The sequence below is a fragment of the Bradyrhizobium sp. in8p8 genome (genome assembly GCF_000426845.1).
GTDB lineage: Bacteria > Pseudomonadota > Alphaproteobacteria > Rhizobiales > Xanthobacteraceae > Bradyrhizobium > Bradyrhizobium japonicum_C.
This window is the reverse complement of sequence record NZ_AUGD01000005.1, coordinates 54,997-112,667: the sequence shown is the minus strand read 5'-3', so window position 1 is coordinate 112,667 and position 57,671 is coordinate 54,997. Positions and strand designations below refer to the sequence as shown.

General features: G+C 65.2%; 46 protein-coding genes (2 of these 46 only partly in view). 24 read left to right on the top strand and 22 right to left on the bottom strand.

All coding sequences use genetic code 11. The features are described 5' to 3' along the window. The 6 genes in view from K408_RS0115225 to K408_RS0115200 are tightly spaced (at most 33 nt apart) and all read left to right on the top strand, a layout consistent with a single transcriptional unit that may run on beyond the window. Nucleotides 1-2,309: the 3' portion of a bifunctional transaldolase/phosoglucose isomerase gene (locus K408_RS0115225; protein ID WP_024339412.1), read on the top strand. 541 nt of this gene lie to the left of the window's left edge; 2,309 of the gene's 2,850 nt are visible here — the last part of the coding sequence; the start codon falls outside the window, past its left edge; its stop codon occupies nt 2,307-2,309. Between the two features lie 12 nt (nt 2,310-2,321). After that, a complete protein-coding gene (gene gnd, locus K408_RS0115220) occupies nt 2,322-3,320 on the top strand; it encodes a phosphogluconate dehydrogenase (NAD(+)-dependent, decarboxylating) (RefSeq protein ID WP_024339411.1) in 999 nt (332 codons plus the stop codon). Between the two features lie 28 nt (nt 3,321-3,348). After that, on the top strand, nt 3,349-4,860 hold the full coding sequence (zwf, locus tag K408_RS0115215) for a glucose-6-phosphate dehydrogenase (RefSeq protein ID WP_024339410.1): 1,512 nt from the start codon (nt 3,349-3,351) through the stop codon (nt 4,858-4,860). Further along, the gene (gene pgl / locus K408_RS0115210) at nt 4,857-5,606 is read left to right on the top strand and encodes a 6-phosphogluconolactonase (RefSeq protein WP_024339409.1); all 750 of its coding nucleotides are present in this window, start codon (nt 4,857-4,859) and stop codon (nt 5,604-5,606) included. The genes zwf and pgl overlap by 4 nt, the downstream gene beginning before the upstream one ends. Then, on the top strand, nt 5,593-6,123 hold the full coding sequence (locus K408_RS0115205; protein ID WP_024339408.1) for a gluconokinase: 531 nt from the start codon (nt 5,593-5,595) through the stop codon (nt 6,121-6,123). The genes pgl and K408_RS0115205 overlap by 14 nt, the downstream gene beginning before the upstream one ends. 33 nt (nt 6,124-6,156) lie before the next feature. Then, nucleotides 6,157-6,969 (top strand): Cof-type HAD-IIB family hydrolase, encoded by an 813-nt coding sequence (locus K408_RS0115200; protein WP_024339407.1) that lies wholly within the window; start codon nt 6,157-6,159, stop codon nt 6,967-6,969. 64 nt (nt 6,970-7,033) lie between these two features. On the opposite strand, the gene K408_RS0115195 is transcribed toward K408_RS0115200, so the two are convergent. After that, nucleotides 7,034-8,833 (bottom strand): glycoside hydrolase family 15 protein, encoded by a 1,800-nt coding sequence (locus K408_RS0115195; protein WP_024339406.1) that lies wholly within the window; start codon nt 8,831-8,833, stop codon nt 7,034-7,036. Between the two features lie 15 nt (nt 8,834-8,848). Further along, complete coding sequence (gene malQ / locus K408_RS0115190; protein WP_024339405.1) at nt 8,849-10,810, bottom strand: 4-alpha-glucanotransferase; 1,962 nt, start codon at nt 10,808-10,810, stop codon at nt 8,849-8,851. A gap of 204 nt (nt 10,811-11,014) precedes the next feature. Here malQ and K408_RS0115185 point away from each other — a divergent pair, with 204 nt between their 5' ends. From K408_RS0115185 to treY, 6 genes are read left to right on the top strand one after another with little or no spacing between them, the layout of a single operon-like run. After that, nucleotides 11,015-12,961: a maltotransferase domain-containing protein gene (locus tag K408_RS0115185; protein WP_024339404.1), complete on the top strand. Its 1,947-nt coding sequence runs from the start codon at nt 11,015-11,017 to the stop codon at nt 12,959-12,961. Between the two features lie 11 nt (nt 12,962-12,972). Continuing rightward, nucleotides 12,973-16,266: a maltose alpha-D-glucosyltransferase gene (gene treS, locus K408_RS0115180; RefSeq protein ID WP_024339403.1), complete on the top strand. Its 3,294-nt coding sequence runs from the start codon at nt 12,973-12,975 to the stop codon at nt 16,264-16,266. Then, a complete protein-coding gene (glgB, locus tag K408_RS0115175; protein WP_024339402.1) occupies nt 16,259-18,397 on the top strand; it encodes a 1,4-alpha-glucan branching protein GlgB in 2,139 nt (712 codons plus the stop codon). The genes treS and glgB overlap by 8 nt, the downstream gene beginning before the upstream one ends. 3 nt (nt 18,398-18,400) lie before the next feature. Then, nucleotides 18,401-20,479, top strand: coding sequence for a glycogen debranching protein GlgX (gene glgX / locus K408_RS0115170; RefSeq protein ID WP_024339401.1), 2,079 nt, complete (start codon nt 18,401-18,403; stop codon nt 20,477-20,479). Further along, the gene (treZ, locus tag K408_RS0115165; protein WP_024339400.1) at nt 20,476-22,230 is read left to right on the top strand and encodes a malto-oligosyltrehalose trehalohydrolase; all 1,755 of its coding nucleotides are present in this window, start codon (nt 20,476-20,478) and stop codon (nt 22,228-22,230) included. Before glgX ends, treZ begins: the two co-directional genes overlap by 4 nt. A 2-nt stretch (nt 22,231-22,232) precedes the next feature. Continuing rightward, nucleotides 22,233-25,019: a malto-oligosyltrehalose synthase gene (treY, locus tag K408_RS0115160; RefSeq protein ID WP_024339399.1), complete on the top strand. Its 2,787-nt coding sequence runs from the start codon at nt 22,233-22,235 to the stop codon at nt 25,017-25,019. A gap of 2 nt (nt 25,020-25,021) precedes the next feature. Here the strand turns inward: treY and K408_RS0115155 are convergent, their stop codons facing one another. Continuing rightward, nucleotides 25,022-25,339, bottom strand: coding sequence for a polyhydroxyalkanoic acid system family protein (locus tag K408_RS0115155; RefSeq protein ID WP_024339398.1), 318 nt, complete (start codon nt 25,337-25,339; stop codon nt 25,022-25,024). A 179-nt stretch (nt 25,340-25,518) separates the two neighbouring features. Between K408_RS0115155 and K408_RS41065 the strand changes: the two genes are divergently transcribed. Then, complete coding sequence (locus tag K408_RS41065) at nt 25,519-25,683, top strand: DUF3309 family protein (RefSeq protein WP_009798696.1); 165 nt, start codon at nt 25,519-25,521, stop codon at nt 25,681-25,683. 110 nt (nt 25,684-25,793) lie between these two features. Here K408_RS41065 and ligD read toward each other — a convergent pair whose 3' ends face one another. Beyond that, nucleotides 25,794-28,469, bottom strand: coding sequence for a DNA ligase D (gene ligD, locus K408_RS0115145; protein WP_024339397.1), 2,676 nt, complete (start codon nt 28,467-28,469; stop codon nt 25,794-25,796). A gap of 117 nt (nt 28,470-28,586) precedes the next feature. Between ligD and ku the strand changes: the two genes are divergently transcribed. Then, on the top strand, nt 28,587-29,471 hold the full coding sequence (gene ku, locus K408_RS0115140; RefSeq protein ID WP_024339396.1) for a non-homologous end joining protein Ku: 885 nt from the start codon (nt 28,587-28,589) through the stop codon (nt 29,469-29,471). Nucleotides 29,472-29,602: 131 nt separating this feature from the next. On the opposite strand, the gene K408_RS0115130 is transcribed toward ku, so the two are convergent. The 7 genes from K408_RS0115130 to K408_RS42095 all read right to left on the bottom strand — a co-directional run bounded on the left by K408_RS0115130 (nt 29,603) and on the right by K408_RS42095 (nt 38,004). Further along, on the bottom strand, nt 29,603-30,292 hold the full coding sequence (locus K408_RS0115130) for a response regulator (protein ID WP_024339395.1): 690 nt from the start codon (nt 30,290-30,292) through the stop codon (nt 29,603-29,605). Beyond that, nucleotides 30,289-33,012: a sensor histidine kinase gene (locus tag K408_RS0115125; protein WP_024339394.1), complete on the bottom strand. Its 2,724-nt coding sequence runs from the start codon at nt 33,010-33,012 to the stop codon at nt 30,289-30,291. The genes K408_RS0115130 and K408_RS0115125 overlap by 4 nt, the downstream gene beginning before the upstream one ends. Nucleotides 33,013-33,052: 40 nt before the next feature. Next, the gene (locus K408_RS0115120; protein ID WP_024339393.1) at nt 33,053-33,658 is read right to left on the bottom strand and encodes a K(+)-transporting ATPase subunit C; all 606 of its coding nucleotides are present in this window, start codon (nt 33,656-33,658) and stop codon (nt 33,053-33,055) included. A gap of 146 nt (nt 33,659-33,804) precedes the next feature. Further along, nucleotides 33,805-35,919: a potassium-transporting ATPase subunit KdpB gene (gene kdpB, locus K408_RS0115115; protein ID WP_024339392.1), complete on the bottom strand. Its 2,115-nt coding sequence runs from the start codon at nt 35,917-35,919 to the stop codon at nt 33,805-33,807. Between the two features lie 16 nt (nt 35,920-35,935). Further along, nucleotides 35,936-37,639, bottom strand: coding sequence for a potassium-transporting ATPase subunit KdpA (gene kdpA, locus K408_RS0115110; RefSeq protein ID WP_024339391.1), 1,704 nt, complete (start codon nt 37,637-37,639; stop codon nt 35,936-35,938). A 113-nt stretch (nt 37,640-37,752) separates the two neighbouring features. Then, nucleotides 37,753-37,842: a K(+)-transporting ATPase subunit F gene (locus K408_RS38080; protein WP_035698142.1), complete on the bottom strand. Its 90-nt coding sequence runs from the start codon at nt 37,840-37,842 to the stop codon at nt 37,753-37,755. Between the two features lie 12 nt (nt 37,843-37,854). Then, nucleotides 37,855-38,004 (bottom strand): hypothetical protein, encoded by a 150-nt coding sequence (locus K408_RS42095; RefSeq protein ID WP_155248438.1) that lies wholly within the window; start codon nt 38,002-38,004, stop codon nt 37,855-37,857. 166 nt (nt 38,005-38,170) lie between these two features. On the opposite strand from K408_RS42095, the gene upp reads away from it, so the two are divergent. After that, entirely contained in the window at nt 38,171-38,806 is a 636-nt protein-coding gene (gene upp / locus K408_RS0115090; protein ID WP_024339390.1) for a uracil phosphoribosyltransferase, read from the top strand. A gap of 32 nt (nt 38,807-38,838) precedes the next feature. Further along, entirely contained in the window at nt 38,839-40,413 is a 1,575-nt protein-coding gene (locus K408_RS0115085) for an AMP-binding protein (protein ID WP_024339389.1), read from the top strand. Between the two features lie 32 nt (nt 40,414-40,445). On the opposite strand, the gene K408_RS0115080 is transcribed toward K408_RS0115085, so the two are convergent. Next, nucleotides 40,446-41,612, bottom strand: a complete 1,167-nt coding sequence (locus tag K408_RS0115080; protein WP_024339388.1) for an acyl-CoA dehydrogenase family protein — start codon at nt 41,610-41,612, stop codon at nt 40,446-40,448. A 176-nt stretch (nt 41,613-41,788) separates the two neighbouring features. Here K408_RS0115080 and K408_RS0115075 point away from each other — a divergent pair, with 176 nt between their 5' ends. Together K408_RS0115075 and K408_RS0115070 are read left to right on the top strand one after the other, a co-directional pair. Beyond that, on the top strand, nt 41,789-42,292 hold the full coding sequence (locus K408_RS0115075) for a MaoC family dehydratase (RefSeq protein WP_349509762.1): 504 nt from the start codon (nt 41,789-41,791) through the stop codon (nt 42,290-42,292). Then, entirely contained in the window at nt 42,292-43,143 is an 852-nt protein-coding gene (locus K408_RS0115070) for an HpcH/HpaI aldolase/citrate lyase family protein (RefSeq protein ID WP_024339386.1), read from the top strand. Before K408_RS0115075 ends, K408_RS0115070 begins: the two co-directional genes overlap by 1 nt. 60 nt (nt 43,144-43,203) lie before the next feature. On the opposite strand, the gene K408_RS0115065 is transcribed toward K408_RS0115070, so the two are convergent. Next, nucleotides 43,204-43,587, bottom strand: a complete 384-nt coding sequence (locus K408_RS0115065) for a hypothetical protein (protein ID WP_024339385.1) — start codon at nt 43,585-43,587, stop codon at nt 43,204-43,206. 72 nt (nt 43,588-43,659) lie between these two features. On the opposite strand from K408_RS0115065, the gene K408_RS44305 reads away from it, so the two are divergent. Together K408_RS44305 and K408_RS42735 are read left to right on the top strand one after the other, a co-directional pair. Further along, on the top strand, nt 43,660-44,079 hold the full coding sequence (locus K408_RS44305) for a hypothetical protein (RefSeq protein ID WP_433994138.1): 420 nt from the start codon (nt 43,660-43,662) through the stop codon (nt 44,077-44,079). Continuing rightward, nucleotides 44,076-44,252, top strand: a complete 177-nt coding sequence (locus K408_RS42735) for a hypothetical protein (RefSeq protein ID WP_196232370.1) — start codon at nt 44,076-44,078, stop codon at nt 44,250-44,252. The genes K408_RS44305 and K408_RS42735 overlap by 4 nt, the downstream gene beginning before the upstream one ends. Nucleotides 44,253-44,323: 71 nt before the next feature. Here the strand turns inward: K408_RS42735 and K408_RS0115045 are convergent, their stop codons facing one another. The 5 genes from K408_RS0115045 to K408_RS0115015 all read right to left on the bottom strand — a co-directional run bounded on the left by K408_RS0115045 (nt 44,324) and on the right by K408_RS0115015 (nt 48,567). After that, on the bottom strand, nt 44,324-45,430 hold the full coding sequence (locus tag K408_RS0115045; RefSeq protein WP_029674074.1) for a trypsin-like peptidase domain-containing protein: 1,107 nt from the start codon (nt 45,428-45,430) through the stop codon (nt 44,324-44,326). 165 nt (nt 45,431-45,595) lie between these two features. Next, nucleotides 45,596-45,931: a hypothetical protein gene (locus K408_RS0115035; protein WP_024339383.1), complete on the bottom strand. Its 336-nt coding sequence runs from the start codon at nt 45,929-45,931 to the stop codon at nt 45,596-45,598. Nucleotides 45,932-46,019: 88 nt separating this feature from the next. Beyond that, entirely contained in the window at nt 46,020-46,511 is a 492-nt protein-coding gene (locus tag K408_RS0115030; protein ID WP_024339382.1) for an Hsp20/alpha crystallin family protein, read from the bottom strand. A 75-nt stretch (nt 46,512-46,586) separates the two neighbouring features. Then, the gene (locus K408_RS0115020) at nt 46,587-47,048 is read right to left on the bottom strand and encodes an Hsp20 family protein (RefSeq protein ID WP_024339381.1); all 462 of its coding nucleotides are present in this window, start codon (nt 47,046-47,048) and stop codon (nt 46,587-46,589) included. A 217-nt stretch (nt 47,049-47,265) separates the two neighbouring features. Then, the gene (locus tag K408_RS0115015; RefSeq protein WP_024339380.1) at nt 47,266-48,567 is read right to left on the bottom strand and encodes an MFS transporter; all 1,302 of its coding nucleotides are present in this window, start codon (nt 48,565-48,567) and stop codon (nt 47,266-47,268) included. A 363-nt stretch (nt 48,568-48,930) separates the two neighbouring features. On the opposite strand from K408_RS0115015, the gene K408_RS0115010 reads away from it, so the two are divergent. From K408_RS0115010 to K408_RS0115000, 3 genes are read left to right on the top strand one after another with little or no spacing between them, the layout of a single operon-like run. Continuing rightward, nucleotides 48,931-50,145, top strand: coding sequence for an ABC transporter substrate-binding protein (locus K408_RS0115010; protein ID WP_024339379.1), 1,215 nt, complete (start codon nt 48,931-48,933; stop codon nt 50,143-50,145). Nucleotides 50,146-50,153: 8 nt separating this feature from the next. Next, the gene (locus K408_RS0115005) at nt 50,154-51,887 is read left to right on the top strand and encodes an FAD-dependent oxidoreductase (protein WP_024339378.1); all 1,734 of its coding nucleotides are present in this window, start codon (nt 50,154-50,156) and stop codon (nt 51,885-51,887) included. Nucleotides 51,888-51,904: 17 nt separating this feature from the next. Next, complete coding sequence (locus K408_RS0115000) at nt 51,905-52,699, top strand: IclR family transcriptional regulator (protein WP_024339377.1); 795 nt, start codon at nt 51,905-51,907, stop codon at nt 52,697-52,699. 152 nt (nt 52,700-52,851) lie between these two features. Here the strand turns inward: K408_RS0115000 and K408_RS0114995 are convergent, their stop codons facing one another. Genes K408_RS0114995 through K408_RS0114980 form a run of 4 tightly spaced genes read right to left on the bottom strand, consistent with a single transcriptional unit; the run spans nt 52,852 to nt 57,357 of the window. Further along, nucleotides 52,852-53,631: an SDR family NAD(P)-dependent oxidoreductase gene (locus tag K408_RS0114995; RefSeq protein ID WP_024339376.1), complete on the bottom strand. Its 780-nt coding sequence runs from the start codon at nt 53,629-53,631 to the stop codon at nt 52,852-52,854. Nucleotides 53,632-53,671: 40 nt separating this feature from the next. Beyond that, nucleotides 53,672-54,415, bottom strand: a complete 744-nt coding sequence (locus K408_RS0114990) for an aspartate/glutamate racemase family protein (protein WP_024339375.1) — start codon at nt 54,413-54,415, stop codon at nt 53,672-53,674. Nucleotides 54,416-54,425: 10 nt separating this feature from the next. Continuing rightward, entirely contained in the window at nt 54,426-55,691 is a 1,266-nt protein-coding gene (locus K408_RS0114985) for an NAD(P)/FAD-dependent oxidoreductase (RefSeq protein ID WP_024339374.1), read from the bottom strand. A 4-nt stretch (nt 55,692-55,695) separates the two neighbouring features. Further along, the gene (locus K408_RS0114980) at nt 55,696-57,357 is read right to left on the bottom strand and encodes a thiamine pyrophosphate-binding protein (RefSeq protein WP_024339373.1); all 1,662 of its coding nucleotides are present in this window, start codon (nt 57,355-57,357) and stop codon (nt 55,696-55,698) included. 246 nt (nt 57,358-57,603) lie between these two features. Here K408_RS0114980 and K408_RS0114975 point away from each other — a divergent pair, with 246 nt between their 5' ends. Further along, nucleotides 57,604-57,671, top strand: the 5' portion of a protein-coding gene (locus K408_RS0114975) for an aspartate/glutamate racemase family protein (protein WP_024339372.1). The gene runs 622 nt beyond the window's last position; only the first 68 of its 690 coding nucleotides appear in the window; it begins with the start codon at nt 57,604-57,606; its stop codon lies beyond the right edge, outside the window.

Genomic DNA, 57,671 nt, shown 5'->3' with positions numbered 1-57,671 from the left:
CCGGACTCGAGAAATACGTTGCCGGCGGCGGCGATCCTTCGCATGTCGCCAGCGTGGCAAGCTTCTTCGTCAGCCGCATCGATTCGGTCGTCGACAAGCAGCTCGACGAGAAGATCGCCCGCGCCAACGATCCATCCGAGAAGGAACGGCTCGCCGCGCTGAAGGGCAAGATCGCGATCGCCAACGCCAAGCTGGCCTACCAGGACTACAAGCGCCTGTTCTCGGGTCCTCGCTGGGAGAAGCTTGCCGCCAAAGGCGCCAGGCCGCAGCGCATGCTTTGGGCCTCCACCGGCACCAAGAACAAGGACTACAGCGATGTGCTCTATGTCGAGGAGCTGATCGGCCCCGACACCATCAACACCGTGCCGCCGGCAACGCTGGATGCGTTCCGCGACCATGGCAAGCCGCGCGACAGCCTGGAAGAGAATGTCGAGGACGCAAGGCGCGTGCTCGAGGAGCTGGAGCGCTCGGGCATCTCGCTCGATACGATCACCGAAGAGTTGGTCAAGGACGGCGTCAAGCTGTTTGCGGATGCCGCCGACAAGCTCTACGGGGCGGTCGCCCACAAGCGCGCCGTCGTGCTCGGGCCGGCGCTCGATCGCCAGGAGCTCTCGCTCGGGGACGGCCTCGGCAAAGCCTTGGCTGAGAGCACCGAGAAATGGCGGGCGTCAGCCAAGATCCGCCGGCTGTGGCAGCGTGACAAGTCGGTCTGGACCGGCGCAGACGAGGACAAATGGCTGGGCTGGCTCGACAGCCCGGCCAAGGCCGACATTGCCGATTACGAGGACTATGCCGGCCGCGTGAAGGGGCAGAAGTTCTCCGATGCCGTGGTGCTCGGCATGGGCGGATCGAGTCTCGGGCCCGAGGTGCTGGCCGAGACCTTCGGCAAGAAGCCGGGCTTCCCGAAGCTGCATGTGCTTGACTCCACCGACCCGGCGCAGGTGCGCGCGATGGAGGCGAAGATCGACATCGCCAACACCGTGTTCATCGTCTCCAGCAAGTCCGGCGGCACCACCGAGCCGAATGCGATGAAGGACTATTTCCACGAGCGCGTCGCGCAGGCGGTCGGGCCGAAGGTGAAGACCGGCCATCGCTTCATCGCGGTGACCGATCCCGGCTCGTCGCTTGAGAAGGCGGCGAAGCAGCTGCACTACGCCCGCATCTTCCATGGCGAGCCATCGATCGGCGGGCGCTACTCCGTGCTTTCGCCGTTCGGCCTGGTGCCGGCAGCGACCGCCGGCATCGACGTGAAGACCTTCGTCAAGCACGCGCTGGCGATGGTCCGCTCCTGCGGGCCGGATGTTCCGCCGAGCGAGAACCCGGGCGTGCAGCTTGGCCTTGCCATGGGGTTGGCCGGGCTCGACGGCCGCGACAAGGTGACGATCCTGGCCTCGAAGAAGATGGCCGATTTCGGCGCCTGGGCCGAGCAGCTCATCGCGGAATCGACCGGCAAGGAGGGCAAGGGCCTGATCCCGATCGATGGCGAGCCGCTGGGCGATCCCTCGGTTTACGGCAACGACCGCTTCTTCATCGACATCCGCGTCGAAGGCGAAGCGGACGCCGCCCACGATTCCAAGCTTGCCGCGATCGAGGCGGCCGGTCATCCCGTGGTGCGCATCGTCATGAAGTCGATCGAGCATCTCGGCCAGGAGTTCTTCCGCTTCGAGATGGCGACGGCGGTCGCCGGCTCGATCCTCGGCATCAACCCGTTCGACCAGCCGGACGTGGAGGCGGCCAAGATCAAGACGCGCGAGCTCACCACCGCCTTCGAGAAGACCGGGGCGCTGCCGGAAGAGCAGCCGGTGATCAGCACCAGGGAGGCAGATCTCTACACGGACGAGGCCAACGCCACGGCGCTGCGGGCCGCCGGCGCCGACGGCGATCTCACCTCCTGGCTGAGGGCGCATCTGTCGCGTTCGGGCGACGGCGACTATGTCGCCCTGCTCGGCTACATCGCGCGCGACAAGGCGACGGTCGAGGCGCTCCAGGCCATGCGCCTCGAGGTGCGCGAGAAGCGTCACGTTGCGACCTGTGCCGAGTTCGGGCCGCGCTTTCTGCACTCCACAGGGCAGGCCTACAAGGGGGGCCCCGACAGCGGCGTCTTTCTCCAGATCACGGCGGACGATGCCCAGGACCTACCGGTGCCGGGCCAGAAGGCGAGCTTCGGAATCATCAAGGCGGCACAGGCGCGCGGCGATTTCGACGTCCTCACGGAGCGGGGCCGGCGCGCGCTGCGCGTACACCTGAAGGGCGGGCTCAAGAAAGGTCTCGCGACGCTCAATGCGGCGCTCAACGACGCGCTGAATTAAGGGATATAGCAGATGCAACTCGGCATGATCGGCCTCGGCCGAATGGGCGGCAACATCGTTCGCCGCCTGATGCGCCACGGCCACTCGACCGTGGTCTACGACAAGGACGCCAATGCCGTCGCAGGCCTTGCCGCTGACGGCGCGGTCGGCTCGGCAACGCTCGAAGAGTTCGTCTCGAAGATGGAGCGGCCGCGCGCCGCCTGGGTGATGCTGCCTGCAGGGCACATCACCGAAACCACGATCGAGACGATCGCGGGCGTGATGCAGGCGGACGACGTCATCATCGACGGCGGCAACACCTTCTGGCAGGACGACGTCCGTCGCGGCAAGGCATTGAAGGCCCGCGGCATCCACTATGTCGACGTCGGCACCTCCGGCGGCGTCTGGGGCCTCGACCGTGGCTATTGCATGATGATCGGCGGCGAGAAGCAGGTGGTCGACCGGCTCGATCCGATCTTCGCCGCACTCGCTCCGGGCGCGGGCGACATTCCGCGCACGCCGGGGCGCGAGGGGCGCGATCCCCGTATCGAACAAGGCTACATCCATGCCGGGCCCGTCGGGGCCGGTCACTTCGTCAAGATGATCCACAACGGCATCGAGTACGGCCTGATGCAGGCCTATGCCGAAGGCTTCGACATTCTCAAGAACGCGAACATCGAAGCTCTGCCGCCAGACCACCGCTACGATTTCGATCTCGCCGACATCGCCGAGGTGTGGCGGCGCGGAAGCGTGATCCCGTCCTGGCTGCTCGACCTCACCTCGACTGCGCTCGCCGACAGCCCGCAGCTGTCGGAGTATTCCGGGTTCGTCGAGGATTCCGGCGAGGGTCGCTGGACCGTGAATGCCGCGATCGACGAGGCGGTGCCGGCCGAAGTCCTGACCGCGGCGCTCTACGCACGTTTTCGTTCCCGGAAGGAACACACCTTCGCTGAAAAAATTCTCTCCGCGATGCGTGCAGGGTTCGGCGGCCACAAGGAGCCGAAGCAGCCGGGCGCGGCGAAGCCAAAGTAAACGACAACCAAGCGAAGGCCGACAGTTCGTGACAAAAGACCCGCAGCCCAAGCGCAAGCCCGACAATTGCGCCTTCGTCATCTTTGGCGTGACCGGCGACCTCACCCACCGGCTGGTGATGCCGTCACTCTATAATCTCGCCGCAGAGAACCTGTTGCCGGAAAAGTTCTGCGTCGTCGGCGCCGCCCGGAAGAGCCAGTCGGACGACGAGCTGCGCCAGAGCCTGATGAAGGGCCTGCGCGAATTCGCAACGCGTCCCGTGGACGATGACGTCGCCAAACAGCTGCTGCAGTGCGTCACCTTCGTGGAGGCCGACGCCAAGGACCCATCCTCGTTCGACCGCCTGAGCAGGCATCTCGACACGCTGGAATGTTCGGAAGGCACCGGCGGCAATCGCCTGTTCTACCTGGCCACCCCGCCCGCCGCGTTCGCACCGACGGCGCGGGAGCTCGGCCGCACCGGCCTGATGAAGGAGAACGGCGCCTGGCGAAGGCTCGTGATCGAAAAGCCGTTCGGCACCGACCTCGCCTCGGCGCGCGCACTGAACGCCGAACTCCTGAAGATCATGGAGGAGCACCAGATCTACCGGATCGACCACTATCTCGGCAAGGAGACGGTGCAGAACATCCTGGTGCTGCGCTTTGCCAACGGCATGTTCGAGCCGATCTGGAATCGCAACCACATCGACCATGTCCAGATCACGGTCGAGGAGAAGCTGGGCGTCGGCCATCGCGGCGGCTTCTATGATGCAACCGGCGCGTTGCGCGACATGGTGCCGAACCATCTGTTCCAGCTGATGTCGCTGGTGGCGATGGAGCCGCCGACGCGATTCGACGCGCATTCCGTGCGCTCCGAGAAGTCCGACATTCTCACCGCGATCCAGCGGCCCAGTGAAGAGGAAGCACTGAGGAACTCGGTACGCGCACAGTATCTGGCCGGCCGTGTCGGCGACGAGGAGATTCCGGACTATCGCAAAACCGCGGACATCAGACCGGACAGCACCACCGAAACCTACGTCGCCCTGAAACTGATGATCGACAACTGGCGCTGGGCCGGCGTGCCGTTCTACCTGCGCACCGGCAAGGCGCTGGCGCACAAGCGCACCGAGGTCGCGATCAAGTTCAAGCAGGCGCCGCTCTCGATGTTCTCGGGGACGGCGGTCGACCGCCTGTCGCAGAACTTCCTCACCATCGGCATTGCGCCCACCGAGACCATCGAGCTTCAATTCAACGCCAAGATCCCCGGGCCGAGCGTCACCATCGACGGCGTCGAGATGAAATTCCGCTACGGCGACTATTTCCGCGCCGATCCCTCAACCGGGTACGAGACGCTGATCTACGACTGCATGATCGGCGACAATATCCTGTTCCAACGCGCCGACGGCGTCGAGGCCGGCTGGCAAGCCGTGCAGCCGTTCCTCGACGCCTGGAAGAATGCAGGCACCAACGGCATCGAGACTTATGAGGCCGGCAGCGACGGCCCGAAATGCGCGGACGAGTTGCTCCGGCGCGACGGCCGAAGCTGGCGGAAATACTCGTGATCGCGGCCGACCAGCCGAAGCTGATCGTCGAAACCGGCGCCGAAGCCTTGGCCCGCGCCGCGGCCGAACGGCTGCTGGCGCGGATCGCGGCCAATCCCGGGCGTATCGCGATCTGTCTCACCGGGGGCTCCAGCCCGAAGAGGCTCTACGAATTGCTCGGCAGCGACGGCTGGCGCGGCAGGATTCCGTGGCAGCGTGCACACTGGTTCATCGGCGACGAGCGCTTCGTGCCCGAAAGCGATCCCCTCAACAACATGGCAATCGCGCGCGCGGCGTTTCTCGACGGCAACGCGCCGCCCGAACATATCCATCCGATTCCAACCACGGGCGAGAATCCCGAGGCCGGCGCCGAAGCCTATGCACGCGAGCTACAGGCCTTCTACGGCTCGGACCGGCTCGATGGGGCGCGCCCGCTGTTCGATCTCGTTCTGATGGGTGCTGGACCGGACGGCCACACCGCCTCGCTTTTCCCGGGCTTTCCCGAAATCGAAGAGACCGAGCGCTGGGCCGTCGGCGTGCCCAAGGCCAATGTCGCGCCGTTCGTGCCGCGCGTCTCGCTCACCCTGCCCACTTTGGCCTCGTGCCGCGAGATGCTGTTCGAGATTGCCGGGCCCGACAAGCGACCGATCTTGACGCGCCTCTTCAACGGCGAGAACCTGCCCGCCTTGCGCGCGCGCTCGAATGGCGAGACCGTCTGGATGGTGGACAGGGCCGCGCTTCCGGAGGAAATTCGTGGGCCGCGCTGAAGCACCCTGTGCATTGATCGTGATGGGCGTGTCGGGCTCGGGCAAGAGCACGATCGCGGAGGCGCTCGGCCAACGTCTCGGCTGGCGTTTCGAGGACGGCGACAGCTTCCATCCCGCCAGCAACGTCGAGAAGATGCGGGCGGGCCATCCGCTCACGGACGAGGACCGCTGGCCCTGGCTCAATGCCATCGCCGACGAGATCGCGCTTGTCTGCAGACGGGGCGAGCACGTCATCATCGCCTGCTCGGCGCTGAAGCACGCCTATCGCGACGTGCTGCTGCGCGGGCGCGACGACGTGCGCTTCGTCTTCCTGAAGGGCACCAAGGAGCTGATCGCAGAGCGCCTGGCGCACCGCAAGGGCCACTTCATGCCGCCAGGGCTGCTGACGAGCCAGTTCGACACGCTGGAGCCGCCCGAGGCGAGCGAGCACGTCATCACCGTTTCGATCGACGAGACCGTCGAAGCGATCGTGGACGGCATCGTGCGGCAGCTGAAACTGGGCGGCGTAGGACGCTGAGGCAACAAACCTGATGATTTCCAAGGTCTGGCCATGACGCAAATCTCACTCGTGGTGTCCGATGTCGACGGCACGCTGCTGACCAAGGACAAGACGCTGACGGAGCGTGCGAAGAACGCCGTGCAGCGGCTGCACCAGGCCGGCATCGGCTTCACCATCACCTCCAGCCGGCCCGCGATCGGCATGCGCTTCTTGATCGAGCCGCTGGCACTCTGGCTGCCGGTCGGTCCGTTCAACGGCTCCTCGATCATCGATCCCGAGATGAGGCCGGTCGAGCAGCACCTGATTCCCGCGGCTGCGGCCGAGCGGGCCCTGCAGATCCTCCGCGAGTTCGGCGCCGACGTCTGGCTCTTCACCACCGACAAATGGCTGATCGACAATCCGGACGGAAAGTACGTCGCGCACGAGCGGCACACGATCCGCTCCGATCCGACCATCGTGACTGACCTGTCGCCGTACCTTGCCGGCGCCTGCAAGATCGTCGGCGCCAGCGCCGACGCCCCCCGCCTCGAGGCGTGCGAGAAGGTCATGCAGGAAGCCCTCGGCAGCGCGGCGACCGCGGTACGTTCGCAAACCTATTATCTCGACATCACCCCGCCCGGCTTCAACAAGGGCACCTTCGTGCAGGCCATGGCCAAGCGCCTCGGCGTTTCGACCGACGCGGTCGCCACCATCGGCGACATGCAGAACGACCTGGCCATGTTCCGCGTCAGCGGTGTCTCGATCGCAATGGGCAACGCCGCCGAAAACGTGAAGGACGAGGCGACGCACGTCACCGCGACCAATGAGCAGGACGGTTTTGCCGAGGCGATGGAGATGATCCTGATGCGGAATGGGGTGGGTTAGCTGGAGCGTCAACCCTGGCGTCATTGCGAGTGAGTGCGGTCGATAGCTTTTATTTCTGTCATAGTCACTTCGACCGCTGCACCGCCGGTTTCTCGCTGCCTTGCCTTGCCGCCGACAGATTATGTGCGGTGTTGATCAGGGCGATGTGGGTCAGCGCCTGCGGGAAGTTGCCGGTCTGACGTCGGGCGTCTGAATCATATTCCTCTGCCAGCAAGCCGACGTCATTCGCAATGCCGACCACTCGGTCAAACAATTCCTGCGCCTTGTCGAGATCGCCTGACAGCACATAGGCATCGGCGAGCCACAGGCTACAGGCCAGAAACGCACCTTCGAGCGGCGGCTGGTCCGCTGGCAGCTCGCGCGGATCGTGCCGCAGCACGAAGCCGCCGCGCATCAGGCATTTCTCCACGGCGGCAATGGTGCCGCGAATGCGCGGATCCGAAGGCGGCAGGAACCCGACCTCGGGCAGCAGCAGCACGCTGGCATCAAGCAGTTTCGAGCCGTAGGATTCGACGAAGGCGTTCTCCTCCGCGTCGAAGCCCCTGTTGCAGACGTCGCGATGAATCGCATCGCGCAAGGTGCGCCAGTGCAGGAGCGGCGCCTTGAAGCCGAACGTCTCTGCGCTCTTGATGCCGCGGTCGAAGGCGACCCAGGTCATCACCTTGGAGAAGACGTAGTGCCTGGGCTGGCCGCGCCGCTCCCAGATCCCGTGATCGGGCCGGTCCCAAACCTCGGCCAAATGATTGAGCACGGCGCATTCCAGCGCCCAAGTCTCATCGTCGAGCTCGAGCTTGGCCATGCGCGACTGGTGGAAGGCGTCGATCAATTCGCCGTAGACGTCGAGCTGGAGCTGCGCATGCGCGGCATTGCCGACCCGCACGGGCCGCGCGCCCTCGTAGCCGCCGAGCCAGCCCGCCTCCCATTCGAGCAGCCGGCGCTGGCCCCAGATGCCGTACATGATCTGCATCTTCGCCGGCGAACCGGCGGCCGCACGCAGTAGCCAATTGTGCCAGGCCAGGGCCTCCTCGGTGTAGCCAGAGTTCATCAGCGCCAGCAGCGTGAAGGTGGCGTCGCGCAGCCAGCAGAAGCGGTAGTCCCAGTTCCTGCTGCCGCCAAGCTTCTCCGGCAAGGAAGTGGTGGGTGCCGCGACGATGCCGCCGGTCGGCGCGAAGGTCAGGGCCTTCAGCGTGATCAGCGAACGCAACACGAGCTCTTGATAATCGCCGTCGCGGGTGCAATGGCCGCACCAATCCTGCCAGAATCTCTCGGTCTCCTGGAGAGCGATTTCCGGATCGATCGGCGCCGGCGGATCGAGGTGCGAGGGACCGTAGGCCAGCACGAAGGGCACCGTCTCGCCGGCCTTCACCTCGAATTCGGCAACGGTCGTCAGATTCTCGCCGCGGGTCTCGACGGGTGTTCGCAACACGATCAGGTCCTGGCCGGCAATCGCCATCAGGGAGTGGTCAATACGCCGCACCCAGGGAATGTTGGCGCCAAATCCGAACCGGATGACGAGCTCCATCCGCATCTTCACCGTGCCGTCGACGCCGCGAACCAGCCGCACGATGTCGGACGCCTTGCCGCGCAGCGGCATGAAGTCGATCAGGGCGACGGTGCCGCCAATCGTCTCGAAACGCGTTTCGAGAATCAGGGTGTTGCCGATGTAGCGCCGCGAGATGGCGGTCGCACCCTCGCTCGGCGCGATCAGCCAGCGCCCGTTCTCATGCGTGCCCAGGATGGCGGCAAAGCAGGCATCGGAATCGAATGCAGGCCAGCAGAGCCAATCGATCGAGCCGTTGCGCCCGACCAGCGCCGCGGTCTCGCAATCGCCGATCAGCGCATAGTCCTCGATCCTCTGAGACAAAGCCGTCCAACCTGTTCAATTTCCGCCGGGCAACGACCGTTCCCGTGTCGCGGCCTTCAAAGCTGCCAGATCGACTTTGGACGCGATCTTGTCCAGCGCGACCGGAAGACGCTGGCGCCAGTTCGGATGCTCGTCGATCGTGCCGGGAATGTTTGGCTGATCGACCACACCCAGGAGATCTTCCAGCGATACTGCGAGCAGCCGCGAGGGCGTGCGCGACAGGAAGGCGAGCACCGAATAGAGATCGTTCGCCCTGATGCCGTTCTGGCGCAGGATCTCGTCCAGCCTGCCGAGCGCATCCCAGCGCGCCTGATCGTTCTCGCCGGGATCGAGCCCGAGCGAACGCTTCATCTTGAGATCGCCGAACGAACGCCAGCCGGCATAGGTCGACAGATCATGCGTGTTCAGCGTGACCAGCGCATTGGGCCGGTAGTGATCGACGTTGCGGAAATGGCCGGCATCGTCGCGCTCGAACATCATGACGAGATAGGACCAGATACCGAAATCCTGCATCGTCTCGCGGAAGCCTTCCGGCACGGTGCCGAGGTCCTCGCCGATCACGATGCACCTATGGGCCGCGCTCTCGCGCGTCACCACTGCCAGCAGTGCCTCGAACGGCATCTCGACATAGGCACCGTTGTCGGGTTTGAAGCCGCGCGGCACGAGATAAAGCCGCTTCAGGCCGAGCACGTGGTCGAGCCGGATGGCCCCGGCATGGCGCATCGAGGCCGCGAGCATGTCGGCGAACGGCACGAAGGACTGCGCTTCCAGGCCGCCGGCATTGAAGCCGGCAAGGCCCCAGTCCTGGCCGATCGTGTTGAGCACGTCGGGCGGCGCACCGACGGCGAGCTGGCGGGAAATCGCCGTCTGCTCGTTCCAGGCATCGAAGCCGTTGGATTGCACGCCGACCGCAACATCGAGATAGAGCCCGACCCGCATGCCGAGCTGACCGGCCAGCTCCTTGGCCGTATGCAGCTGGCTGTCAGCCGTCCATTGCACGAATTCGACGAACTCGACCTCCCGCTTGTCGGGCCCCTTGCGCAGCTCGGCACATTTCGCTTCATCCGGCCGTTGCCACTCCGACGGCCATTCCCACCAGGGCACGGCGAAGCGATGTCGCAGAACCTCGAAGCAGGCGAAGCGGGACAGGAGCGGTGCCCGGGCGGCGCGGAAGGCGTCGAACTCCTTGCGACGCGCGTCGCTCGCGCTTGTCACGAAACGCTCAAAGGCACCGCGCAGACCCAGCCATTTCAAGTTTGCCATGGCGGTGTAAGGGACGCGGTCACCTTCGCGCAGACGAGCCGCGGTCACGGCTGCGTTGGGCACGAGCTCGGCGGAGAATTCGGGAATAGCCTCGACGTCGATGTAGAGAGGATTGAGGAAGAGCCGGCTGTTCGGCGAATAGGGGCTGCAATCAGCCGGGCGGTCGTCGAACAGGACATGCAGCGGATTGAGCCCCACGCCGTCGGCCCCGAGCTGCTTGGCGAGCCTGACCAGGCCCGCAAGATCGGTGAAATCCCCGATGCCCCAATTGCGGTCCGAACGGACGCTGTAGAGCTGTACGGCGAGCAGCCAGCCGCGGTCGAAATCGCCACCGAAGCAGCGTTCGGGCGCCACGATCATCGGCACCTCTTCCGTCACGCCTTCGGCATCGGTCAGCGTCAAGCGGTGATATCCGAGCGGCAGGGCGGCGGGCCAGGCGATGACGGGCTCACGCGTCTCGCCTGTCGCGATCACATTGCCGTTGCCAAGGAGTTTCCATTGCAGCGGCGGCGCACCGATGGCCGCCAATTCCGTGCGCGGATGTCCCAGCGCACGGACCACGACCGGACCGCTGACAAAGCGATAGACCCGCTTCTCCGGCAGGGCGTCGAGGATGGACTTGAGCGCCTCGGGCGCGGTCACCCGCAGCTTGCCGAGGGCGTCGATGAATTCGGACTGAACGCCCTTGAGCCGGGCTTGAGCTAAAAGATCCATTCGGCACGCAGCTTGCAGGCCATTGTTCGGCCAAGGGTATTGATTTTAACGAACTCGCGGAAGAGGTTAGTCAGGGGTAACTCGCAGACTGCGCTTGCCGTTCCCAACGGAACCAATGACACACAAGCGGCTTTCTATCATGGTACCAAGCGTGGATTCCCGACAAGGGAAACGGGCTCCTGCTTTCTTGTCAATGGCATCACCGTGAACAAGACAATTCAAACTGTCGAGAGTGCTGCGGCCGGCGGCACTTTCCTCATCGAGGACGTCTATCCCTCGATCGACGGCGGCCGCTTCGCCGCGAAGCGGATCGCAGGCGAGCCGGTCGAGGTCTGGGCCGACATCTATCGCGGCGGTGACGCGGTGATCGCCGCTGCGCTGATCTGGCGGAAAGAGCAGGACCGCGAATGGCGGAGCGAGCCGATGACCCATCACGGCAATGACCGCTGGTCCGGCGCATTCACGCCCGTTGAGCCCGGCCAATATATCTACGCGATCGAAGCCTGGACCGATGAGTTCGCCACCTGGTCGCGCGCGGTGGCGCGCAAGCAGCGCACCGGGGCCGACATCAGCCTCGATGCGATCGAGGGCGCCGGCCTGCTGACCAAGGCGCACGGCGCACGGCAGGATGCCGCCGCAATCATCATCAGGCGGTGCGAGGATTATCTTCAAAGCGGGGACGTCACCCCCCTGCTCACGACCGAGCTGGGCCAGGCCATGGCCGAGAGCCAGTCGCGGCCCGACCTGACGCGTTCGCCATCCTTCCCGCTGACGATCGACCGCGACAAGGCGCGCTTCGGCGCCTGGTATCAGATGATGCCGCGGAGCCAGAGTGCATCGCCGGGCCGGCACGGCACGCTGCGCGACTGCATCGCGCGCGTGCCCGACATCGCCGCCATGGGCTTTGACGTGCTCTACTTCACGCCGATCCACCCCATTGGCCACACTCGCCGCAAGGGCCGCGACAACGCGCCGGTGGCGAGTGAAGGGGATCCCGGATCACCCTACGCGATCGGTTCGGCCGCGGGCGGCCACGATGCGCTGCATCCCGAGCTCGGCACGATCGAGGATCTCCGCGCGCTGGTGGCGACCTGCCTCGAATATGACCTCGAGCTCGCGCTGGATTTCGCCGTGCAGTGCTCGCCGGACCATCCCTGGCTGACGCAGCATCCGGAATGGTTCAAATGGCGGCCGGACCGCTCGATACGGGCGGCGGACGGCCCCTATTCCGACATCGTCATCCCCGATTTCGGCTCCGTCGACAGGGCAGGCCTTTGGAATGCCTTTCGCGATGCCATGCTGTTCTGGATCGACCATGGCGTGACGATCTTCGCCATCGACAATCACGACACTGCGCCGCTTGCGTTCTGGGAATGGCTGATCCGCGACATTCGCCGCCGCCACCCCGAGGTGATCCTGTTCTCCAAGACCTATGCACGACCGAAGCTGATGAAGGGCCTCGCCAAGATCGGCTTTGCGCAGTCCTTCACCTATTTCCCCTGGCGCACCTCGAAGTGGGAGCTGGAGCAATATCTCGGCGAGCTGACGCGCCATCCGGAACGCGATTTCTACCGGCCGCACATGTTCGTGAACACGCCTGACCTGTTGCCTTATCATCTGCAGGGCGGCGAGAGCTGGGCTTTCAAGTCGCGCATCACGCTTGCGGCGACGCTTTCCGGCAATTACGGCATCTACAGCGGGTTCGAGCTGCTGGAGCATGAGGCGCTTCCCGGCCGCGAAGAATATCTGGACTCCGAGAAGTACCAGATCAGGCAGCGCGACTGGGACAGGCCGGGTAACATCAAGCCCTACATTGCCGCTCTCAATCGCGTCCGCCACGAGAACCCAGCGCTGCAGCAGACGGCCAATCTGCGCTTTCTTGGCATCGAGGACGGCGAGACCATCGCCTTCGTCAAGGAGGCAGCCGGGCCCGGCAACACCGTCGTCATCGTGGTCGCGCTGTCGCGCGACGTGCGAGAATGCTGGCTGCCCCTCGGCGACGTCATGGTTGACGCCGGCGGACAGCGTCACCATGTGACGGCACTCGAAAACCTCCTCACCGGCGAACAGTCCCGCAGCGAATGGGGTGGGATCAGGTTGCGAATCGATCCCGATCGCGATCCGGCCCTTCTGTTCCGCTGCCTGGCGTAAGGGTTCACGCCATGAATGTTCTGTCTTCCGTCGACACCAAGAAGGTTGAAGCTGCCGAGATCGTGGACGAGCTCTGGTACAAGGACGCCATCATCTACCAGCTTCACGTCAAGGCCTTCGCCGACAGCAACAATGACGGCATCGGCGATTTTGCCGGGTTGACCGAGAAGCTGCCCTATCTCCAGGAGCTCGGCGTCACCGCGCTGTGGCTGCTGCCGTTCTACCCGTCGCCGGGCCGCGACGACGGTTACGACATCGCCGACTACGGCTCGGTCAATCCCGATTTCGGGACGATGAAGGACTTCAAGCGCTTCATCCAGGAAGCGCAGAAGCGCGGCTTGCGCGTCATCACCGAGCTCGTCGTCAACCACACTTCGGACCAGCACAAATGGTTCAAGCGCGCGCGGCGCAGCCATCCGGGCTCCAGCGCGCGCAACTGGTACGTCTGGAGCGACACCGACCAGAAGTACCAGGGCACGCGCATCATCTTCACCGACACGGAGAAGTCGAACTGGACCTGGGATCCCGAGGCCGGGGCATTCTACTGGCACCGCTTCTTCTCGCACCAGCCGGACCTCAATTTCGACAATCCGCGCGTGGTCAGCGCCATCATCCAGGTGATGAAGCGCTGGCTGGATGCCGGCGTCGACGGCTTCCGGCTCGACGCCATTCCCTATCTGTGCGAGCGCGAGGGCACCTCGAACGAGAACCTGCCCGAGACGCATGCGATCATCAAGCGGCTGCGCCAGGAGCTCGACGCGTATTCGAGGGGCAAGCTGCTGCTGGCCGAGGCCAATCAGTGGCCGGAGGACGTGCAGGAATATTTCGGCCGCGGCGACGAGTGCCACATGGCCTATCACTTCCCGCTGATGCCCCGCATCTACATGGCGATCGCGCAGGAGGACCGCTTCCCCATCACCGATATCCTGCGCCAGACGCCGGACATTCCGGCAAGCTGCCAATGGGCGCTGTTCCTGCGCAACCACGACGAGCTGACGCTGGAGATGGTCACCGACGTCGAGCGCGACTATCTCTGGACCACCTACGCCAACGATCCACGCGCCCGCATCAATGTCGGCATTCGCCGGCGCCTCGCGCCGCTGATGGACAACGACCGCCGCAAGATCGAGCTGATGAACTCGCTGCTGCTGTCGTTCCCCGGCACGCCGATCATCTATTACGGCGACGAGATCGGCATGGGCGACAACATCTATCTCGGCGACCGCAACGGCGTGCGCACCCCGATGCAGTGGAGCCCCGACCGCAACGGCGGCTTCTCGCGCTGCGATCCGGCCCGCCTGTACGCGCCGCTGATCATGGACCCCGTCTACGGCTATGAGGCCGTGAACGTGGAGGCGCAGTCGCGCAGCCTGTCGTCCCTGCTCAGCGCCACCAAGCGGCTGATCTCGGTGCGGAAGTCGACGCTGGCCTTCGGCCGCGGCACCATGACGTTCATCCGTCCCGTCAATCGCGCCGTGCTCGCCTACGTCCGGCAATACCGCGACGAGGTGATCCTCTGCGTCGCCAATCTGTCGCGAGCCGCGCAGGCGACCGAGCTCGATCTGTCGCCGTGGAAGGACCGCATTCCGCAGGAGATGCTGGGCCGCACCCGCTTCCCAGCGATCGGCGAACTGCCGTACATGATCACCCTGGGGCCTTACGGGTTCTATTGGTTCCAGCTTCAGGAGCGCGACAAGTCCGAGCCGGTGACGCCGCGCGCGGTGCCGGAGTTCGAGACGCTCGTGGTGCCGGTGAACTCGAACTGGGTTTCTCTCGCCCGCGAGCGCGGCGTGTTCGAGCGCGACGTGCTGCCGGGATTCTTGTCGCGAACGAGGTGGTATCCCGAGCACAACCCCAAGCACATCAAGACCGCGCTGACCTCGGCGGTGCCGTTCTGCGACATCGGCGATAACCGGCCGTGGATCGCGTTCTTCGAGAGCGGGCAGGCGGACGCGGCCACCCGCTACGTGCTGCCGCTGCAGATCGAGTGGGTACGCTTCGACCGCGAACGTTTCAATCCGAGGGCGCTGGCCGCCGTGCGCCAGGGCGCGCGCGAAGGCACGCTGCTCGACGTCGCGACCGACCAGATCTTCATCGGCCTGTTACTGCGCAACCTGTCGCAGAATCTGGTGGTGGAAGAGAACAACCTGCGGCTGGAGTTCAAGCCGACCAGCCGCTTCGCCGATTACACGATCAAGGAGCCGGAACGGGTCCGCGCGATCGAGCAGTCCAACAGCACTGCGCTGGTCGACAACCAGTATGTCGCCAAGATCTACCGCCGGCTCGAAAGCGGCATCAGCCCGGAGATCGAGATCGGACACTATCTCACCGAGGTCGCGCGCTTCGCCAACACGCCGGCGCTGCTCGGCAGCGTCGAGCTTGTCGAAGGCAACCAGCGCAGCGCACTCGGCGTGCTGCATGCTTATGTCGAGAACCAGGGCGACGGTTGGACCGTGAGCACGGGCTACCTCGATCGCTATATCGACGAGCAACGGGTAATGCCGGCGGGCGAGACGCTCCGCGAGACGCAGGAGCAGGCTCCCTATCTGCATTTCGTCGCGCAGATTGGCCGGAGGCTCGCCGAGTTGCACGTCGCTCTGGCAGCGGCAGATGCAGATGATCTTGCCCCGGAGCCGATTGGCTCCGCCCAGATCAAGGCCTGGGTGTCCGACCTGAGGGCGCGTGCCGAGCGGGTTCTCGAGCGGCTGGCCGACAGCCGCGACGGGCTTCGGGAGATGGACCGCCCCCTGATCGACCGGCTCATCGCGGCACGCGCGGGCCTATTCGACGGCCTGAATGCACTCTTGCCATCCGACATCGCCGGGTTGAACATCCGTCATCATGGCGACTTCCGGCTCGGGCAGACTTTGATCGTGAAGGACGATATCTTCATCATCGATTTCGACGGCGATCCGCGCCGACCGCTGGCGAGCAAGCGGCGCAAGCTGCCCGCCGCGCGCGACGTCGCCGGCATGATCCACTCGATTGACCTTTCCGTGAACGCAGCACTGAGCCGCGCGCTCACCGGCGCCTCCGACGAGCAGGACCGGCTCGCGGCTGCGCTCGATGAATGGCGCGGGCGCGCCACCGCGACCTTCCTGTCCGCCTATCGCGAAGCCATGACCGATCGAAGAGTATGGCCGGAAGACCGGCAATCCGCGGATGCCCTGTTACGATTCTTCCTGCTTGATCAAGCGTTCGACGAAGTCGAGTACGAGCTGTCCCATCGGCCTGAGGGGCTCCATGCGCCGCTGACCGGACTGCTTCGCATTTTATCCAGTGCCGAGAGCGAAGCCCATGCCTAAACTGCCTGCCGAGGCCTATGCGATCATCGAGGGCCGCCACTCCGATCCCTTCCACTATCTCGGGCTGCACCCGGAGGACGGCAGGAGCGTGGTGCGCGCATTTCTGCCCGAGGCCACCAATGTCGAAGCGGTCGGCGAACATGGCGAGGTTGCACCGCTGGACCGTGTCCACGATTCCGGGCTGTTCATCGGCGCCCTGCCAAACGGCTCCAAGCACTACCAACTCCGCGCAAGGTTCGGCGACAACGTCGTCGAGTTCGAGGATGCCTACCGTTTTCCCCCGATCCTGACCGACTTCGACCTCTACCTGCTCGGCGAAGGTACCCATCAGCGCATCTATGACAAGCTCGGCGCCCATCCGATGCGGCTCGAGGGCGTCGACGGCATCGGGTTCGTCGTGCTGGCGCCGAATGCGCGGCGCGTGTCGGTGGTTGGCGATTTCAACTTCTGGGACGGGCGGCGTCATCCGATGCGGGTGCGCGGCAACGGTTATTGGGAGTTGTTCATCCCGCATGCGAAGACGGGCGATCACTACAAGTTCGAGATCATCGGCCCGCACGGCCACCTGCTGCCGTTGAAATCCGATCCGATGGCCTTTGCGAGCGAGGTACGGCCGAAGACGGCTTCCATCGTGTTCGACGAAGCGCACCTGCCTCGGCCGCGCCCGGCGCCTGACGGGATCAATTCATTGTCGGCGCCGATGTCGATCTACGAGGTCCATCTCGGCTCTTGGCGACGCACGAACGACAATGAATGGCTGACCTACCGCGAGCTGGCCGAGCAACTGCCGGCCTACGCCCGCGACATGGGCTTCACTCATCTCGAATTCCTGCCCGTCAGCGAGCATCCATTCGACGGCTCGTGGGGCTACCAGCCGACCGGACTCTATGCGCCGACCAGCCGCTTCGGCATGCCCGACGACTTCGCGGCGCTGGTCGACGCCTGCCATCGCGAAGGCATCGGCGTGCTGCTCGACTGGGTGCCGGGCCATTTCCCGGACGATCCGCACGGGCTCGGCCATTTCGACGGCACCTCGCTTTATGAGCATGCCAACCCGCTCCAGGGCCGCCACCTCGACTGGGGCACGCTGATCTACAATTACGGGCGCACCGAGGTGACGAACTTCCTGGTGTCGAACGCCCTGTTCTGGCTGGAGCGCTATGCGATCGACGGCCTGCGCGTCGATGCGGTGGCGTCCATGCTCTATCTCGACTACAGCCGCCCCCCGGGCGCATGGGTTCCCAACCAGTATGGCGGCCGGGAGAACATCGAGGCCATCAACTTCCTGCGGCGCTTCAACACGGAAGTGTTCGCACGCTTCCCGCAGGCAACGACCGCAGCTGAAGAGTCAACCGCCTGGCCGCAGGTCTCGCGCCCGGTCGAATTCGGCGGGCTCGGGTTCGGCTACAAGTGGAACATGGGGTGGATGCACGACACGCTGAGCTACATCAGCAAGGACCCGATCTACCGCAAGCACCACCACGGCGAGATCCTCTTCGGCCTGCACTACGCGTTCTCGGAAAACTTCATCCTGCCGCTGTCGCATGACGAGGTCGTGCACGGCAAGCGCTCGATCCTCGGCCGCATGCCCGGCGACGAGTGGCAGCGCTTCGCGAATTTGCGCGCCTATTACAGCTTCATGTTCGGTCATCCCGGCAAGAAGCTGCTGTTCATGGGCGCGGAAATTGCGCAGAGCCGGGAGTGGAATCACGACCAGTCGCTCGATTGGCACCTGCTGGAATACAAGTACCATGCGGGCATCCAGGCGTTGATCCGCGATCTCAACCGGCTGTATCGCGCTGTACCCGCGCTGCACCAGATGGATTGCGACCAGGCCGGGTTCGAATGGCTGATCACGGACGACGCCAGCCGCAACGTGTTCGCCTGGCTGCGCAAGGGATTCGACGAGCACGCGCGCTGCCTCGTGATCCTCAACTTCTCGCCGAACGTCTACCAGAATTATCGCGTGCGCGTGCCCTTCGGCGGAAAATGGAAGGAAGTGCTCAACTCGGATTCTGCCCATTATGGCGGCAGCAACGTCGGGAATATCGGCGAGGTTCACGCCGAAGGCGGTGAGCTTCGCCTCACCATCCCGCCGCTCGCTGCGATCTTCCTCGTTCCGGAAGGCTGAGTGATGCGCCTGACCGCTGGATCGCCCGCACGCCTCGGCGCAAGCTGGGACGGACGCGGCACCAATTTCGCGCTGTTCTCCGCGAACGCGCAGAAGGTCGAGCTCTGCCTGTTCGACTCACAAGGCCGCCGCGAACTCGAGCGCATCGAATTGCCGGAGAAGACCGAGGACGTCTGGCACGGCTATCTCAACGATGTCTCGCCCGGCCAGCTCTATGGCTATCGCGTGCACGGCCCCTACGAACCCGAGCACGGCCATCGTTTCAACGCCAACAAGCTGCTGCTCGACCCCTATGCCAAGCGCCTAGCCGGGCGCCTGGTCTGGAGCGATGCGCACTTCGCCTACCGCACCGGAAGCCCGCGCGAGGACCTGTCTTTCGACCGGCGCGACAATGCGCGCGGCATGCCGAAGGCCGTCGTCGTCGACGAGACCTTCAACTGGGGCCGGCGCGAGATCCGTCCCAACATTCCCTGGGAAGACACCGTCATCTACGAGGCCCACGTCAAGGGCCTGACGCAGAAGCGGGACGACGTGCCGCCAAACTTGCGCGGGACCTATGGCGGCCTGTCCTCGCCGGCGATGATCGAGCACCTGAAGAGGCTCGGCGTTACCACGGTCGAACTGCTGCCGGTCCACAGCTTCGTCGACGACCGCATCCTCGTGGAGAAGAAGCTCGCCAATTATTGGGGCTACAACACGCTGTCCTTCTTCGCGCCGGAACCGCGCTACGCCCAGGACAACGCGCTCGATTCCTTCCGCACCACGGTGGCGCGGCTGCACGATGCCGGCATCGAGGTGATGCTCGACGTGGTCTACAACCACACCGCTGAGGGCAATCACCTCGGCCCAACGCTGTGCTATCGCGGCATCGACAATGCCTCCTATTACTGGCTGAGCCGCGAGAACCCGCGCTACTACGACGACTTCACCGGCTGCGGCTCGTCGGTGAACCTCACTCATCCGCGCGTGCTGCAGATGGTAATGGATTCCTTGCGCTACTGGGTCGAAGTCTGCCATGTCGACGGCTTCCGTTTCGACCTCGCCACCACGCTCGCGCGTGGGCCGAACGGTTATGACCGCGGCAGCTCGTTCCTGACCGCGATCCGGCAGGACCCGGTCCTGGCGACCGTCAAGCTCGTCGCCGAGCCGTGGGACCTTGGCTTGGGCGGCTACCAGGTCGGCGCCTTCCCATCGCAATGGTCGGAATGGAACGACCGCTATCGCAGCGCCATGCGTCGCTACTGGAGCGGCGAAGGCAGCCTGATCGGCGATATCTCCAGCCGCATGACGGCGTCGTCAGATCTGTTCAACCACGACGGACGGCGGCCGCGCGCCAGTATCAACCACATCACGGTGCACGACGGCTTCACGCTCGCCGACCTCTTCAGCTACAACGAGAAGCACAACGAGGCCAATGGCGAGGACAATCGCGACGGCTCCAACGACAACCACAGCAACAATTGCGGTGTCGAGGGCCCGACCGACGATCCGAACATCATCAGCCTGCGCCGCCAGCTGCGCAAGAACGTGCTGGCCTGCCTGATGCTGGCGCAGGGCGTTCCGCTGATCCTCGCCGGCGACGAAGTCGGCAATTCGCAGTCCGGCAACAACAACGCCTATTGCCAGGACAACGAAGTCGGCTGGGTCGGCTGGGACAATCTCGGCAAGGATGGCGACGACATGGTCGATTTCGTCGCCCATCTCGCCGACATCCGCCGGCGGTTCTCGCAGCTGCGCAGCCATCGCTGGCTCGATGGCCGGCCCAAGGACGGCGTCTCCTACGGTGCGCTGTGGTTGACGCCCGCCGGGGACGAGATGACCGAGAGCGACTGGAATTTCCCGGAAGGGCGGTTCCTGTCCTATGTGATGGGTCCGATGGAACCGGGCAGTGCCGCGATCTTTATCGTTTTGAACGCCGCCCCGGAAGAGATCGCATTCAAACTGCCCAAAATGACCGAGTACAGGAGCTGGCAGCAGATTCTCAACACGACCGCTGCCAAGCTGAACACGATCGACTTCCTGCCCGGGAGCGACAGCAAGGCGCCGCCGCGCTCCGTGCTCGCCTTCGCGGGTGCACCATGAGGCCATCCTTCGGGGCGAGGCCGACGAAAGAAGGCGTGTCGTTCCGGCTGTGGGCGCCCGGAGCGCGCCGTGTCGACCTCCTGCTCGAGCGAAGGCATGCGATGCAGCGCCGGCAGGATGGCTGGTACGTCGCCGACATCGCCGGGCTCGCCGCCGGCAGTCGCTACCAGTTCAGGATCGACGACGAGATCGATGTGCCCGATCCCGCTTCGGCCTTCCAGCCGGAGGACGTGTTCGGCCCGAGCGAGGTGATAGATCACGATGTCTTCGCATGGCGGGCGCGGGAATGGCGCGGCCGTCCCTGGGAAGAGACGGTGCTGATCGAGACCCACGTCGGCACCTTCACCCAGGAAGGCACCTATCGCGCGATGATGGACAAGCTCGATCATCTCGCAGCGACAGGCATTACGGCGCTGGAATTGATGCCGCTGGCGGATTTCGCAGGACGCCGTGGCTGGGGCTATGACGGCGTGCTGTGGTATGCGCCCGACAGCGCCTATGGCCGGCCCGAAGACCTGAAGACGCTGATCGACGAAGCGCATTTGCGCGGGCTGATGGTGTTTCTCGACGTGGTCTACAATCATTTTGGACCTGAGGGGAATTACCTCGGCCGCTATGCGCCTGCCTTCTTCACCGAGGCGCACACGCCGTGGGGCAGCGCGATCGACTATCGCGTGCCGCAGGCGCGCGCCTTTGCCGTCGAGAACGCATTGTCCTGGCTCACCGACTACCGCTTCGACGGCCTGAGGTTGGATGCCGCCAATCACATCCTGGCAATCCCCGGCGAGCAGTCCATGCTGCAGGACCTCAGCGTCGCCGCCGGCGAGCTCGCCAAGGCGACCGGGCGCCACATCCATCTCGTGCTGGAGAACGGCGACAACCGCGCGAGCCTGCTCGATGCCGCGCAGGAGCCGCCGAACGGCAAGTACCGTGGACAGTGGAACGACGACTATCATCACGTCTGGCACGTCATGCTTACGGGCGAGCATGCCGGCTATTATGGCGACTACCAGACGCCACGCATGGACCTCGCGCGCGCACTCGCCTCCGGCTTCGTCTACCAGGGCGAGATTTCGGAATTCTGGGGCAAGAAGCCGCGCGGCGAGCCGAGCGGCACGCTGCCCCCGGCGACCTTCGTCAACTTCCTGCAGAACCACGACCAGATCGGCAACCGTCCGCTTGGCGAGCGGCTGGAGAGCCTGGCACCGCCACAACAGATCGAGGCCGCGCTCGCGGTAACGCTGCTCGCACCGATGGTGCCGATGCTGTTTCAGGGGGAGGAATGGGGCTCCAAGGTGCCCTTCCCGTTCTTCTGCGATTTCCAGGGCGGATTGGCGGATGCCGTGCGCAGGGGCCGCAGGCAGGAATATGCCTGGGCTTACGACAAGTACGGCGACGACGTGCCTGATCCGCTCGACCCGGCCACGCTGCAATCGGCCGTGCTCGACTGGACCGGCCACACGCCGGAGCAAAACGCGCGGCTCGCCCTGGTGCGGGAGCTGCTCGCACTGCGTCGCAAGGCGATCATGCCGCGGCTGAACGGCGCAAGCTTCGGCGGCGCAGAGGCGGCGGACAACGGCTTGCTCACGGCGCATTGGCTGATGGGCGACGGCGCGGCTCTGCGCTTGACTGCGAATCTCTCGGACAAGGACATCGCGCATTCCAGCGATAGTGCTGGTACGCCGCTCTGGGGCGGCGCGACCGGCGACCGGCTTCCGCCCTGGTCGGTGGTCTGGCAGCTCGGAGCTTGATGATGCCTTCCGCCGTTCCTCTCGCGACCTACCGGCTTCAGCTCACCGCGGATTTCGACTTTGACAAGGCTGCCGCGGTCGTGCCCTATCTCAAGGCGCTGGGGATCACGCATCTCTATGCCTCGCCGGTGATGAAGGCCCGCAAGGGATCGACCCACGGCTATGACACGGTCGATCATGGCCAGTTGAATCCCGAGCTCGGCGGCGATGCCGGCTTCGCGCGCCTGAGCGAGACGCTCAAGGCACATGATCTCGGGCTAATCATCGATTTCGTGCCCAACCATGTCGGCGTGCATTTTGCCGACAATCCCTGGTGGCTCGACGTGCTGGAATGGGGCCAGGCCTCGCCGCACGCCGTCTCCTTCGACATCGACTGGGATCAACTGGCCTACCGCGCACGAGGCGGCGTGCTGCTGCCCATCCTCGGCTCGTCCTATGGCGAAGCGCTGGAGCGCGGCGACATCGAGCTGCGCTACGCCCCGGAGGAAGGAAGCTTCTCCGCCTGGTATTTCGAGCATCGCCTGCCCATCGCCCCCGAGCGCTATGGCGAGGTGTTGCGGATGATCGTCAAGGAGGCGGACGCGGCGGAAACGCAGCCGGGCGAGCGCCTGCTCGCGCTCGCTGCGCGCTACACCGGATTGCGCCGGCCCAATCGCAAGGAAGCTCCCGCCTTCAAGGCCGAGCTCAAGGAGATCGCGGGCGCCGCCGATATCATCGCGCGAGGCCTTGCCGCCTACGGGGCCGGCAAGGACCGCACGGCCCAGACGCTCGCGCTGCATCACCTGCTCGAGCGCCAGCACTACAAGCTCGGGCACTGGCGGCTTGCCTCAAGCGACATCAATTATCGCCGCTTCTTCGATGTCAACGGACTCGCAGGCCTACGCGTCGAGGATCCCGGTACGTTCGCTGCCACCCACCGGCTGGTGAAGCAGCTCGTTGCAGAGGGCAAGTTGCACGGCATCCGGCTCGACCACATCGACGGCCTGCGTGATCCCGCGCAATATTGCCAGCGGCTGCGCCGGCTCGTGCGCGATGCTCAAGGCAACACAAAGCCCTTCTATACCGTGATCGAGAAAATCCTGTGCGAGCACGAGCGCCTGCCACAGTTCGCCGGGGTCCAGGGCACCACCGGCTATGAGTGGATGAACGTCATCACCCACGTGCTGATCGATCCGAAAGGACTGGAAGCGCTGGACGAGACCTGGCGGCAGATCAGCAACCGGCCGCCGCAGCTTGCGCCTTACGTCAAGGAGGCGAAGCGGCGGGTGCTGGAGACGCTGCTTGCCAGCGAGTTCACCGTGCTGACGGGCCTGCTCGCACGCATTGCCAACGGACATTATTCGACACGGGACTTTTCAGCCGACAGCCTGCGTCAGGCGCTCGAGCTCTATGTGCTGCATTTCCCGGTCTATCGCACCTACCTGACACACAGCGGCCCGACTGCCCCCGACCGCAAGCTGATCGAAGACACCATCGAGCGCGCCCGCCGAGAGTGGTTTGCCGCCGACGAAGGCATCTTCGATTTCCTGCGCGACGCCCTCACCATGGACCTGCTGAAGCCCGGTCGTCCCCCGCACAGTGCCCCGCGCGTGCGCCGCTTCGCACTGAAGGTGCAGCAATTCACCGGGCCGATGATGGCGAAGTCGCTGGAAGACACCGCGTTCTATCAGTTTCACCGGCTGCTCGCGCTGAACGAGGTCGGCGGCGATCCTGCGAGCACCGGCCTCACCATTCCCGCCTTCCACCAGGCCATGCAAGCCCGCGCCAAGGAATGGCCGCAAGGCATGACGGCGACCGCCACCCACGACACCAAGCGCGGCGAGGATGCCCGCACGCGCATCGCGGCGCTCAGCGAGATTCCGGGCGAATGGACCAGCGCGGTGGCGCGCTGGAAGGTGCTGAACGCGGCGCATCTCACAACGTACGGCAATTTCCGCGCGCCCTCGGCGACGTTCGAATACATGCTCTATCAAACCCTGCTCGGCGCCTTGCCGCTCGGGGAGGAAGTCGATGCCGCCTTCGTCGAGCGCATCCAGGCCTATGCGCTGAAGGCCGCGCGCGAGGGCAAGGAGGAGACGAGCTGGCTCAACCCGCATGAAGCTTATGAGAACGGCATCCGCGACTTCATCGGCAAGATCCTCGATCCTGCCCAGTCCGCAGAATTCCTCGAAGCATTGCAGAGGCTGGCCCACCGGGTCGCACTGCTTGGCACGCTGAACTCGCTTAGCCAGCTCACGCTCAAGGCGACTCTGCCGGGCGTGCCCGACTTCTATCAGGGTACCGAATTCTGGGACCTGTCGCTGGTCGATCCCGACAACCGCCGCCCGGTCGACTTCGCCGCCCGCCATGCGGCACTGAAATCATTGGAAGCTCCGGACTGGAACGCGCTAAGCAAGAGCTCGCCGGACGGCCGGCTGAAGCTGGCCTGGACGCGCCATCTTCTCGCGCTGCGCAACCGCCTTCCCGATATCTTCGTCGGGGGAAGCTATCAGCCGCTCGAAGTGCGCGGCGCGCACGCCAACCACGTCATTGCCTTCGCTCGCGGCCATGGACGTGCGGCAGCCATCGTCGTGGTCGGGCGTCATTTTGCGCCGTTCACGCAAGGAGGCCGGGAGTGGCCTTCACTCGAAGGTCTCGATGCGACTCTCGATATCAGCGGCTATGCCGCGCCAGGTCTCGCAGGCAACGAGCTGCCGCTCGCCCCAGCCCTTCGCGATCTTCCCGTGGCCGTGATCGAGGCGCGCAGCACGAGTGCAGCGAAGCCGACACGGCAGCGCGCGCACCTCTGAGGTTACTTGCCCCCGTCCTTGGTGAGCAGCAACTGGCCGCGCTTCTTGATCGTGGCCTGCGCCATCTCGGCGAAGCGCTGCAACAGCCAGGGCAGCACCACCTCGACCCGGACCTGATCGTCGCCGACGTCGACCTGCCCGCTCGCGATCTGGCCCAGCGCACGGATGCGGAAATTCATGCTGTCGCCGCTCCAGCGCTCCTCCTCGACCTGCATCACGGGAATGCTCGCAGCGGCGCGGCCGAGCCCGGTCTTGAGCCGGCGCGCAGCCTCCTCGCGGCCGAGACGATGCGGAATGGAGACGATAAGTGGTGCTGACATGGCCCTGCCTCTCGTGACTGCCTTCACATAGTCATGTCGGGTTGACCAGCAAAGGTTCCATGCAAGTTGATGATCCGGCCGTGTTTCAACGGCGGAACTATACAATCTGCGGCAAGTTGCCCCCGCATAACGGGACAGGTTGCAACGACCCTTTTTACCAAGGGCTGGAGGAGATTTGCATGTCTATCGGCACGATCATTCTGATCATTCTGATCATCGCCCTGCTCGGCGGCTTCAGCGGCATCGGCGGCGGGCCGTTCTACGGCACCGGTTATTACGGCGGCGGCGGCCTCGGGCTCGTCATCGTCATCCTGCTGATCCTGATCCTGATGGGACGGATCTAGTCAGAGACGGCAATCCGGGCGCGCGCAAGCGCGAACCCGGCTTTTCGTCTCACAAGCTCCGGATTCCGGGCCTGCGCTCCGCGCAGCCCGGAATGACTTTTTTGAAGCTCCTATTTCACCTTGCCGGCCAGCTTCTTGATCGCCGCCTTGATCGACGTCGCCGCGTCGTCATAACCTTCCCATGCCTTCGATCGCGCCAGCAGACCAGGCACTGTGCGCAGCGTATAGCGCTTAGGGTCGAGATCGCTCTTCACTTGCGCCCAGGTGACCGGCATCGAGACCGTCGCCCCCGCGCGCGCACGCGGCGACAGCGGGGCCACCGCCGTCGACATGCGATCGTTGCGCAGGTAATCCAGGAAGATCTTTCCCTTGCGCAGCTTCTTCGACATGTTGAGCAGATAGCGTTCCGGATCGTCGTCGGCCATCCACTGGCAGACGCCTTGTGCAAACGCCTTGGCCTCTTTCCAGCTCACCTTGTCGCGTGCGCCGTAACGCAGAGGCACCACGACGTGGAGGCCCTTGCCGCCTGTGGTCTTGCAGAAGCTGTCCATGCCGATATCGCTTAATCGCTGCCGCATCTCCTTGGCGGCCTCGACGACGTCGGCGAACTCGACGTCCGGTGCCGGATCGAGATCGAACACCAGCCGGCCGGGCGTATCGTAGGCGTAAGGTGCGCAATTCCAAGGATGCAGCTCGACCCCGCCGATCTGCGCCACGGCGGCAAGCCCTTCGATTCGGTCGATCTGCAAGTATGGTTTGCGATCGCCGGAGACTCGCGCGAGTTCGAGAAGGTTCGACGTGCCCTGCATGGCGTGGCGTTGGAAGAAGCATTCGCCCTTGATGCCATCAGGCGCTCGGATCAGCGAGCACGGCCGGCCCTTGAGGTGCACGATCATCCATTCGCCGACGGCTTCGAGATAGCGGGCAAGATCCAGCTTGGTGACGGGAGCGCCGTCACCATCATCTGGCCAGAGTGGCTTGTCCGGCTTCGAGATGATAACGCCCATGACCTCGGCATTCGGGGCGGCCTGCTTCGGCTGCCGGCCTGTTCTCGCGCGCGCCGGCTTCTTGGCCCGGGGCTCGGCCAACTCGGTATCGACAGGCGTCTCGGCCTCGACCTCCTCGGCCGGCTTGTCCTGCCGCAGTCCCTTGAACGCGGCCTGGCGAATATTGCCGTCGGCGGTGAAGCCGGCGAATTCGATCTCCGCGACCAGCTCCGGCTTCAGCCAGTGCACCTCGCGCGTCTTCTTCGGCGCATTCTTGCCGCCGAACGGGCTTTCCTTGGCTTCCATCGCCTTCAGGGCAGGCATGATGCGCTTGACCTTGTCCGCACCGAAGCCGGTGCCGACCATGCCGACGAAGGCGAGATGATCGCCGCGCTGAACGCCCGCCATCAGCGAGCGGAATTTGCCGTTGGTGGTCTTGTAGCCGCCGATCACCACCTCGTGGCCGGCGCGACATTTCGACTTGACCCAGCTCTCGGTGCGGCCCGAGCGATACGGCGCGTTCAGCTTCTTGGACACCACGCCTTCGAGCTCGAGCTTGCAGGCCGATCGCAGCACGGCATCGCCTCCGCTCTCGAAATGCTCGACATAGCGGATCTGGCCCAATTTCCGCTTGCGTGACTCAAGCAGCTCCTTGAGCCGCACCTTGCGTTCGCCGAGCGGAAGACGACGGTAATCCTCACCCTCGGCGAACAGGAGGTCGAACGCAAAGAAGATCAGCTCGTCGGTCTTGCCATCGGACAGCGCAGCCTGAAGCGAGGAGAAGTTCGGCGCGCCGTTATGATCAAGCGCGACGATCTCGCCGTCGATCATCAGGTCCGGCAGCGCGGATGCTTCCTTGGCAATGGAGCCGAACTTGGCGGTCCAGTCGAGGCCCTTGCGTGTCTTCAGGGTCGCCTCGCCGTCCTCGACCCGAAGCTGCACCCGGTATCCGTCGAACTTGATCTCATGGCACCAGCCCTCGTCGGCCGGCGGCCGCTCGACCAGCGTGCAGAGCTGCGGCGCAACGAAGTCCGGCATCGCAGAGACCTTTTTGGCCTTGGTCGCGGTCGTGGCGCTCGTCTTGGCCGTCTTGCCGCGTTTCAACGCGGTGCGCGGCGCCGGCTTCACCGTGCGCCCTTTCGTCTCCTCGGCACGGTTGGACTGCCAGACCGCGTCGGCCTTGCCCTTAGTGCCCTTCGCCAGCATGAACGGCTTCGGCGCGCGGCCCCTCCCCTCCGCAATCTGCTCCATGGCGCGGCCGGAGGCGACCGACTTATCCTGCTCGAGAATGTCGTTGTCGGCGCCTTCGCGGGCGTATTCGTCGCGATGCTTGATCAGGAGCCAGTTGGTGCGCTTCTCGCCGCCCCGGTTGCGCATGCGCACCAGCACCCAGCTTCCATGCAGCTTCTCGCCGTGCAAGGTGAACTTCAGATCGCCCTTCTTGAAGCCGGCTTCGGGATCGTCCGCTTCCCAGGTGCCGCGATCCCACAGCATCACCGTGCCGCCGCCATATTGCCCTTCCGGAATCGTGCCTTCGAAATCGCCATAATCGAGCGGATGATCCTCGACCTCGACTGCAAGGCGCTTGTCGCGCGGATCGAGCGATGGCCCCTTCGTCACGGCCCACGACTTGAAGACCCCGTCGAACTCGAGCCTGAGATCGTAGTGCAGCCGGGTCGCATCGTGCTTCTGGATCACGAAGCGCCGCTGCTTCGAGGGCGCCACCGCGGTCTTGCCCGACGGCTCGGGCGTCTTCTCGAAATCACGTTTCTGCCGGTAAGTGGAGAGTTTCTGCAGCACGACCTGTCCCGCTTCTCTTTCGGGGTTCAAGCCTATCATGGCCAGACTCCCGCCCGGAACCAAAACCCTGTGGGACGGTTGGGGTTCCAAAACGCCTTGAAAACGCTGGAGAATGGAATGGCCCCGCGCGCCTATTGGAAGGGAACGTTGAAGCTGTCGCTGGTCAGCTGCCCCGTCGTGCTCTATCCCGCGACCACGGCGGCGGAGAAGACGCGGTTTCACCTGATCAACCGCGAGACGGGCAACCGGCTCAAGCAGCAGATGATCGATTCCGAGACCGGCGACATCGTCGAGAGCGACCAGAAGGGCCGCGGCTACGAGCTCCGCAAGGGCAAGTATGTCGAGATCGAGCCGGAAGAACTCGAGGCGGTCCAGATCGAGAGCAATCACACCATCGACATCGAGAGCTTTGTGCCGAGCGAGGAGGTCGATCAGCGCTTCCTCAACCATCCCTACTACATCGCTCCCGACGGCAAGGCCGCGGTCGATGCCTTCGCCGTCATCCGCGACGCCATGAAAGACCAGGATCGCGTGGCGCTTGCGAAGATCGTGTTGACCAACCGCGAGCACGTCATGGCGATCGAGCCGCGCGGCAAGGGCCTGCTCGGCACCACGCTGCGCTTCCCTTACGAGCTGCGCGACGAGGACCAGTTCTTCGATGACATCAAGAGCCCGAAGATAACCAAGGACATGGTCGAACTGGCCGGTCACATCCTGCAATCCAAGGCGGCGCATTTCGACCCCAGCAAATTCAAGGACGAGTACGAGAATGCGCTGAAGGCACTGGTGAAGCGCAAGGCCAGCGGCAAGACGATCGAGCTGCCGGAGCCCGAGGAGCGACCGAGCAATGTCATCAACCTGATGGACGCGCTGAAGCAGAGCCTGAAAGGACGCGGCGGAGGGAAGAAGGCGGCGAAGTCGCATGCACGCCGGGCGACCGGGCGCCGGAAAACTGCGAAGAAGGCGCACCGGTCTACGGCGCGGCATCGCAAGGCGGGTTAGACCAGCAGGCTCGCCGTCATTCCGGGGCGATGCGAAGCGTCGAGCCCGGAATCCATGCCGAGCGCGACGGGCGGAGAAATGGATTCCGGGCTCGCGCTGACGCGCGCCACGCCGCGGAATGACAGCGGGACTCAATCCCCCGCCTTCAGCCGGTACCCGATCCCCGTCTCGGTCAGCACGTATTGCGGCCTCTCCGGATCGGCCTCGATCTTCTGGCGCAGCTGGCGGACATAGACGCGCAAGTACTGCGCGTCCGTCAGCTCGTCCCAGAGCTCCCTGAGCAGGAAGCGGTGGGTGAGCACCTTGCCGGCATGCTGCACCAGCACGCGCAACAGGTCGTATTCCTTCGGCGAGAGCTTCACGTCGCGATCCCCGACCTTGACGATACGGCGGACGAGATCGACCGACAGATCGCCGGCGCGAAACACCGGGCGCTCGCCCTTGACCTGAAGTTGATGGCGCAGCGCAGCGCGCAGGCGCGCCAGCAGCTCCTCCATGCCGAACGGCTTGGTGAGATAGTCGTCTGCGCCGAGATCGAGCGCCTGGACCTTGCCGGCTTCGTCGCCGCGGCTCGACAGCACCACGATCGGTACGCCTTCGTTGCGGGTGCGGATGGTGCGAAGCAGCTCATGTCCCTGAACGTCGGGCAGGCCGAGATCGAGGATGATCAGTGCCGGCTCTTCGGCCAGCTTCTCCAGCGCGGCCTTGCCGTTCGACGCCTCGAGGATCTCGTATCCTTGCGTCGTCAGCCCCATCCGCAGCAATTTGCGGATCGGCGGCTCGTCGTCGATGACCAGGACCTTGATCGGAGCAGCGCTCATGCGGCGGTATCCAATGCGTGGCTTTCTGCCGGAACGGGCAGGCGAATGGTGAGGACCGCGCCGCTCCTCCCGCAGCGATTGGCCGCGGAGATCGTCCCGCCCATCGCCTCGACGAAGCCGCGGGAGATGGCGAGTCCGAGCCCGGTGCCGGGGCGGACGTGATCGCCCTTCTGCACGCGGTAGAACTTGTCGAACACGTTCTCGAGTTCGTCAGGTGGAATGCCGGCTCCCTCGTCGGCGATCTCGAGCACGACATGGGCGCGGTCGCGCCGGCCGCGGATCGAAATCGTGGTCTCGGGCGGCGAATATTTGGCGGCATTGTCGAGCAGATTGAACAGCACCTGCTCGAACAGCACGGCATCGAGCTGGAGCATCGGCAGATCGGCGGCCAGCGCCAGCTCGACCTTGTGGCGGTTGAGAATCTTGCTGGCGCGCCGCAGCGCACTGCCGACGATCTCGCTGAGATCGTGCAGCGCCGCGTTGGGCACGATTGCGCCGGATTCGAGCTTGGTCATGTCCAGCAGATTGGCGATGAAACGGTTGAGCCGCTCGGATTCGTCGATCACGGTGGCGAGCAGGTCGCGCTTCTCGGTGTCGGAGAGCGCGCCGGCGAGATCGCGCATGGTGGAGGCCGCGCCCAGCACCGAGGCGAGCGGCGTCTTCAGGTCGTGCGAGATCGAGGTCAACAGTGCCGACCGCAGCCGCTCGGATTCCACGGTGCGCTTGACGCGATCCATGTCCTCGACCAGCAGCACGCGCTCGATCGCGAGAGCGCCCTGATCGACCAGCGCATCGAGCAGCCGGCGCTGGTCCGGCGTCAGCAGCGGGCCGCTGCGGTCGTCGTCGATGCCGGTCACCCCGATCGGGCCGCGCCCGGTGCGCATCGGCAGGAACAGCCGTCTTGCGCCCGGCAGCGTGTCCGAGCCCCGACCGGCCGGGCGATCGTTGCTCCAGGCCCAGTTGGCCGCGGCGAGATCGGCCTGATCGAGCTCGTCTTCGGGCGGATAGCCTGATTTCACCGTGAGCAGGCCTTCGTCCGGCAGCAGCAGGACCACGCGGACCTTCAGCATCAACGCGATCTGGTAGGCGGTTGCCCACAGCACGTCGTCGAGCGTGGCCGTGCCGGCGAGCTTGCGGCTGAAGGCATGGAGCTGCTCGGTCATCCGGATCCGGCCGATCGCGGTATCGGCCTGGATGCGCACGCGCGCGGCGACGTTGGAGACGATTATCGCCACGCCCAGGAACAGCAGGAAGGCGGCGACATTGGTCGGGTCGGTGATCGTGAAGGTGTAGAGCGGCGGCAGGAAAAAGAAATTGTAGGACAGCGAGGCGGCGACCGTCGCAAGCAGCGAAGGCCACAGCCCGTAGCGGACCGCAACCGTGACCACAGCCGTCAGCAGCACGAGGTCGACGTTCTCGATGCCGAAGCGCGGCTGGAGCAGTTTCGCTGCGCCGAGACCGATCAGCACGATGCCGAGCGCCTTCAGGTAAGGCAGCGGATCGAAGGGCTCCGATCGTGCAGCGGTCTGCACCTCCGTCTTGGGCGGCGCTTCGCCCGGCAGTTCGTCGCCCGCGATGACATGGACCGTGATGTTGCCGGCACGGCGCACCAAATCGTGCACCACGGAGCCGCGAGTCATCTCGAACCAGCGCGAGCGGCTCGACTTGCCGATCACGATCTGGGTGACGTTGTTGCCTTGCGCGAAACTGACGACGTCGTCGGCGATGCGGCGCCCGACCGCGGGAATCGTCAGCGCTTCGCCACCGAGCGATTCCGCGAGGCGCAGCGTATCGGCCAGCCGGTCGCGCTCCTCGTCGGACAATTGCAGGGATCGCCGCGTCTCGATCGACACCGCGGTGAACGGCGCATGCAGCCGGTCCGCCAGCCGCTTCGTGTAGCGCACGAGGCCGGCCGCGCGTGCATCCTCGCTGACGCAGACGAGGATGCGCTCGCCCGCGGCCCAGGGCCCGGCAATTGCATTCGCCTGCATGTGGTTGAGAAGCTGCTCGTCGACCCGTTCGGCGGTGCGCCGCAGTGCGAGCTCGCGCAGCGCGGTGAGATTTCCCGGCGAGAAATAATGCTCCAGCGCCCGCTCGGCCTGCTTGGGCACATAGACCTTGCCCTCCTTCAGCCGCTGGATCAGATCGTCCGGCGTCAGGTCGATCAGCTCGATCGCATCGGCACGGTCGAACACGGAGTCGGGTACCGTCTCGCGGACCCGGACATGGGTGATCTGGGCAACGACGTCGTTCAGGCTCTCGATGTGCTGGATGTTGACGGCGGTGTAGACGTCGATGCCGTGCGACAGCAACTCCTCGACATCGAGATAACGCTTGGGATGGCGGCTGCCCGCGGCGTTGGTGTGGGCGAGCTCGTCGACCAGGGCGATCTGCGGCCGCCGCGCGATCACGGCGTCGAGGTCCATCTCCTCGACGATCTGGCCGCGGTAATCCAGCCGCTTGCGCGGCACCGCTTCCAGGCCGCGCACCAGCGCCTCGGTCTCGGCGCGGCCGTGGGTCTCGACAAATCCGATCACCACGTCGACGCCGGCCCTTCGCTTGGCATGGGCGCTCTGCAGCATCTCGTAAGTCTTGCCGACGCCAGGGGCGGCGCCGACGAAGATCTTCAGCTTGCCGCTCGCGCCCTCCTCCCGGCGCGCGGCTTCCAGCAGCGCCTCGGGCGACGGACGTTGTTCGGGATCGCGGCGCTCTCGGACCATTATGCGAATATAATCATGCGCGCGCCGCGAGCCTAGACTGCTACTTCGCGGCCATGCGATCGAGCGCGAGATTCAGCGCCAGAACGTTGACCCTGGGTTCGCCGAGCAGGCCGAGCAGACGGCCTTCGGTGTTGGCACTCACCAACTGCTTGACCCGATCCTCAGACAGATTGCGCGCCTTCGCCACGCGTGGCACCTGGAATTGCGCCGCGTCCGGCGAGATGTTCGGATCGAGGCCGCTGGCCGAGGTCGTCACCAGGTCGACCGGCACGGCCGCGTTCGGATTCTCGCCCCTGAGCTTGTCCACATCCTGCTTCAGCCGGTCGGCCAGCGCCTTGCTGGTCGGGCCGAGGTTCGAGCCGCCCGAACTGCCGGCATTGTAGGGCGCCGGCACCGTCTTTGCCGAGTCATTGGGGTCCGGCGCCAGCGTCGCCGAGGGGCGGCCATGGAAGTATTTTCCGTCCCTGAACTCCTGCCCGATCAGGGCGGAGCCGATCACCTTGCCGTCCTTCTCGATCAGGCTGCCCTGCGCCTGTACGGGAAACAACGTGCCGGCAATGGCGGTCATCGCGATCGGATAGGCGATGCCGGTGATGGCAGTGAGCGCCAGCAACAGGACGATGGCGGGGCGGATTTCTCTGAACATGTTGGGTCTCCAATTCTCGTACCCCGGTCATTCCGGGATGGTCCGAAGGACCAGACCCGGAATCTCGAGATTCCGGGTTCGATGCTACGCATCGCCCCGGAATGACGACCGAGAGATGCGGTTTCGCTTCGTTCGAGACAACGGACTCAAGCCAAGTGCAAGGCGGTCACGACAACGTCGATCGCCTTGATACCGATGAAGGGAATGACGATGCCGCCAAGCCCATAGATCAAGAGGTTACGGCGGAGCAGCGCACCGGCTCCGACCGCACGATAGGCAACGCCTTTCAGGGCGAGCGGGATCAGCGCGACGATAACGAGCGCATTGAAGATGATCGCCGACAGGATGGCACTCTGCGGGCTCGACAGGTTCATGACGTTGAGCACGTTCAGCTGCGGGTAGAACGCCAGGAACATCGCCGGGATGATCGCAAAATACTTCGCGACGTCGTTGGCGATCGAGAACGTCGTCAGCGCACCCCGGGTCATCAGGAGCTGCTTGCCGATCTCGACCACCTCGATCAGCTTGGTCGGGTTGGAGTCGAGGTCGACCATGTTGCCGGCCTCGCGGGCGGCTTGCGTGCCGGTATTCATGGCGACACCGACGTCGGCCTGGGCGAGCGCCGGCGCGTCATTGGTGCCGTCGCCGCACATGGCGACCAGCTTGCCATTGGCCTGCTCGTCGCGGATCAGCCTGAGCTTGTCCTCGGGAGTCGCCTGCGCCAGAAAATCGTCGACGCCGGCTTCCGCGGCGATGGCGGCAGCCGTCATCGGATTGTCGCCGGTGATCATGATGGTGCGGATGCCCATGCGGCGCAGCTCCGCGAAGCGCTCGCGAATACCTCCCTTGACGATGTCCTTGAGCTGGACGATCCCGAGCAGCCTGCCGTCTCTGGCGACCGCCAGCGGCGTGCCGCCGGACTTCGACACGTCATCGGCAATGGCCTGGATCTCGCGGCCGAGCTCGGAGAGCGCGGCAGGCTGCACCACCCGCGCCGTGTTGCCCGACGCGACCGCGGTCGGGGCGCCGCCGCCGACATAGTTGAGGATGGCATCGATGGCGCCCTTGCGCACTGATGAGCCGGCAGCGTCGACGCCGCTCATGCGGGTCTGCGCCGTGAACGGCACGAAGTTCGCGCCCAGCTCGGTCATGTCGCGGCCGCGGATGCCGTATTTCTCCTTGGCCAGTACGACGATGGAGCGGCCTTCCGGCGTCTCGTCGGCGAGCGAAGCGAGCTGGGCGGCGTCCGCCATCTCCTGCTCGGTGACGCCACGGACGGGACGGAACGCTGTGGCCTGCCGGTTGCCGAGCGTGATGGTGCCGGTCTTGTCGAGCAGCAGCGTGTCGACATCGCCGGCGGCTTCGACCGCGCGGCCGGACATCGCCAGCACGTTGAAGCGCACCAGGCGGTCCATGCCGGCGATGCCGATCGCGGACAACAGCGCGCCGATGGTGGTCGGTATCAGCGTCACGAACAGCGCCACCAGCACGATGACCGAGATCGAGCCGCCCGCATAGGCGGCATAGCTCGGGATCGTCACCGTCGCGAACACGAAGACGATGGTGAGGCCGGCCAGCAGGATGTTGAGCGCGATCTCGTTCGGCGTCTTCTGGCGTTCTGCCCCCTCGACCAGTTTGATCATGCGGTCGATGAAGGTCGAGCCCTGCGCGGCGGTAATGCGCACTCGGATCCAGTCGGACAGGACCTGGGTGCCGCCTGTCACCGCCGAACGGTCGCCGCCGGACTCGCGGATCACGGGCGCGGACTCACCGGTAATGGCGGCCTCGTTGACGGAGGCGACACCCTCGATCACTTCGCCGTCGGAAGGGATTGTATCGCCGGCCTCGACCAGCACCACGTCGCCGACCTTCAGACTGGTGCCTGAAACCAGCTCGTAGTCTCGGCCTGCACCGCTCAGGAGCTTGGCCTGGCTTTCGGTGCGGGTCTTGCGCAGCGTCTCGGCCTGCGCCTTGCCGCGGCCTTCCGCCACCGCTTCGGCGAAATTGGCGAACAGCACCGTGAACCAGAGCCACAGGATGATCTGGAAGGTGAAGCCGAGGCCCGCGCCGCCCGTAGCGACATCGCGCAGGAAGATCACCGTGGTGAGCGCGGCCACGACCTCGACCACGAACATGACCGGGTTCTTCACCATCCAGCGCGGATCGAGCTTGGTGAAGGACGCCTTGACCGCGGGCATCACGATCCCGGGATCGAGCATTGCCGACATCGGCGCGCGCTTTTGCAGTTTTGCCATATTCATGGAGGTCCTCCAGACATCAGAAGACGTTGCCGGCGGTCATCGCAAGATGCTCGACGATGGGACCGAGCGCGAGCGCCGGGAAGAAGGTCAGGCCGCCCATGATCAGGATGAGGCCGGTCACGAGGCCGATGAACAGGCCGCCGGTGGTCGGGAACGTGCCCATCGAGGGCGGGATCGACTTCTTGGCCCCGAGCGAACCTGCGATCGCCATGGCCGGAACGATCATGAAGAAGCGGCCGACGAACATCGCGCTGGCGAGCGTGAGATTGTAGAAGAAGGTGTTGCCGGTGAGGCCCGCGAAGGCCGAGCCGTTGTTGCCCGTCCCCGAGCTGAAGGCGTACAGCACTTCGGTGAAGCCGTGCGGTCCGGTGTTCGCCATGGAGGCGACTGCCGCCGGATAGACCACGCCGATGGCGGTCCAACCGAGAATCATCAAGGGCAGGACGAGAATGGCGAGCATCGCCATCTTGACCTCATGCGCCTCGATTTTCTTGCCGACATATTCCGGGGTGCGTCCGACCATCAGGCCCGCGACGAAGATGGCGAGGATGACGAACAGCAGCATGCCGTACATGCCGGCGCCGACGCCGCCGACGATGATCTCTCCGAGCTGCATGTTGATCAGCGGGATCATGCCCCCGAGCGCCGTGAAGCTGTCATGCATGGCGTTGACGGCACCGCAGGACGCGGCCGTGGTGATCACCGCGAACAGCGAGGACGCGACGATGCCGAAGCGAACCTCCTTGCCTTCCATGTTTCCACCGGTCAGGCCCAGGGCATGCAGGGTCGAGGTGCCGTTGGCCTCCGCCCAATAGCAGGCGGCGACGCCGGCAACGAACAGCACGCCCATCACCGCCAGGATCGCCCAGCCCTGGCGCTGGTTGCCGACCATCCGGCCGAATACGTTGGTCAGCGCGGCGCCGAGCACGAAGATCGACAGCATCTGCACGAAGTTGGACAGCGCGGTCGAGTTTTCGAAGGGGTGCGACGCGTTCGCGTTGAAGAATCCGCCGCCGTTGGTGCCTAACATCTTGATGGCGACCTGCGAGGCGACCGGGCCGACCGCGATGGTCTGCTTGGCGCCTTCGAGGGTGGTAGCCTGGACGTAAGGCCCAAGCGTCTGCGGTATGCCCTGCCAGACCAGGAAGAGCGTGAGCACGACGCAGATGGGCAGCAGAACATAGAGCGTGCAGCGGGTCACATCGACCCAGAAATTGCCCACGGTGCGGATCGACGCACGCGAGAAGCCGCGGATCAGCGCAATCGCCAGAACAATCCCGGTTGCCGCCGACAGGAAGTTCTGATGTGTCAGGCCGAGCATCTGGGTCAGATAGGAAAGCGTGCTCTCGCCGCCGTAGTTCTGCCAGTTGGTGTTGGTGATGAAGGAGACCGCGGTGTTGAACGAGAGATCTTCGGCGACCGCGGACTGCCCGGCCGGATTGAAGGGCAACATGGCCTGGAGCCGCATCAGGCCGTAGATGACGAGGAAGCCGCCGACATGAAACAACAGCATGGCGACCGTGTAGGTCAGCCAGTGCTGCTCCCGCTTCTCGTCGACCCCGGCGATCCAATAGATGCCCACCTCGATCGGGCGCAGGGCGGGCGACAGGAACGTGTGCTCGCCGTTGAACACTCGCGTCATGTACCAGCCGAGCGGCTTGGTCAGCGCGACGACGATCGCACAGTAAAGAATGATCTGGAGCCAACCGATGACAGTCATGGCATTAACCCTTCAGGCTTCGGGTCCGGCGCAAGAGCGGCAGGAGCAGCGCAAGCAGGCCCGCGACGAGCGCGGCGTCGGCCAGCAGCAATTCGACGATCAGCAGCACGGCCTCAGAACCGCTCGGGCCGCAGCAACGCGTAGGTGAGATAGATCAGGAGGCCGAACGAGACGGCGCCGGCGAGCGCATAATCGAAGATCATGGTCCCGCTCCGTCACAACCGTTCGCAGGCGTAGGTGTAGCCGATCGCGAGGGCGAAGAAGGTGACGGCGAGCACCAGCATCAGAAAGTCCATCATGGCGATACTCCTCGTTGCGCCCTCATGGTCGGGGCGACCGCTTTCCCGGGATTCCGGTGAGCGCACGGATCAAGGGTGTACTTCCACGACACCAGCCGGCGCTCTTGACCCTGCTGAGGTGCCACCACTGGCATAGGTTTTCGAGAAGATCGCTGGGGCGAAGTTATAGGAATCTCATAAAGGCAGGTGGAGCGATCTGGCGCAGTTTCACGGAACCGTGTAGATCGCTTTCATGAGCACTGGCAGCGTCAACGTCGTCAACCATCCCCTGGTCCAGCACAAGCTCTCCCTGATGCGGGAGAAGGACCGCTCGACCAAGAGCTTTCGCGAGATCCTGAACGAGATCGGGATGCTGCTCGGCTACGAGGTGACGCGCGACCTGCCGCTGGAGCTGGTGGACATCGAGACGCCGATCGCGCCGATGCAGGCACCCAAGATCGCCGGCAAGAAACTCACGCTGGCGCCGATCCTGCGCGCGGGCGTCGGCTTCCTCGATGGCATGCTCGCCTTGATGCCGTCGGCGCGCGTCGCCCATATCGGGCTCTACCGCGACCCCGAGACGTTGCAGGCCGTGGAATATTACTTCAAGGCCCCGCAGGACCTGTCCGACCGCACCGTCATCCTGATGGACCCGATGCTGGCGACCGGCAACTCGGCCTGCGCCGGCGCGTCCCTGCTCAAGGCGCGCGGCGCCCGCGACATCCGCTTCGTCTGCCTGCTCGCCGCCCCTGAAGGCATCGCCCAATTCCAGAGCGAGCATCCCGACGTGCCGATCTGGACCGCCGCGGTCGACGAACGGCTCAACGACCACGGCTACATCGTGCCGGGCCTGGGCGATGCCGGTGACCGGATGTTCGGCACCAAGTAGACAGGTTTGCGCGATCGGGTTAGTTCGGTGGCATGAGCGCCAACGACTTTTCACTGCAATCGCTGATCCGGATCGAGACCGCCGCCGATCCTGCCTTCGTATTCGATGCTACAGCCGTCTCGCGCGCGGAGTTCTCGGCCAAGGTCGAACAGACCGCCGCCTGGCTTGCGGCGCAAGGCATCGGCAAGGGCGACGTCGTGGCGGTCTGGCTGGTTAACCGGGCCGAATGGCTGGCGCTGCTGTTCGCCGCGGCACGGCTCGGGGCCATCGTCGCGGCCGTCAATACGCGCTACCGCAGCGCGGAGGTCGCGCATCTGCTCAAGCTGTCCGGCGCCAGGCTGATGGTGGTCGAGGCCAATTTCCGCTCGATCGACTTTGCCGCCATTCTCGCCGGCATCGCCAAGAACGAGGTGCCGGCGCTGCAAAAGCTGGCTGTGGTTGGTGCGGATGCGATCCCGGCGCACTGGCCCTGCGTGCGTTTCGATGCCTTTGACCGGCCTTATCCACCAGCCCCGCCGGCTCAGGACGACATCGACCTGCCCGTGCTGCTCTACACGACGTCGGGCACGACCAAGGGGCCGAAGCTCGTCGCGCATTCGCAGCGCACGCTGGCGACCCACGCCGTCTCCGTCGCCCGCGCACTCCAGCTCAATCCGCAGCGCCATTCGCTGCTGGCCATGCTGCCGTTCTGCGGCACATTCGGCATGACGAGCCTGCTCGGCTTCGTCGCAGCCGGTGCGACCGTCCACGCGCTCGACGCCTTCGAGGCGGCGCCGGCCCTGGCGATTCTCCGCGAGCACAGGATCACGCATTCCTTCGGCTCCGACGAGATGTTTCGACGCATCCTTGCGCACACCGATGCGCCACGCCCATTTCCACATCTCGAGCTCTGCGGTTTTGCCGCGTTCCAGCCCGGCTGGCGCGAACTGGCGGCAGAAGCTGAAGCCCGCGGCTTGCCGCTTCACGGCCTGTACGGTTCGAGCGAGGTACAGGCGCTGTTCTCCATCGCCCGCGCTAGCGATGCGTTCGCGGATCGCATCGAGGGTGGCGGCTGGCCGATGTCGCCGGATGCGAAGGTGCGCGTGCGCGACACGGACACCGGCGAGCTTGCGGCCAGCGGCGTCTCCGGCGAAATCGAAATCAGCGCGCCGTCACGCTTCCTCGGCTATTTCAACAACCCCGAAGCAACGCGCGAGGCGATCACCGCCGACGGGTTCTTCCGCACCGGCGATATCGGCCACCTGCGCGGCGATGGCTCGTTCGTCTACGAGACGCGCGCCGGTGATGCGATGCGGCTCGGCGGCTTCCTCGTCGCGCCCGGCGAAATCGAGGACGAACTCAAATCCTGTGCCGGGGTCGCCGACGCCCAGATCGTCGCAGTCGATCTCAAAGGGCAGGCGCGCTGCGTTGCGTTCGTGATCCCGGCGAAGGAGCCGCCAATGCAGGAGATGCTGGTCGCGCACCTGCGCGAGCGGCTCGCCGGCTACAAGGTCCCGGCACGCATCTATGTCGTGGACGCCTTTCCTGTCACGGACAGCGCCAACGGAGTCAAGATCCAGCGCGCCAGGCTCCGTGCCATGGCGATGGAGCGGATCGCCGCCGAATAGGCGCCACATTCGGATTGCGCCACAAGACTCGTTCAGTACGACTTGGCGAGCCCCAGCACCTTTTCCGCGATGAAGCTGAGCGCGAGCTGCGGGCTGACCGGCGCGATGCGCGGGATCATGACCTCACGCAAATAGCGCTCGACGTGAAACTCCTTGGCGTAGCCGAATCCGCCATGGGTCATCACCGCCTGCTCGCAGGCGGAGAAGCCGGCTTCGCCAGCCAGATATTTCGCGGCATTGGCGGCAGCGCCGCACGGCATGCCCTTGTCGTATTGCCAGGCCGCCGACATCACCATCAGCCAGGCGGCCTCCAGCTCGATCCAGTTGACCGCGAGCGGATGCTGGATGCCCTGGTTCTTGCCGATCGGACGATTGAACACGACGCGAGTCTTCGCGTATTCGGTCGCGCGCGACAGCGCGAGCTTGCCGAGACCGACCGCCTCCGCGGCGATCAGGATGCGCTCGGGGTTCATGCCTTCGAGGATGTACTCGAAGCCCTTGCCCTCCTCGCCGATCCGATCCTCCATCGGGATCTCGAAATCCTCGAAGAACAGCTCGTTGGAATCGACGATCTTGCGGCCCATCTTCTCGATCTCGTGGACCTTGATCCTGTTGCGGTCGAAATCGGTGTAGAACAGGCTGAGGCCGTGGGTCGGCGAGCGCACCTCTTCCAGCGGCGTGGTGCGCGCCAGCAGCAGGATCTTGTGCGCGACCTGCGCCGTCGAGATCCAGACCTTCTGGCCGTTGACGATGTAGCGGTCGTTCTTGGCGACCGCGCGCGTCTTGAGCTGCGTTGTGTTCAGGCCGGTGTTGGGCTCGGTCACCGCAAAGCACGCCTTTTCGCGGCCCTCGACCATCGGCGGCAGCATGCGCCTGCGCTGCTCCTCGGAGCCGAACACGACCACCGGATTGAGCCCGAACACGTTGATGTGCACCGCGGAGGCGCCGGACATGCCGGCACCGGACTCCGCGATGGTGCGCATCATGATCGCGGCTTCCGTAATGCCGAGACCCGAGCCGCCATATTCCTCCGGCACGCAGATGCCGAGCCAGCCGGCGTCAGCCAGCGCCTTGTGGAAGTCGTGCGGGAAACCGCCGTCGTGATCCTTCTTCAGCCAGTAGGCATCGGGAAAGCCTTCGCAGATCTTGGCGATGGCGTCGCGAATGGCTTCCTGCTGATCGGTGAGCGCGAAATCCATGGCCTTGATCTCCTCCTCGGGAGCCGCGACCGCGCTATCTCCCGTCTCTTCGCGTTCCCCACACCAGGGCGTGCCGCTTGCTGCGCCCGGCCTTGCTTCGCCCGCGTTCTTAGCTCGAAAAACTGCGCACAGATACGTGAATTTCCCTGGGAAGTGTGTCTACCATGCATAGGGTCATGCGGCGCGACGGCAAGAGCGCGCCTTTATTTCGCAGGGAGGAAACCGCGATGGCCGGGCTTTATTTCGAGGACTTTTCCGTGGGCCAGGAGTTCAGGCATCCGCTGACCCGGACCGTCACGGAGATGGACAACACCATGTTCAGCCTGCTGACGCTCAACCCGCAACCGCTGCACATCGACGCGCATTTCGCCGAGAAGACCGAGTTCGGCCAGCGCATTTTCAACAGCCTTTACACCCTCGGCATCATGATCGGCATGACGGTCTATGATACGACCCTGGGCACCACCGTCGCCAATCTCGGCATGACCGACGTCACGTTTCCGAAGCCGGTCTTCCATGGCGACACGTTGCGGGCTACGACGAAGGTGCTGTCGGTGCGGGAATCCAGGTCGCGGCCAATGGCCGGCATCGTCGAGTTCGAGCACCACGCGTACAATCAAAGCGACGAGATCGTCGGCAAATGCCGCCGCATGGCGATGATGCACAAGAGGCCGGTCTGATGCGTTCGATGCTGTTCGTTCCGGGCGATTCCCCGCGCAAGTTCGAGAAGGCGAGCGAAGGCAAGGCCGACGCGCTGATCATCGATCTCGAGGACTCCGTCGTCACCGAGAAGAAGCCGGAGGCGCGTTCGCTGACGCTTGCCATGCTGAAAGGCAATCGCGGCCCGCACCAACTCTATGTTCGCGTCAATGCGCTCGACACCGGCATGACGCTGGCCGATCTCGCCGCGGTGATGCCGGGCAGGCCTGACGGCATCGTGCTGCCGAAATCGCAAGGTGGCGACGACGTGCGGCGGGTCGCGACCTGGCTCGAGGCCCTGGAGTCCGCCTCCGGCACCGAGGTCGGCGCGACCCGCATCGTCTGCGTCGCGACCGAAACCGCCGGCTCGATCTTCGGGCTCGGCAGCTACAAGGGCTGCTCCCCTCGCCTCGCCGGGCTGATGTGGGGCGCTGAGGATCTTTCGGCCTCGCTCGGCGCCACCGAGAAAGCCTCCGGCGGCGTCTTCCACAGCCCCTATCGCCTGGCGCGTGATCTCTGCCTGATGGCCGCGGCCGCGGCCGAGGTCGCCCCGATCGACACTGTGTACACCGACATCGACAACCTCGCCGGCCTCGAGCAGGAAACGCGCGCCGCACGGCGCGACGGCTTTTCGGCCAAGGCGCTGATCCATCCCAAGCATGTCGACATCGTCAACGCGGCGTTCGAGCCGACCGACGCGGAGCGCACCTGGGCGGAGAAGGTGATCGCGGCCTTCGCGAGCAATCCCAATTCCGGCACGCTGCGGCTCGACGGCCAGATGATCGACAAGCCGCACCTTCGGGCCGCGAAGAAGATCCTCGGCCAGCCGTAGATAAGAAGACACGAGCCCCGCCGAGCCGATCGGCTGCGCGGCGGCTCAATGCCTGCGGCGTCAGTCGAATGCCTGAACAGGCGGTGCCGACGGTTGCGCCGACACGCTAGGCGCGGCCTGAACCGGCGCCGCCGGATTGCCGGCAGCTCTCATCTGGCCATTGGCGGCCATCGCCTCGCGCGTGCGGGGTGCACCGCCCCTCACGACCGCACGGCGCGGCGGCTGCCGATGCCTTGCCGAGTGCGAACCTCTGATCCCCCAGGAGCGGGCGATCGAAGGTCCGGCCGTGTAGCCAATCAAAGCCCCGGCGACCGCACCGACCGGGCCCAGCACGACCGCACCGGATACGGCGCCGAGCGCCGCATCGCCGGCGCGCTCCTGCGCAAGTGCGCTCGCGGGCACGCAGGCTAGCATTGCAACGGCAGTGATCAGAGCTTTGGTCATCGGAGCGCCTCCCTCACGGGAAATCACTCCTGCTCAAATATGGCCGCATGAGGTTCGCTTGCCGGCCGACAAATGGCAATCGCCGGCGGAACCCAGCCGTTCGCTGAACACTTCGGTCTGGCTGATCATCGATCTTCAGCAGCCAGCGACAAGGACAAGCGTCACTCTGAACGTCTTGACACTGATGACCCGCTGCCTATTTTTTCCACCGAGAAGAGACTTTCTCATCCTCGAAAATCAAAGGACTCAACGCGACCGTCTGGAGAGACGATGATGCTCGATGAGAATCTGGCCCGCATCCGCGCCCACCGCAACAACATCCACCGCTACCGGCGGCTGCTGAAGACCAGGCTGACTGAGCTGGAGCGCCATTTCATCGAAAGACGTCTCGCAGAAGAACGCTCGGCGCTCGATGCCTTGGCCGCCACGACCTTCCCTGTCGGCTTCCACGCCTCCGCAGCGCAGGCTGATGCGATGAGGGTGGCACAATGAACAGCCGGCGAGACCTGCTCATTCGAGGCAGCGAGAAGGTGATCGGCCATTACGAGCTCCTGCTTGCAAGCGCGAAGACCGAACATGAGCGCGAACTTTATCTTCAGCGCATTGAGCGTGAGCGTCGGCTGATCCGGAGCCTGCAGGGGGAGCTCGATCACCGCGCGGCCTGAGTGAAGCGGCCATGACGATCGCAGGGACGAGCCAGCCGCTCGCGCCTGCGGTCCCTCCGCAGAGCATCGATTCAGCGGAGGAGGCGATTGGGGCCTGCGAGCGCGCTGCTCGGTTGGACCGCGGGCGCGACTCTCACACTGGCGGTGAATGGGGCGCCGTTGCGCAACAGGGTGAGCTTCACATCCTCCCCGATCCGCGCAAGGCCGATCGTGTTACGGAGCTGGGCGGCGGTGCGGATGGGGCGGTCGTCGGCTCCGGTGACGACATCGCCCTTGCGCAAGCCGGCCTTCTCCGCGGGCGAACCCGCAGCAATCTCGGCAATGACGGCGCCTTGATTCAATCCCTTGTTGACCGACGGATGCAGGTCCTTCAGCGAGATGCCGATGCGGCCGCGCTCGACGCGCCCATTGGCGATGATCTGCTCCATCACCTTGCGCGCCATGTTGACCGGAATGGCAAAGCCGATGCCGACGTTGCCGCCGGCAGGCGAGATGATTGCCGAGTTGATGCCGACGAGTTCGCCGCGCAGGCTCACCAGCGCGCCGCCGGAATTGCCGGGATTGATCGCGGCGTCGGTCTGAATGAAATCCTCATAGCCCTGCTTGCCGAGGCCGGTGCGGCCCAGCGCGCTGACGAGCCCCGATGTCACGGTCTGGCCGAGGCCGAAGGGGTTGCCGATCGCAAGCACGAAGTCGCCGACCTCGAGTCCGTCGCTGTCGCCGAAGGGAAGCGCCTTGAGCCCGACCGGGTTCTGGACCTGGAGCACCGCGACGTCGGTGGGCGGATCGCGGCCGATCACCTTGGCTGAAAACTGCCGGCCGTCCTTGGTCGTGATCTGGACCGCGGAGGTGCCTTCGACGACGTGATTGTTGGTCAGCACGTAGCCGCGCTGGGCATCGACGATGACCCCTGAGCCGGTCGCATTGACCTCCTTCTCGATCTGTCGGGGAACGTCGAAGAATTCGCGGAACAGCGGATCGCGATAGAGCGGATTGTCCTCGCGCACGCGGCCATGCATGGAGATGTTGACGACGGCCGGCGTCACGTGGCGCACCAGAGGCGCCAGCGTCGGCACCGGGCCGCCGGTCTTCATCTCCGGAATCTGGCCGGCGGCAGGCTGCGACGCCGTGAGCGTCAGCACCAGCAAGGCCAGGAACAGCAGACGCACAGCATTCATCATCGTCACCCTGCCGCTTTGTGTTGTGTGGATATGCGAGATCGTCCTGGCTTCAGCCCTCGCCGCGCGGTGCGACGACCCAGCCCTGCAGGGCCAGGAACGGAACGGCCCAGGCCGCCGAGGCCTGGCCGAGCAGCACGAGGCCGAGAACGGTCGGCGTGACCATCATGCAGCCCGCCTCTCTGCGGCGGCCCAAGGCCGCCGCAGCCGCATCGGCACGCCGCCGCCGCGCGGCGGGTCGTCGTTGTCGTTGTCGCCGTCCAGCTTGCGCAGGGCGGCCAGAATATCGACCAGTCGAACCGCGTGGCTCATACCGGGAATTTCTCGCAAGGCAGGACAGGATTCGACGGCGTACATGTCGGACGCCCATGACGACAGGATGATCCGCTTCTCCGGCGCGGAGAGATCCTTCGCATTGAGGACCTCGGCCGGCGAGTCGTAATGGGCGGCGGGATGAAACAGCGGGTTGAGAGTGCCGGGATTGGTATTCACGTTGGTCATCGGTCGTGCCTCCCTCAAGCTCCTTTCCAAAGGGACGGGGTTGTTGACGGCGGGACGGCGGCGCCAATCGCCCCCGTCCCGCTTGACATTAATGCCTGTTGATCGCGATGCGCTTGACGCCCTCGCGCGCCTTCTCCGATTTCGGCAGCGATACGGTCAGGACGCCATTCTTGAACGACGCCTCGGCCTTGTCCTCCTCGACGCCCTCCAGCGGGATCTGCCGCTCGAAGGCACCGTAATAGCGCTCGGTGAAGTACCTGCCTTCACCGTTGCGCTCCGCCTTCTTCTCGCCGCGGATGGTCAGGACGCCGCTGGCCATCTCGACCTGGACGTCCTTCTCGGTGAGGCCTGGAAGCTCGGCCGAGACGGTCAGCGTCTTGTCGGTCTCGCTGAGCTCGACCTTCGGCCAGCCGAACCGGCCCTCCATCAGCGGCGACAGGCCGGTCCCGCCGAAGCCGCGGAAGACGTCGTCGAACAGACGGTTCATCTCGCGGTGAAGCGTCAGGAACGGATCGAAATTGTCGCGCGCCGGCGCGAGCTCCTGGTTCCTCGACCAGGGAATGAGATCACGAAAAGCCATGGTTGTCTCCTTCATGCACCGGGAGCGCGGCCCGCGCCTCCGCGCGCCGCGTTCCGCCATTCGATCGATCGAGCGTTAGGCTGCTTTCTTCTGCTCGATCTGCGATGCCGCAGAAGCGCCGCCCGCAATCGGAATCCGGCGCGGCTTCATGGCTTCCGGAACCTCGCGGACGAGGTCGATGATCAGCAGCCCGTCCTGGAACGAGGCCTGCTTGACCTGGACGTAGTCGGCAAGGTTGAACACGCGCCGGAACGGACGCGCGGCGATGCCCTGGTACAGGTATTCGCGCGCGGCGGTCTCGGGCTTCCGGCCCTCGATGGTGAGCGCATTCTGCTCCGCCGTCACGGTGATATCGTTGACGCCGAACCCCGCCACGGCAAGGCTGATCCGGTAATGGTCTTCGCCGGAGCGCTCGATGTTGTAGGGGGGATAATTGTCCTCGGTCGCCTGGCGCAGCGTGCTGTCGACGAGGTCGGCCAGGTGATCGAAGCCGATGGTGGAGCGCCACAGGGGGGCGAAATCAAAACTGGTCCTCATAACCAAGTCCTCCTAAGAGCAAGATGGATACGAAGGAGCGCAAGGCGGGAATTCAGACGGGTCCGAAAAGACCAGCCCGGCGCCCGTGCCGAACCCTCATGGCATCCGGCACACCGCTCTCGCGGCGAAAAACGACTTAGAAAACCGGAAACCGGTTTCAAGGGGCCGCCCAAAAATTTTTTTGGGCCGCCGGGCAGCCCGCTGGCCGCGCTGACCCTCAGGATCTCAGCGCGTCCCGTGCCGTCTCCGGCGCCAGCAGCGTTGCGATGATCGTGACGACCGACAGGGCGATGATGTAGACGGACACCGCCCAATAGGAGCCGGCCCAGGCGAGCAGCCCGGCCGCAATCAGCGGCGAGAAGCCGCCGCTGAGCGCTGCTGCGACGTTGGCGCCGAGCGAGGCGCCGCTGTAGCGCACCTTTGTGCGGAACAGTTCCGGCATGAAGGCGGCCTTCGGCCCGAACAGCAGCGCATGGGTCAGGGTCATCGTGACGACGAGCGCGAGCGTGATCAGCGCCGGCTCCCCGGTGTCGAGGAACCAGAACAGCGGGAAGGCCAGCGCCACCGAGAACACGCCGCCGGCCAGATACAGCGCCTTGCGGCCGAAGATATCGGACAGCCAGCCGGCAAGCGGCAGCGTCGCGAATTCCACGACGGCGGCATAGACCACGGCATCCAGGATCACCTGCCGGGGCAGGCCGAGCTTCGTCGTGGCGTAGACCACGGTGAAGACGGTGAGGAGATAGGCGAGTCCGACCTCCGACACCGTGATGCCGACGGCCAGCAGAAAGCTGCGCCAGTCGCGGCGCAGCACCTCGAGTACCGGCTGCGCCAGCACCTCCTTGCGCTCGACCACTTCCTTGAAGTGCGGCGTCTCCGCGAGCTTGAGCCGCACGATGAAGCCGACGCCGACGAGCAGGATGCTGATCAGGAACGGCACGCGCCAGCCCCAGCTGAGGAAGTCCGCCTCGGGCAGCTTCGTCATCAGCGCGAAGATGCCGGTGGAGGCGGCAACGCCGACGGGAAAGCCGATCTGCACCAGGCTGCCGTAGAAGCCGCGTCGGCGGCCGGCATGCTCGATCACCATCACCACCGCGCCGCTCCATTCGCCGCCGAGCCCGATGCCCTGAACGAAGCGCAGGCAGACGAGCAGGATCGGCGCCCAGATGCCGATCTGATCATAGGTCGGCAGGCAGCCGATCAGGAAGGTGCCGAGGCCCATTGCGATCATGGTCGCGACCAGCATGGTCTTGCGGCCGAGCCGGTCGCCGTAATGCCCGATGATGGCCCCGCCGATCGGCCGCGCCACGAAGCCGACCGCATAGGTCGAGAATGCCACGAGCGTGCCGACGAAGGGATCGAAGCTCGGGAAGAACAGCCTGTTGAAGACCAGCGCCGCCGCCGTGCCGTAGATCAGGAAATCGTACCATTCGATCGCGGTGCCGAGCGCGCTCGCCCACACCACATGCGCCGTCTTCGATTTCTCCGCCGCAGCGGAGAACCCAATTGCTGCTGTCATGCCCTGCCCACAGATTCCGTGGAGCATCATGGCTAATCGTTATGACGGCCGCAATGTGGAGGCGTTGTCTCTCACAGGATAACGGCGCGGGACTTTGCGCGCTGCCTCCACGATCGTCATTGCGAGCGCAGCGAAGCAATCCAGACTTCAGCCGCGAAAACGATCTGGATTGCTTCGTCGCAAGGGCTCCTCGCAATGACGGGGTTGAGGCGGCTGCGTGTCCATCGCCACGACGTGGTCGCGTCGAAGGCGGAACCCTCGCGACTGCCATTATTCGCAATTGACAAACTCATTCGCTATTATCTAATTTACCTCCACAGCAAGCCAGCCGCGCCGAAGCGGCCAAAAAGAGAGGAAACAACCATGATGGGGCGTCTCGCCTGTGCCATGATCGCGGCCATGACTTCGAGTGCCATGACCACGGCGGCCACCGCGCAAGTCTCCGACGACGTGGTCCGGATCGGCGTGCTGACGGACCTGTCGAGCTGGGGTCGCGACAATAGCGGGCCGGGCTCGGTCGAGGCCGCCAAGATGGCAGTGGAGGAATTCGGGCCGACCGTACTCGGCAAGCCGATCGAGATCATCAGCGCCGACCACCAGATGAAGACCGACGTCGGCGTGCAGATCGTGCGCGGCTGGTTCGACAACGGCAAAGTCGACGCCGTGGTCGATATCCCCAACTCCGGCATTGCGATCGCCGTGCACAACATGGTGCGTGAGCGGGGCAAGGTCGCCCTGCTCTCCGGCCCCGGTGCGAGCTCGCTGACCGACGAGCTGTGCAGCCCGAACACCGTGCACTTCACCTACGACACCTACGCGCTGTCGAAAGTGACGGCCTCCGCCGTGATCAAGGAAGGCGGCAAGTCCTGGTACTTCATCACGGCGGACTACGCCTTCGGCCAGCAGCTCGAGAAGGATGCAACCCGCTTCATCAACGAGATGGGCGGCAAGGTGCTCGGCGGCGTCAAGCATCCGACCAACACGGCGGACTTCTCCTCCTTCGCACTCCAGGCGCAGAGCTCGAAATCCGACGTGGTCGCTTTCGCCAATGCCGGCCAGGACACCGACAACGCCATCAAGCAGTCCGGCGAGTTCGGCCTCGTCCAGGGCGGCCAGAAGCTGGTCGGCCTCCTGATGTTCGACACCGACGTGCACGCGATCGGCCTCAAGGCGGCGCAGGGCACCTACATGACTACGGCGTCCTACTGGGCCATGGACGAGGCGACCCGCGCCTGGTCGAAGAAATTCTACGAACGGACCAAGGTGATGCCGACCATGATCCAGACCGGCGTCTACGGCTCGGTGCTGCATTACCTGAAGGCGATCAAGGCGGCCGGCACCGACGATTCCGCCAAGGTGATGGCCAAGATGCGCGAGCTGCCGATCGAGGATATCTTCGTCCATGGCGGCAAACTGCGCGAGGACGGCCGCGTCATCCGCGACATGTATCTCGCCAAGGTGAAGAAGCCCGAGCAGTCCAAGGAGCCGTGGGACTATCTGGAGATCGTCAAGACCGTGAAGGGCGAGGACGCCTTCCGCCCGGTCTCCGAATCCAAATGCCCGCTCCTGAAGAAATGAGGTGAGACATGACCGGCAACGAGCATAGCGGCGCTGAAACTTACGAGTGCGATGTGCTCGTTGCCGGATCGGGTTGCTCCGGCATGTCGGCCGCGATCACCGCGCGCCATCGTGGGCTCGACGTCTTGATCGTGGAGAAGGAGCCGCGCTTCGGCGGCACCACCGCCCGCTCCGGTGGTTGGCTCTGGATTCCCGGTACCTCGCTGGCGAAGGCGTACGGCATCGAGGAAACGCCGGAGCAGGCCCGCACTTATCTGCGGCACGAGGCCGGCAACAATTATGACGCCGCACGCGTCGATGCCTTCCTGAGCGCCGGCCCCGAGGCGGTGGATTTCTTCACCACCAAGACCGCGCTGCGCTTCGACATGCCGCTGGTGTTTCCGGATTATCACGCCGAGGCACCCGGCGGCGCGCAGGGCGGCCGCTCCATGGTGACGCGCCCGTTTGACGGTCGCGAGCTCGGCGACCTCGTCAAGACGCTCGGCATGCCGCTGCCCGAGCTCACCGTGTTCGGCATGATGCTGGGCTCCGGCAAGGAGATCATCCACTTCATGCGGGTGACGAAGTCGCTGACCTCGGCCGCTTATGTCGCCAAGCGCCTGTCGCGGCATCTCATGGACGTGCTGCGCTACGGCCGCGGCATGACGCTGACCAACGGCAACGCGCTCGCCGGACGGCTGGCGAAATCCGCGCTCGACCTCAAGATCCCGATGTGGCTGTCCGCGCCGGTGCACGAGCTGACGGTCGAGAACGGCGCGGTGACCGGCGCGATCGTTTCACGTGAGGGACGCGACGTGCGCGTCCGCGCGCGCCAGGGCGTCGTGCTCGCCTGCGGCGGCTTTCCGCATGATGTCGAGCGGCGCAAGAAGATGTTTCCGCATGCGCCCACCGGCAATGAGCACTATTCCCCGGGACCGACCGGCAATACCGGCGACGGACTGCGTCTGGCCGAGCGCGCCGGCGGTCGCATCGAGGATCGCCTGCCCAACGCTGCAGCCTGGGTCCCGGTGTCGCTGACCACGCGCAAGGACGGATCGAAGGGCGTGATGCCGCATTTCATCGATCGCGCCAAGCCCGGCGTGATCGCGGTGATGCGCGACGGCCGGCGCTTTGCCAATGAGGGCAATTCCTATCACGACTTCGTCCAGGCCATGATCAAGGCGGCAAAGCCCGGCGAGGAGATCGCGGCCTACCTGGTCTGCGATCACAAGACGCTGCGCAAATACGGCCTCGGCTGCGTGCCGCCTTTCCCGATGCCGCTGGGCCATCACCTGAAGACGGGCTATCTCATGCGCGGCGATACGCTCGAGGCGCTGGCGGCGAAGGCCGGCATCGATGCCAAGGCCTTCACCGAGACCGTCAGGCAATTCAATGCCGCCGCCCCGCTCGGACACGATGCCGCCTTCGGCAAGGGCTCGAAGGCCTATAACCGCTACCAGGGCGATGCGCTGCACGGGCCGAATCCCTGCGTCGCGCCGATCGAGAACGGACCGTTTTACGCCATCAAGATGGTGATCGGCGATCTCGGCACCTATGCCGGCATCGTCACCGACGAGAACGCGCGGGCGCTCGATGCCGAGGGCCGCGTGATTCCCGGCCTCTATGCCGCAGGCAACGACATGGCGAGCATCATGGGCGGCAATTATCCGGGCGCCGGCATCACGCTTGGGCCGGCGCTGACGTTCGGCTACATTGCCGGCAGACATCTTGCCGACAGCGCTGCCAAGCGCAACGCGGCGTAAGCCACGCCAGGAGGCGCATGAAGAGGGAAAGCCGCGGCATCCAGTCGATCGAGGTCGGCGGAGAATTGCTTCGCGCCCTCGCAAGGAGCGGCGAGCCGATGATGCTGCGCGATCTCGCCCGCGAGGCCGGCATGACGCCGGCCAAGGCGCATCCCTATCTCGCCAGCTTCTCCCGTATCGGCCTGATCGAGCAGGACGAGACCACCGGCCGCTACGAGATCGGCGCGCTGGCGCTGGAGCTCGGCCTCATCAGCCTGCGCCGCCTCTCCGGCGTGCGCATCGCGCGGCCGAAGATCGCGGGCCTGGCCAGCCAGATCGGTCACGCGGTCTCGCTCGCGGTCTGGGGCACGCACGGTCCGACCGTGGTGCAGCTCGAAGAGCCGGCCCAACCGGTGCACATCGTGATGCGCGTCGGCTCGGTGATGGCGCTGCTGGAGACCGCGACGGGCCGCGCCTTTGCGGCGTTCCTGCCGGAGAAGACGATCAGCGCCGCGCTCGAAAGCGGGCTCGACCGCCATGGCGTCGGCTACAATCCGAAGCGCGCCGTGAAGGGCGCCAAGCTCACCGAGATGCTCGCGGAGGTCCGCAAGCACGGCCTCGCCCGCGCGCTCGGCGATCCCCTGCCCGGCGTCAACGCATTCTCGGCGCCGGTGTTCGATCATTCCGGCCATGTCGCATTGGTCATCACCGCGATGGGACCGGAAGGCACCTTCGATGCCCGCTGGGACAGCCCGATCGCGCTCGCCTTGCGCGACTGTGCCGGCGGCATCTCGAAGCGGCTCGGCCATGGGATGACGGTTGCGGCGGAGTGAGGGGCAAACTGCCCGCCTCACGACGACTGTCATTCCCCGCGAAAGCGGGGAATCCAGTACGCCGCGGCCCATCGTTTCAACCACGACCGCCTCGGAGTACCGGATCGCCCGGTCAAGCCGGGCGATGACACCGAGAGTGGGGCGACAACGCCCTACTTGTCCTTCACCGGCACCGTGTAGTTCAGGATCAATCTGCCGCCATCCGGATAGATCGTCTGTCCGGTGATATACGACGCATCGTCACTGGCCAGGAACGCCACGACCGAAGCCACCTCGCTCGGCTCGCCGCCGCGGCCGGCCGGCGTGCGTGACATCACGGTCTTGCGCGCCTCCTCCGAGGTGTAGATTGACGAGGCCACCATGTCGGTCAGGATCGTACCGGGGCCGACCGCCACCACACGAATGTTGTGCGGGGCCAGCGCAACGGCGGCGACCGAGGTCAGCTGCTTCATGCCTCCCTTCGACATCGCATAGGTCGCCAGCGCCGGGATCGCCAGCAGCGCGTTCACAGAGGACATGTTGATGATGACCCCACCGCCACCCTGCGCAATCATCTGCCTGGCGGCCGCCTGCACGCCGAAGAACGCACCTTTCAGATTGATGCCGATGATCTCGTCGAAATCCTGCTCGGTGATGTCGAGAATGCCCTGGTTGCGGGCGACGCCGGCATTGTTGACCATGATGTCGAGCCGACCGAACTCCTTCACCGCAGTCGCGACCAGCTGGTCCACATCAGCGCGCTTGGCGACATTGCCGACGACGGTGCGCAAGGCATCCGGTCGTCCGAGTTCGGTGGCCGTCGCAGCGAGGCCCTCGGCATCGATATCCGAGATCACGACCTTGACGCCGTCCTCCAAAAACCTCATCGCGCAGGCCTTGCCGATGCCGCGCGCCGCGCCGGTGATAGCCGCGACCTTGCCGGATAGTTTCATGGGCTCGCTCCAGGACTTGTGACGATCTCAGGGGACGGATTCACGCAAAGATTCGTGGGCGCAGTCCGGCGTGAAACCAGATGATCATGGAATAGATGTCGTAGACGGGCAATCCGACCTCGGCCTGAAGCGCGGCGGCATAAGGCGGCATGTTGGTGCACTCGAGCACGATGGCGCCGACATCCGGATTCCTTGCGACGAGCTCCTTGCCGGCCTCGACCACGTCGCGCTCGGCTTGCGCCACGTCCATGTCGTCCTTCTCGGCCTTGATCAGGACGCGGAAAAACTCCTTGCCCTTCTCCGTGCCAACCAGCGGTGTGTCGAGCGGCACGCCGGCGCCTTCGAGATGTGCGGGCGAGAGCGTCGAGCCAGACACCGTGACGAGACCGACGCGTTTGCCCGGCGGCAAGGTCGCCTGCACCCACGGCACCTGCATCAGCGACGAGGTCGCGACGGGAACGCCGACGGCCGCCGCGATCTCCTTCTGAAACAGCGAGAGGAAGCCGCAATTGGTGGTGATGGCTTCGGCCCCGAGCCGCACCAGATCCTTGGCCGCGTCGATGAAGTCGGGCAGCAGGCCGGCTGCGCCCTTCAGCACGACCTTCTCCGGCGAGGCCCCGCTCACCACGCGATACAGCACAGGAAACGGCCAGGTCGTGCCGTTGCCCATGTCGCCGGGAATGCGGGGAAAGCGCGCCTCCAGCATCAGAATGCCGAGCGGCGCGCCGTAGATGGACTTGCCGCCACGGGCGATGCGGGAAGACGGATTGGCTGCGGTGCTCATGGCTGGCCTCTCAGAGGAATCGCTCGGGGGCGAAGGGGCCGAGCGGAATCTCCGGCGCCTTGCCGCTCACGAGCTGGGCGACCAGACGCCCGGTGCGGGCCGAGCCGACCAGGCCGACATGGCCGTGGCCGAAAGCATAGACGACGTCGCGGGAGGCCCGCGCATAGCCGATGCAGGGACGTCCGTCCGGCATGCTCGGGCGATGGCCGAACCAGGTCTTGATGCGCGAGGCCGGAATGTCTTTCGGCAGTTTCGGAAACATGCCGAGCAGGTGGTTGCGCAGGATCTCGGCACGCTTCCAGTTCGGCGCGGCCTCGAGGCCGGCGATCTCGACGGTGCCGGCGGCACGCAGGCCCTTGTTGGTCCAGTTCACCACCATCTTGGCGTCGGATGCCATCATCGAACTGCGCGGGCCGGATTCCGGATTCTCGATCATGACGTGATAGCCGCGTTCGGTTTCCAGCGGCAGCGGATCGCCGATCGAGGCGGTGAGCTGCTTCGACCGTGCGCCGGCGGCGACCACCGCAGCATCGCAAGGGATTTCGCCGTTCTCGGTGACGACGGCGACGAGCTTGTTCCCGGAGAGTCTTAGCCCGGTCGCCTTGTCCCGCACGTGCACCGCGCCGCTGGCGAGCGCGTGATTGGCGAGCGCGGCAACATAGGCTCCGGGATCGCGGCAGCGCCCGGCCTCCTCCACCACCACGCCAAACGTGTAGCGCGGATGCAGATCCGGCTCACGCTGCCGCATCTCGTCGGCGCTGAGCTCGAGCCATTCGACGCCGACCTTCTTGCGCAGCCGCCAGCCGAGATCGCTATCGAAACTGCCGCGGGAGGTGAACACGTGCATCACGCCGTTGCGCTCGATCAATTCAGGCACGCCGGCCTCTTCCGCGAGCTTCCGGTGCAGCAGCGGCGCGTCCTTCAGGAGGTCACGCAACGCGAAGGCCGTCTTCTCCACGCGTCCCTCGGTCCAGCCGGACAGCAGATACTTGACCAGCCAGGGCAACGCCTTCGGCAGGTAAGACCAGCGGATCGCGAGCGGCCCGAGCGGATCCATCAGATATCCCGGCACCTTCTTCCAGATGCCCGGCTCGGCCGGCGGTATGACCGAATGCGACGACAGCCAGCCGGCATTGCCGTAGCTCGCCGCCTGCTCGCCGCCGGGCTCGCCCGGATCGATCAGCGTGACGCGATGCCCCTCCCTCAGGGCCTCGATCGCGCTGATCACGCCGATCGCACCGGCTCCGATGATGGCGACGTGGCGGCCGGCCGGCATGGCTTTAAGCCTTCACCGCAGGCGTGAAATCCTTGCCGACCGAGATCGCGCGCGGGTCGATGATGCAATGGAGGATCGACGGCTTGCCCGAGGCAAGCGCACGCTCGAAGGCCGGCGCGAATTCTTCCGTGCGCTCGACGCGCTCGCCATGACCGCCGAACGCTTTCGCATACATCGCAAAGTCCGGGTTCTTGAGCTGGGTCCCGACCACGCGGCCGGGATAGTCGCGCTCCTGATGCATGCGGATGGTGCCGTATTGCGAATTGTCGATGATGACGACGATCAGCGGCGCGTCATATTGCACGGCCGTCGCGAATTCCTGGCCGTTCATCAGGAAGCAGCCATCGCCCGCAAAGGCGACGACGACGCGGTCCGGATATTGCCGTTTTGCCAGCACACCCGCCGGCACGCCATAGCCCATCGAGCCCGAGGTTGGCGCCAGCTGCGCGGCAAAGCTGTGGAAGCGATGGTGGCGATGAATCCAGCCTGCATAATTGCCGGCGCCGTTGCAGACGATCGCATCCTTCGGCAGGCGGTCGCGCAACCAGGTCATCACCTGGCCGTACTGGAACGTGCCCGGCAGCTCGCGCGCCTTCTCGGTCCAGGCGAGATAATCGGCGTGCGCCTTGGCGGCCTCGCCCTTCCACGCCACCGCGCCCGAAGGCTTCAGCGTCTCGACGGCGGCCGCGAAGGCGGCCGGCGTCGCCTGGATCGCAAGCGCCGGCTGATAGACGCGGCCGAGCTCCTCGGAGCCCGGATGCACATGGATCAGCTTTTGGCGCGGCGTCGGAATGTCGAGCAGCGTGTAAGACGAGGACGGCATCTCCGACATGCGGCCGCCGATGAGAAGGATGACGTCGGCGCCCTCGATGCGCGCCTTGAGGCCCGGGCTCGGTCCGATGCCGAGATCGCCGGCATAGTGCGAATGGTCGGCGTCGATCAGCGAGGCCCGGCGGAACGAGGTCGCGACCGGCAGGTCGAAGCGCTCGGCAAACCGCGCGATGCCCTTGGTCGCCTCGTCGGTCCAGCGCGAGCCGCCGAGAACGACCAGCGGGGCCTTGGCGCCCGCGAGCATGGTGCTGAGCTTCTCGATATCGGCAGGCGCCGGCCAGCTCATTGCGGGCTCGACCCTCATGGCGTCCGCCACCGCCGCCGTCTCGGTCAGCATGTTCTCCGGCAGCGCAATCACGACGGGACCGGGGCGGCCCTGCATGGCGACGCGGAAAGCGCGCGCCACCAGCTCCGGAATGCGGTCGGGGCGATCGATCTCGACCGCCCATTTCGCCATGGTGCCGAACACGGCCTTGTAGTCGAGCTCCTGGAACGCCTCGCGCTCGCGCATGCCGGTATCGACCTGACCGACGAACAGGATCATCGGCGTCGAGTCCTGCATCGCGATGTGGACGCCATGGCTGGCATTGGTGGCACCGGGGCCGCGGGTGACGAAGCAGACGCCGGGCCGCCCGGTGAGCTTGCCATAAGCCTCCGCCATCATCGCCGCTCCGCCCTCGGCGCGGCAGATCACCACGTCGATCGGGCTGTCGTGCAGCGCATCGAGGGCCGCCAGATAGCTCTCGCCCGGCACACAGGTGACTCGCTCGACGCCTTGGGCGACGAGCTGATCGATCAGGATCTGGCCCCCGGTGCGGGCGTTGCGGATGGTCATGTCGGCTCCCTCAAAAGGCACTTTCGGGAACTGGGTAGGACAGGCCGGAAGAGTGCGCAAGATCGAAAGACCTCTCATAGCCTGCGCAGGCGTCATGCCGGTCCCTGCCGTTTGCACTCCGGCCCGCCCGACCGCCGCTTGTGAAGGGGACCCACGAGTGGATGAAGGACTTGGGATCGTCGCGATGGCGAGCTTGCAGTTCTTCCATTACGATCGGGTCGGAATTGACTCGTTGGGAGCGCCTGAATGCAAACCATCGGCCTGATCGGGGGCATGAGCTGGGAGAGCACCGCGCTCTACTACAAGCTCATCAA

Bases quoted from the DNA above. Each gene is read 5' to 3' on its own strand.
- gnd (WP_024339411.1), top strand. From the start codon at position 2,322: ATGCAACTCGGCATGATCGGCCTCGGCCGAATGGGCGGCAACATCGTT.
- K408_RS0115200 (WP_024339407.1), top strand. From the start codon at position 6,157: ATGACGCAAATCTCACTCGTGGTGTCCGATGTCGACGGCACGCTGCTG.
- malQ (WP_024339405.1), bottom strand. From the start codon at position 10,810: ATGGATCTTTTAGCTCAAGCCCGGCTCAAGGGCGTTCAGTCCGAATTC.
- treS (WP_024339403.1), top strand. From the start codon at position 12,973: ATGAATGTTCTGTCTTCCGTCGACACCAAGAAGGTTGAAGCTGCCGAG.
- glgB (WP_024339402.1), top strand. From the start codon at position 16,259: ATGCCTAAACTGCCTGCCGAGGCCTATGCGATCATCGAGGGCCGCCAC.
- glgX (WP_024339401.1), top strand. From the start codon at position 18,401: ATGCGCCTGACCGCTGGATCGCCCGCACGCCTCGGCGCAAGCTGGGAC.
- treZ (WP_024339400.1), top strand. From the start codon at position 20,476: ATGAGGCCATCCTTCGGGGCGAGGCCGACGAAAGAAGGCGTGTCGTTC.
- treY (WP_024339399.1), top strand. From the start codon at position 22,233: ATGCCTTCCGCCGTTCCTCTCGCGACCTACCGGCTTCAGCTCACCGCG.
- K408_RS0115155 (WP_024339398.1), bottom strand. From the start codon at position 25,339: ATGTCAGCACCACTTATCGTCTCCATTCCGCATCGTCTCGGCCGCGAG.
- K408_RS41065 (WP_009798696.1), top strand. From the start codon at position 25,519: ATGTCTATCGGCACGATCATTCTGATCATTCTGATCATCGCCCTGCTC.
- ku (WP_024339396.1), top strand. From the start codon at position 28,587: ATGGCCCCGCGCGCCTATTGGAAGGGAACGTTGAAGCTGTCGCTGGTC.
- K408_RS0115130 (WP_024339395.1), bottom strand. From the start codon at position 30,292: ATGAGCGCTGCTCCGATCAAGGTCCTGGTCATCGACGACGAGCCGCCG.
- K408_RS0115125 (WP_024339394.1), bottom strand. From the start codon at position 33,012: ATGGTCCGAGAGCGCCGCGATCCCGAACAACGTCCGTCGCCCGAGGCG.
- K408_RS0115120 (WP_024339393.1), bottom strand. From the start codon at position 33,658: ATGTTCAGAGAAATCCGCCCCGCCATCGTCCTGTTGCTGGCGCTCACT.
- kdpB (WP_024339392.1), bottom strand. From the start codon at position 35,919: ATGAATATGGCAAAACTGCAAAAGCGCGCGCCGATGTCGGCAATGCTC.
- kdpA (WP_024339391.1), bottom strand. From the start codon at position 37,639: ATGACTGTCATCGGTTGGCTCCAGATCATTCTTTACTGTGCGATCGTC.
- K408_RS38080 (WP_035698142.1), bottom strand. From the start codon at position 37,842: ATGATCTTCGATTATGCGCTCGCCGGCGCCGTCTCGTTCGGCCTCCTG.
- upp (WP_024339390.1), top strand. From the start codon at position 38,171: ATGAGCACTGGCAGCGTCAACGTCGTCAACCATCCCCTGGTCCAGCAC.
- K408_RS0115085 (WP_024339389.1), top strand. From the start codon at position 38,839: ATGAGCGCCAACGACTTTTCACTGCAATCGCTGATCCGGATCGAGACC.
- K408_RS0115080 (WP_024339388.1), bottom strand. From the start codon at position 41,612: ATGGATTTCGCGCTCACCGATCAGCAGGAAGCCATTCGCGACGCCATC.
- K408_RS0115075 (WP_349509762.1), top strand. From the start codon at position 41,789: ATGCGGCGCGACGGCAAGAGCGCGCCTTTATTTCGCAGGGAGGAAACC.
- K408_RS0115070 (WP_024339386.1), top strand. From the start codon at position 42,292: ATGCGTTCGATGCTGTTCGTTCCGGGCGATTCCCCGCGCAAGTTCGAG.
- K408_RS0115065 (WP_024339385.1), bottom strand. From the start codon at position 43,587: ATGACCAAAGCTCTGATCACTGCCGTTGCAATGCTAGCCTGCGTGCCC.
- K408_RS44305 (WP_433994138.1), top strand. From the start codon at position 43,660: ATGGCAATCGCCGGCGGAACCCAGCCGTTCGCTGAACACTTCGGTCTG.
- K408_RS42735 (WP_196232370.1), top strand. From the start codon at position 44,076: ATGAACAGCCGGCGAGACCTGCTCATTCGAGGCAGCGAGAAGGTGATC.
- K408_RS0115045 (WP_029674074.1), bottom strand. From the start codon at position 45,430: ATGAATGCTGTGCGTCTGCTGTTCCTGGCCTTGCTGGTGCTGACGCTC.
- K408_RS0115035 (WP_024339383.1), bottom strand. From the start codon at position 45,931: ATGACCAACGTGAATACCAATCCCGGCACTCTCAACCCGCTGTTTCAT.
- K408_RS0115030 (WP_024339382.1), bottom strand. From the start codon at position 46,511: ATGGCTTTTCGTGATCTCATTCCCTGGTCGAGGAACCAGGAGCTCGCG.
- K408_RS0115020 (WP_024339381.1), bottom strand. From the start codon at position 47,048: ATGAGGACCAGTTTTGATTTCGCCCCCCTGTGGCGCTCCACCATCGGC.
- K408_RS0115015 (WP_024339380.1), bottom strand. From the start codon at position 48,567: ATGACAGCAGCAATTGGGTTCTCCGCTGCGGCGGAGAAATCGAAGACG.
- K408_RS0115010 (WP_024339379.1), top strand. From the start codon at position 48,931: ATGATGGGGCGTCTCGCCTGTGCCATGATCGCGGCCATGACTTCGAGT.
- K408_RS0115005 (WP_024339378.1), top strand. From the start codon at position 50,154: ATGACCGGCAACGAGCATAGCGGCGCTGAAACTTACGAGTGCGATGTG.
- K408_RS0115000 (WP_024339377.1), top strand. From the start codon at position 51,905: ATGAAGAGGGAAAGCCGCGGCATCCAGTCGATCGAGGTCGGCGGAGAA.
- K408_RS0114995 (WP_024339376.1), bottom strand. From the start codon at position 53,631: ATGAAACTATCCGGCAAGGTCGCGGCTATCACCGGCGCGGCGCGCGGC.
- K408_RS0114990 (WP_024339375.1), bottom strand. From the start codon at position 54,415: ATGAGCACCGCAGCCAATCCGTCTTCCCGCATCGCCCGTGGCGGCAAG.
- K408_RS0114985 (WP_024339374.1), bottom strand. From the start codon at position 55,691: ATGCCGGCCGGCCGCCACGTCGCCATCATCGGAGCCGGTGCGATCGGC.
- K408_RS0114980 (WP_024339373.1), bottom strand. From the start codon at position 57,357: ATGACCATCCGCAACGCCCGCACCGGGGGCCAGATCCTGATCGATCAG.